This is a genomic window from Vibrio sp. 1557, assembly GCF_033340175.1.
GTDB lineage: Bacteria > Pseudomonadota > Gammaproteobacteria > Enterobacterales > Vibrionaceae > Vibrio > Vibrio alginolyticus.
In genome coordinates this window covers 1-56,748 of record NZ_JAWOVZ010000024.1, presented here as the reverse complement: position 1 = coordinate 56,748, position 56,748 = coordinate 1, and the positions used below count along the sequence as shown (strand labels likewise).

The following is a 56,748-nucleotide window of genomic DNA, read 5'->3' as shown; positions in this document are numbered from 1 at the left end:
TGCACGACGAGAAGCAAATTGACAGGCACCTAGCACTTATTCAAAGGCAGTTTAGCCAGCACTCAAAACGTCATGGCATTGATGTAACGTGCTCTATTGGTGTTGCGCTCTATCCATTTGATGGAGAAAGCGTTAAACAGCTCATGTCGTCAGCCAAATATGCGCTCGCTCAAGCAAAGATAACGAAAAACACTATCCGGTACCACGACAAAAAACTCGCTGAGCAAGATCTCCAAAGAAAACAGATGATTGCAGATCTACGTAACGCAATACGAAAAGAACAAATACAGATCGTATTTCAACCAAAGTATCATCTAAAAGATAAGAGAGTAACTGGAGTTGAAGTGCTCTCTCGCTGGAAACACCACCAACATGGAGATATATCTCCTGCTGTATTTATCACGCTGGCAGAAGAGAACAATCTCTGTAGTGCTTTAACAACACTAGTTATCAAGCAAGCATCAAAACAACTTAAAGAAACCCAGCTCCTAGGATATGCCATTCAAAGCGTATCGGTGAATATTTCTGCTACTGAGATAAATAGTGTCGAAGACATGCGCCAAATCGAAACTTACTTAAAACAAGACCGTGATTTTGCGCAATACCTATGCTTTGAAATCACAGAGACAGCTACGTTAAAGGATATTGAGCAATGTGCAAGTCTAGTAAAGAAACTGAAGAAGTATGGTGTAACATTCTCCATTGATGACTTTGGTGGGCTTTGTTTCCTAATTCACGTTCAGTTAAAAACGCCCCTAACATGACTAATTGTTAGGCGATCACCATCGTTTCAGGCATACCTAGCCCTGTGAGCTTGTTTAACGCTTTTATCATGGCGTAAGTCTCACCAACCTGAGCATTGTAATTTCTTAAGCTTAATGTCCCACCGAGCAGTTTCTTCACACGGAACATCGCCGTCTCTGAGAGCGAACGTTTATGGTAGCCGTACTTCTTTTTCCAATGCTTATTTGAACCATAGAGTTTCTGGCACCCGACAGCTAGATTACGAGGATGGCCCTGCTCCCAGAAGGCTGCGCCTTCTCTCGGTGGAATGAGCGGAATAGCTTGCTTGAGGTGAATCGCTTCGTAGCACAACCTTGTGTCATAAGCTCCATCGCCAGATATCTCAATGATTCTTCGGCGAGTCTGTCTCAGCAAATTGGGAAGCGCTTCACCGTCGCTCACATTCGATAAACTTAACTCAGCAGCAATGATTTCATGCGTGTCTGTATCGACCGCTAAATGTAGCTTTCGCCAGACTCGGCGCTTCCCGTCAGTACCATGCTTTTTAACTTTCCACTCGCCTTCACCGTAGACCTTTAGTCCTGTAGCATCAATGGCTAGATGCTGGATTGTTCCTTTAGTCTTTGTTTTGAATGCGACGTTAACCGTTTTGGCTCGCTTACTAATACATGAGTAATGAGGGCATGACAACGGCAGTTGTGCGAGCTTGAAAATAGAGTTGATGAATCCTTGCAAACCTCTCAACGGCATTGAAAATACTCGTTTAACCATAAGAGCTGTTGTAATCGCTAAGTCACTAAACAAACGAGGCCTTCCACGATTGCCTTGCTTGATTTGTTTCCATGACTGGATAGCGTCTTCATCAATCCAAAATGTCAGTGAACCGCGATTGATTAAAGCTTGGTTATAGTGTTTCCAGTTGGTTGTTTTGTAGCGAGGTTTGGCCATTGGTCTAATTATTTGAATGAGCTTAGCTGATCAGATCGTAGGCTGATGATTTAGTTCCCTGATTTAGGAAACAAAGCCACTTTGGTGTTGGCTATACCTCATTTGGCATATTTAATAAATTAGACGTTGATGAAATCAAGATAGATAGTAGTTTCATCAAAGACATTGCTATTGACTATCGATCAAGAGCAATTACTTCCGGCATCGTTGATATAGCCAAGGGGTTTGGGATTCAAGTCGTTGCTGAGGGCATAGAGACCCTTGAACAGCTGTGTATTCTTGAGGAGTTAGACTGTGAACAAGCTCAAGGGTTTTATCTAAGTCGCCCAGTCCCTGTTACGGCATTAAATAAAAGCTTAAGTATGATGTAGCATCGCAAAGTTCACATACTTAGAAGCTGTTTATCGTTTGACAGATTAGTGAGATAAACCATGGAATTAGTAGGCTTTAGGTAAACCCAGTTAAGGTAATTATTTTACCAGAGAAAGAAAAATCCGAGTGCTTTATCAACACTCGGATTTTTGGTTTAAGGCGTTACTTGATGACGCCATTCACAACGCTACGGCAAATTAATGCTCTGCACCTAGAATGATCACATAAACGTCTGAGGAAACACTGCCGTGTGTTGTCTACTCTCCAAGCCCTAGCGAATCGTAGTGTTGTTCTTGAAGTAGTTTTTTGACTGCAATACCTAGGTTATCGTAGCTCCAAGACGTCATCGCGATGGTCTCTTTGAGGTTAATAGGCGTATTATCAGCATCTTTAGCATTAGAAATGACAATGTTGCCATCCACATAGTCCCACGTGCCGATACCGACACTTTGATCGTCTTCTTTCACATTGACGCTACGCTCACCATTTTCCAGCTCGTAGAATACGTAGCTTTGACCCTGTTTTTTCAGGGTAAAGCTTTTCGAGGGTTGGTTTCTCACCAAGGTTGTCATTGCCGACTCGATGTTCATCGTTGTATTGCTGGCGGCTTTACAGTCAGAGAGCACTGTTTGATACTGTTCAAGGCTCGATAGAGACGTTGGGATATCGTTTTGCCCCCCAAGAGTCGTCACCCATAATACAAGACTGGATTCCTTGATGCTCAATACGTGCTGCTAGTGGTGCCATTTTATCGGTAAACTCAGGTGCCAGATCGGCAGAAATAGTGTAGAACTGACCGTTGATTAGGTCGGAGTCTTTCTTCTGAAATCTTGGTAACCACCCCACCACCTGTACGCAAACTAAACATATAGAAGCATCTCAGCAACCGCTAAGCCTTAAGCCATATTCGCCCCACAACTATAAATAGAGACGGCAATAGTTACTGCGCAGTTCTTCCGGCAACAGGCTCACCAACTCAAAACACAGGCAACAAAAAAGGGAGCAGCCACTCAACGCAACTACTCCCTTCAAAACACCAATTCGGACTACTTCAGCTCATAGAACAATTCGGTCAAACCAGCTTCACCAACTTGTTCCACTAACTGAGCAACAAAACCATCAAACTCATCAGCAAACCCAATTTTCGCCAAACCATACTCAGCGGCAACTTGATCCAATGACAGGTTGCTAACTTCACCCTTATTCTTAGCTCGACGAGCCTTGTCATTCAGCGAGGTAACGGCCTTACCCAAATCGCCACCAGCAACCAGAGCAGGATGAGCAAGCAACAAATGGCGCGCAGATGGGTAAAGCTTGTTACCGTAGAACATAGGTTTGGACTGACCTTTTAGCTTCTCACGCTCGGTGTGCGCAGCAGACATCGCTTCCTCTACAGATATGCCAGCCTTTATGCGGTTCATCAGCGTACTTTGCGCCACACCTAGCTCTCTAGCCGCTTGGCGCATACTTGAGTACTCGGTGCCGTCTATAACAACTTTCTTGCGGTAGTCACCTTTAGGGCGCGCTTCTAGTTCAAGGGCTTGCTCTAGTGTCCAGCCAAACTTGGTTATGCGTTCGTTGACCAGTTTAGGATTCAAACCATAGTGACGCGAAGCAGTTGTTCGGGAAGGGAACTCAACCCCCTCAATTTCATAGATATTTTTCATATAGTTATCACTTTTCAATTTGCTAAGCATAAAACCACACAGAGGCCGCCTGGAACAAGCCAGACGACCTCTGCATGGTCACTACTCTAAATAGACCTTAAAACGGCGCATCATCGTCTACAGGTGCTTTTTGAGCTATACCCTCGCCGAAGCAGACCTTAGATTTAATCTGCTCATACAACGCCAACATATCGCGTACGAGTTCTGCGTTCGGTCTCGGCTGTCCGTTAGGTTTCACCCAGTTCTGTTGCTTCCACTTCGGTGCCCATAACGTCAGAGTGTTCACCACAGTGACATCCAATCCCAAAATTTTTGCGGTTTCAGCATCTCCACTAAGTGCCTTATCAGCTTGTTTTAGCGCTGCATACCCCAAAGACATCCGTTTTAATGACACTTTCGCACCTTTCTCATGCTCAACAATGCTAATACCTCCTGATACCTTCTCAACTCGCGATGCTTGACCACCCGTTCCAAGAACGCACTTTAAAGTAACGTGTTTTTTATCGTGCTCTAGTTCATCCTGAAGTCGATTCCATGCTTGTTCAGTTGCTTTCTTAGATGCAGCAATAGAACGCTCTTCCATCGTCGGCTGAGACTTAATTCGCGCTTCCTCAGCAAGCTTCTCCGCACGTTCTCGCTGGACTTCAGCAAGCTGCTCAGCGACAAACTTATCTTCATCAGCCAGCATAGCCTGAATGATTGCCTCGGCTTCTTTTCTCGATACATTCCGCTGTTTAAACTCCGGTGCAATTGCTTCCCACTTTTGAAAGGCAATCAGGTCGCGCATGCCTTTCTCAATAGTGCCGCATTTGTAAAAGATTGCTGGAACACCTTTAACACGCTGGTAGTAAGGTCGCGCTTCGATATCGCTTGGGAATACTGAGGTCTTGTGACCGCGCAAGATTACGATAGGGTTCTTTTTTGATCGTCCCATGGTGGACTCCTTATAAATTTTATTGAGTTAGCCGCCGGAATGACGGCTGTGGATTTGAATAAATGTAATTGCGTGTGAGGTTGGGCTTCTTATATCCCCAACGGTGCAATGGCATGTTTGATAAAAAGCCCTTCCAGATAAGGGCTTTCAATAGGTCAATATTTACGATCTCAGTTCGGGCTGAGAGCTTCTCGTAGTGAGGAGCGGGAATTGGGGTTGAAGAGGATTTCAACTTCGAAGTCAGGAAACTTCGAGACTATTAATTGAGCTAAGTTGATAGTCAGCTCTGTCATCGGTACAGCGCCTTCAATCAATTTGGCGTTCTTAGCACTACGAACAGCGGTCGCTTTAGTTGGATAGCCAATATCGGTCATCCACTCAGCTAACGCTTTGGCGGTAATCTGTTTCTTACTCATACCGCTTTTTTCATGCGCGTAGAAACGCAAGAATAAACGCGCCATTAAGCAATCCGAAGTCTCATCAGCCTTTAAACGCAAAATCTTGTGACTCGTGCTTTCTGCCATTACCAAACGGTCTTGCCATGAGCACCAATCATCAAAATCTTTTAGAACATGGGACTTACGCCAGCGATCAAAGCGCAATCGAGTAAACAACATTTCATCCAACGACTTGTGCGGTTTGGTTTCAAGCGCAATATGCTTCCGTCCTTTTACGTCAACCATTACCGGATTTAGGAGCTGTCGCTTTTGATCATATTCCATATTCAGGAAGATGGACCGCTTCTCAAGCATCAAATCCTTATGTTCTAAAAAGCGCATCCGGTTCGGTGTCAGGTAGCTACCATCAACTTTGTCACCGGGCTTTCGGGTGAGATACTTGTTCACCATATAAGCACTTTGGTCAGTAACCATCGGATCGACCTTAACGCCACCTTTAGCCAGTATCGGCTCAAAACCTTCACTTCCGATAACCGTGTACTGAGCACGAGTTTTAGCACCGATCAGTTGCTTCGCTTGATGCTTGAGTTCCAATACTTCACCACCAGTTGGGTCTATACGATGGTAGAGCTCTCGGAACCGCTGACAAATAGAGCCACTTAGGTCTATCTCATCCAGTTCAGCGTTAGTCAGGAAGCCATCTGTCGTCACTGAAACAACAACCTTGTCATCGGGGATGCTATGAAGCATTTCCCCCAACAAGGCTCTAGCTAAGCCAGTCGTATAAGCGGCGAAAAATGGGTTGGTCAAAGTCGATGGAGGTAGTTGCGTAGAGTAACCTGCTTGGATATCGAACGACCTCTTTGGGCGCAACGATTGAGCTAGCTTTCCATAGCAACTATTCAACATTTCCTTGGTCAGTTTCTCGTCAAAGCTACCTTTAACGAATGATTTGCGCCGTTCTCGACCCCATTTCATAAACGGTTCAAAAATGCGAACGTCATTCTTCCAGGGCACTACAAACGCTTGCTTGATGGTGATTTCAGCACCTTGTTTATACGCAACTTCAAGCTCATGACCTGTACAATGCGTCTCACCCGATAGCGGAAATATCAATCCATACTCAGAGCGAACCGCTAAGCTTGGGAATCGAGTATGTTCAGGGAACTTAAACTCAACCCAAGCCAAAGCACATTTGTCTCCAAACAGCTCTTTCAGGTCTCTGGTCATGTACATCTGATCATATGCTAGCTCACGTAGACCCAACGTAATCGCCGAATAACATGATGGAACATCGTAATCACGCCATGTATCTATACCCGTCGGGCCAGCAATAAATGACTCGTTGCGACCACCGTGGTAACACTGAGTCGCAAAGTTTTCCAACGTCATGCGAGCCGTTACAGGCACATCACGAGTTATCGTTAGGGGCTTAGTTCGATCAGACGGCCACACTTCTTTAGTCACCTTCTCAAAACCAAACAAACCACGGTAACCGCGCTTATCCTCCAAACTATTAACAAAGGCTTTAACGGCAATGCCACCAATGGTGAACGGAACCGAATTTAGACCGAGTGTATTTTGACAGAAGGAAGAAACACGCTCGAAATGACGAGCACTGATAATTGAATCAGTAATTGCATACTCAGCGAATTTCTCCGGTTGTGCTTCCAGAAACTCATCCATCCGGGAGATGGAATACGGCTCTGGAATTTCAACTTTGGGTATAGACAGTAGGTCGCCTACTGATGAAAGAGATGAGCCATTGGGCGCTAATAAAAGCGTATCATAAAAGGTGATGAACAGAGTTTTCTTGTTACCAGACTTCGAGTAAGCGTGTAGTGGTTCTTTGTCGATACGTCGATACATGACTTTATCAAGTTCCAGTCCGTATACGTCATCAAGACTCGCCACCGTCTTACGTAAACCTTTGACATGTGTCTTCAGTTGGTTAAAAGCTTGGCTGAAGTTAAACAAATCTGCCGATAGCCAATGAGCACACAAAATGATGTCAGTAGGCCACTTATCAAGTACTTCATCTTCCATCGCTTTTTCAATAGCCTGAACCAAGCATTTGTCCAGTGCTAGCCGTCCCGATTTTTTTGTCGATTCAGGGAACAAGATAATCGTTGATAACTTACCCTCGAAAAGAACAGCAAATTGGTAACTCAAGATACGGTTGTAAGTTCCGCATTCAGACTCCACATACTCAGTATCCACGGCTATCACGGGGCGTTCAAAGAACGGTGTTGCCTTTCGCTTTTTACGCTTGGTTTGCTTCTTCTTTTTAGGTTTACGAAGCAATATTGGCTTAGCTTTACGCTTAACGCCATCAAAAGAAGCAGACTCACTAGGTTGAGCTTCCCCCCAAGCACTTACCGCTTCTTCCTCAGTCCAACCGGATGTTGCTAGGTTGTCCATACTTAAGTCAGAAGCCTGTTCTAACCAATCATATGTTTCATTCATAATACTACTCTCTAGAAACGCAAAAAGACGCTCTAAGCGTCTTTTTGCAAGGTTTACAATGATGATTACTTAAAGTCTGACCAAGCAATCTTAGGCAGGTCATTACCCTCACTGTACGTCAGTAAGGCTTCTGTAATCGCGTCACGCAAACCTTCGAGGTCACTGAACTCTTCAGGCGTAAACATAGCAAGCAAGTTGTCACTGTTTACCACCGTCATCAACAGTGCACCCGACTTTGGAGAGATGAAAGCACCGCCGACCGTATCCGCATGGATCCAGCCACCGCTTTCTAGCATGAAACATTTATTCTTCTCAGGTTTCATCTTCTTGGAAACTTGCTTAAACAACTCTTCAGCATGTTCTCCTGATTCGGCAGCGATAAGGTTACCCTTGGCTCCCAAAACAACCAGCAGTTCATCTGATGGCAGAACTGTTTTGCCTCCAAAAATGTTTGCTACACCTGACTTAGTACGAATGAATAGAGAATTATTGCTCATTTTTCTGTGTCCTTCTAAAAATTGAATTGTTAAAGAGCAATCTGGTTGGACGAACCAATCCAGTTGCCCTCCCGCCCCAAACTTGGGATACCAATATTCTGCTTTTTTAAGACATCGCATTTTGGGGGTACAAAAATGCGATTTTCAGGTCACGAATCGTTGCACAATGAAAACTCCTGAAATAAACAAAGCCCAGAGTGCATAGCACTCTGGGCTTTGTTTTTAGCACGTTACAAACTTAAGTTAGATTAACCAACGAGGAGCCAACTTCCGTTCTTGCTCTTCCAACAGTTTCTTCTGCTTCTCAGCCTGCTCATCTTCCCAAGCAATCACATCACTTAACCGGAAACGAATAGGACTATTTCGGTTGGTCCCCAATTTAAAGAAAGGTGGTAACGAAGATGGGTTTCGGGAACAAGCTGTAGTAATGGACTCTAAGCTACGCTTTTGGCGTTCAGCAAGGTCTTGTTTAGTCAAGATAACATCATTCATTTTTCATTTTTCCTTATAGACGTAGTTCAGAATTGCCAGACAACAAAGACAAGGCGGTGCTTTGGCTCGCTTCTGCCAGTTTAGATTGTTGATGAAAAGCATATCGCTCAGTCGTTGTAATACTCTGGTGAAACAAGCTGGACTGCACTAATCGAGCATCACCAGTGAGCATCAACTGTCTACTGGCGTATGTACGACGTAAGTCATGGATATTAAAAGACTCACTCCCTCCCGTAGACTGCAACACAACGTCGCGAATCTTCTCATGGCAACTACGAGGGTAAGCTATATGCGCACCCTCCTTCACAGCAGAAGGAAAAATCCACTCATTCCATGACAACTCTGCGCAGCTTTTTAATACTTCTCGAGCTGGCTCATTAAGCACCACACGGTACGACTTACCATTTTTAGTCATCGGCAGAGTCAACAATGTAAGGTCGTCACTCAGCATTTCTCGACGGATATCAATGACATTTCCGATACGAAGTCCTGTAATCAAACTGAACAACAATGCCTTAGACTGAAAGCTGCTAATGCGAATCGCTTCCCGAATATAGATACGCAACTCATCGTCACTTAAAACTCGGTCACGTATATTGTTTTCAGGCCACTTCTTGATCCCCTTACACGGGTTTACAACCAAAAGCTCCAGCTCTACAGCAAGTGAAAAAATGCGCGATAGAAGGGACAAATGACGGTTTACCGTTGAACCTTTAACTTGAGTAGATAGCTCAGTAAGAAATTGCGTAATCTGCAACTTACTGACATCACCTAGAGCTTGATGTGCAAAGATTGGAGCCACTCGGCGCCAACGTGTTTTTACACTCTCGATATCTCGATTTCGGCTTTCCATCATTGGAAGAACATAATCAATGAAGAAGTCACCGATTAAAAGGGATGCAGCTTTGTTGTAATAGCCAAGCTCAATCTTCGAGACACGCTCTCTGGCAATCTTGTCAAAAGTAGAAATGCTCATCTCAGGCCAGTGTCCAATCACTTCATTAAAACGCTGACCTTTAAATGTCTTAGAGATGCCTAGAGAGATCGTATTGGCATAGAATGTTACTTGCTGGTACTTCACACCTTCACGTCGCTTAACAATTGGACTCTGTCCAGGTTTAGGGCGAGGATGTGATTCAAAAATGGATGCGGTAAAAGGAATGGCACGACTAACCACAATTTACTCCTGTGCATAAAAAATCAAAAACATGCAAAGGATTTTACGGATTAGCCGCGTATTATCTGGCAGTACAAAATGGCGATTTTCAGGTCACTAAACTTCCTTCTCGATGATATTTCGCAAATAATTCTCCAACCTTTTATCGTTAAAGAGCTCTTCCGATTTCTCGCCGTCATCTTTCGACTCATAAGAAACCAAGAACTCGTCTATCAGCTCATAAACAAAATCATATAGCTCATTCACATCCCGCTTAGCCTGCTTTAACAGCGTTGTATTTCTGTTTTTATAGTCACCACACCCCGCAGCTAAATGTTTATAGCGCTCATCAACATACTGCTTTCTATCTTGAGGGATAAACGCGTCCAAACATAGCCGTCTCACGGTTTCCTTTGAGATTGGAAGATGATATTTACCCATTTCCGATACCACCTTAGACAGTAACTCCCGAACTTTACCTTGAAACTCCATAACTTCTTTCTGTATAGACGACTTCTTAGTCACAGTTCTTCGAATCTCGGACACCTTTGCCGCTTTGTTTTCAGCGTCAGCTTTAAGCTTTAGTAACGGAGAAAGCGTCTTTTCACCGGAGAACTTTCGGCGACTTAAGGACATCATTTCGACAATCATTTCTACATCAGATAAAAGAGCATAAATCTTGGACAGAATGCCTTTAAGCTCAGCCGAAAGACCATCAACTTCAGACAAAGAGTCTCTAACCTTAGTCGAAATCTCATCAACTTCAGATAATGTAATAATATTATCTTCGACAATTTTTTTAGTAGTTTTTAACTTATGGTGCGCTAGGGCTGGAAACAAAAGTTCAGGTAGATGAGGATCTTTTAGGAGCCTGTCATCAAAATCAGGGTATAACTCCGGAACAATCATCGACAAATACAGCGCTTGTACATCTGTATAACCCGCAGATTGTTTAGGTGACGGCAAACCGATACTAAAGCAAAAATCATCATCAACAAACTCGGCGGCATTACATCGAACGTCTTCTATAGCTGCTTTGACGTAATGCCAGACTCCACTACCAGTTAAAACGGTTTCTCGACCATTGATCAATGTGCTCTCTGTTTCAAATGCGCTAGCGTGATACTTCAATCCTTTCTCATCTAAAAGCGCTTTTAACTGTAACTCACAAGCTTTGATTCGCTTCTTAAGAACATTAATTTCTTTCTTTTTTCTAGACATCGTTTTAGGCAGGTTCACAACACAACGACTGATAATCCTATCATAAGTCTTGGATATGTTAGTCCGTGTTATTAATTCCCCAACGGACTAAATGAACACAGAGAAAAAAGCCCAACTAGATAAAGGGAAACCACTTCTCATCAGTTACGATAAAGAAAAAAGTAGAGGCGAAATCTCCTCTACTCGTTCATGTCACCATCTCTGGGTAATCCTAGTACCGAAAAACTCCGTGACCCGTTAGACTCATTAGTCTTAGACATTGACTTCAGTTCGATTTCTACCTTTCCTTTTCGCTTGATACAGTGCTGTATCAGCTTTTTGGATAGCCATATGAAGTGTCTCTCCACTTCCAGTCCAATGTGACACGCCAATTGAAACAGTTAAATTACCTATGCTTGCAAACTGGTGCTGTTCAACATGCTTTCTTAATTTTTCAGCCTTCTCAAATGCATTTTCTACACTCATTTCAACAAGAAAAGTCATGAACTCTTCCCCACCAGTTCGACATAAAACATCTGTCTTACGCGATTGAGATTTAATCAGATTAGAAAGCTCTTTTAGAACCTCATCTCCAACACTGTGTCCATAGGTATCATTCACTTTTTTAAAGAAGTCAATATCAATAGCCATAATAGAAAGAGGTTTCTTACTTTCTTTAAACCTCTCAAGTGCTTCTTCAAAACCTCTACGATTAGTGAGTCCCGTCATGACATCAGTCAAACTATTGCAATGAAGTTTTTCTATCGTGTTAGAAACATCCTTGGAGGTTTTAACGACTGCTGACTTCAATAAAGACGCTTCAAAAAACCAAGGTTTTATCTTTTTGAAGTCGACAGGCTCAAAGTCTTCCATGTTTGTTCTATTAATAGAACGTGCAAGTTGCCATAGGGGTTTAGATATAGTGGAAGACGTTATCCAAATAAGGATAAAAGTAAAAAGGCTCAAAGGGATCGTGCGTGCAAAAACAGAATGGATTTGAGACTCTAATAAGTCAAAGCTAAGAGACTTTGATTTCTCGACGACAACACCCCATCCTGTTGTTTGTACAGGTGCATACCCGGCAAGCACTTTTTCACCGAAATAGTCAACCACTTCAAGACCACCGTCTTTACCTTCAAGAGCCGAGTTAACTCCTTCATTGTCTTCAACAACCTTGCCTATCAAGGTACTGTCTGGGTGGTAGATTATCGTTTTGCTATTATCAACTACGTACAAATACGAACCATCGCTATGGCTATGATCATCAAGGAGAGATTTTAAGACATTGTTATCTTTAAGGTAGATCGTCCCCCCTAAGTACCCAAGATATTCTTTATGAGGAGAGAAAATAGGATAGGAAATGCATAACAAGTAGTTTCCTTTAAGTGAAAGGAATGGTTTGGTAATAAAAGGTTGCACTTTGTTAATGGAGTGTAAGATAGCTTCATCTTTAATTTGTATCCCCTCTGCTTTTGTTATGTTTTTTGAGGTTGAAACGATGAATCCTTCATTATCTACAAGCACTGTAGAGTTAAATAAGTTCGCCTGTTGTTGTAAGCGATTCAGTTCACGCTCTATATAGTCTTTGCTCGTGAAATGTCTTCCCAAAAGCTCAGCAGAGAACTCAACTTGTCGCATAGTAGACTCCGAAAAAACATCCGTAACTTCTGCCATCTTCTTGGCACAAGTATGGTTTGTCTCTAAAGTGTCACGGATAATATGATCGCGTTGAACCTGATAAATTGAGAAAAAAGCATTAATTAATGTTATGGAAACACTAAAAATACAGATGACAAGAATGAGCTTTCTGAGGTTCAGTGTTTCTTTATTGATTCCAAGCATGAATTTGGAGATCTCCTATGTGAGAATCCATTGTTATAGTTTATAAATTATTGCTACTTATAACCCTGACAATGGAAGCAAAATCAAGAAAAAGAAGTAGGTCTCCCTACTTCTTTTTAATTACAGTTCAAGCTCGTCTAGAACACCTCCCACAAGAGCACCTGCAACAAACCCTATGGCTCCACCGAGAACGACGCCCTGTGGACCATAGCGGGTACCGAGTGTGGCACCGTACTTCGCGAATTGAACACCTGTTGACGCGCTCGGCTTAAACCAGCGCTGTTGAGGGTTAGAGTGAAAATGTGTTTTCGTCATAATGTTTTCCTTTTCTATAGGTACAAATACAGAAAAGGGCGATACCTTTCGATATCGCCCTTGTTGATAAGCCAAATTTAATGATGGGACTTAGTCATCGTCATCATCAGCCATGAAGTCGCCACCAAGCCAACCATCGTCGCCCGGCTCCATGTCGAAGTCCTGACTGAAGCCAGAATCTTCTGTGCCATCATCATAGTCACCTTGGTCTTCTGTCCAACCGCCCATAACGAATACTCCTTCTTAACTGTAATCCATTGCGCCACACGTATCGCATGACCCACCCTTGGTGACCCAACCGGGACAACCTAAAGAGCGGCATGAGTAACCTGATGCCATAAGTGGCTTAATGAATGTCACTTTCATTATAGTTTCCTTTAATTGACGTTGTAGTAAATCTACGTTGTGTAGTATCCCACTGCGCTCGGACAGGATATGTCCAAGACCGCAGAATGAGTGTGAAAATAGTCATCGTCATTGCCCTGCCTTATCCAATGAAAGCTATGTCAAATCTCAGTGCGCGACGGTTTGAAACATTTAAAAATGTTTTGCCCTCAACCTGTCCGGCGGAAACCGTACGCTAGTAAGCATGAGCGATAAGAGTGAAAAGCTAGCATTAAGGCTAGGTGACATATTGACGAGATTGTTTATGGGAGAAGTGCTCTCCCCTGAGCAGTTGGTTGCGGACTATCAGGTAAGCGAGAAAACCCTGAGACGCGATTTCAATGAAAGGCTAGTCAACGCTCCGATTATCCGCACCAATGAGGGTTATCGGTTAGATCCAGTAACTAGAAATAATGGTAATGCGAATACCAACAAGGTACTGCGCGATACAGGTTTATCTGCGCTACTACCGAACCACTACAAGTTCAACGGTCACACTCCCGTTCTGTTTAAGAATCCACGCTCCGAATCCATCGGGAAGTTCGATGCGCTGTTTAGACAACTGACCGAAGTGATTACCACTCACTCTGTTATTGACCTTACTTGCAATGGCAAAACGTTTGAATCTGTCCATCCATATCGTTTGGTAAATGACCGTGGTATCTGGTTCCTCGCTGCGACCTACTGTGACCAGCTACATTCGTACCGATTACCGAATATTTCACGGATTCACCGCCGGGAAGATAAATACAAACCGAATCAAAAGGTCCACGAGGAGATACATAAACAGGGGATGGAGTGGCTAACTCCGGATGATGCTGAGGTGCTTGTACAGGTTGACAGGGAAGTAGCTCCACGCTTTCTTGAAGGTATGATTTTTCCCCACCAGCAGCTATTGAAAGAACTGAGTGACGGTAGTTTGTTGGTTAGTAGTCGAGTATCAAGATTGAGCGATATCTTGCCCTTGTTGAAGTCCTGGATGCCTCAAGTCGAGGTTCTCTCCCCAGTCAGTCTCAAGCTTGAGCTTATACGCGACCTCCACGCCACATTGGATCGTTACAAGTAGGTGCCACGTTGATAAATGACGTCCTAACACTCCCTCTAGAAGCACAGCTACATGACAACAAAGAACCATGACATAATGTCGTTTCGCTGCACCACTACAGCCCCTCCTAACCATCAACTTGCCACTATGTACCGATTTTGAGCTTACCTATGTGGGGTAAGCGAAAGAGACGATTTAGCGAAGCCTCAAACCGATACCACGCAAGGGAAAACTCAAAATGATGCTGTTTTTGGTCGGGTTCAGGCTAACTAATAAATAACTCCGGTAGGAGAAGTAATTTAATAGGGGTATTACCATGATGTCTGATGCACGAACTCTGCTCCAAATCACTCAGTCCAGTCCGTATTTTTACCTAGTTGATATCGCCAACTTGTTAAGCTTCACCGCCGTTGGCTATCTACTAGGTATGATGACTGGATAAACAGAGCCATGAATTGAACTTGTCACTATAGATTCCGGTGACAAGTTCCTTTTGTTACGCCTAGCCTGTTTTAACTAGCTTCTGAAAATAGGTGAAAAATTTGATTAAAAGTTCATTTGTGTCAATCCATTCACGAATATCGTTATAAATCTATCAGTTAGTCTAGTTTTTTATAAGTGAAGCATGTTTAATCCGCGTATCGAAACCAAAACAAAATAGGTACAAAAACATGTCTATTTCATTCAATAAAACAGAGCATCTACTTAACGACTGTCAAAGTGAGAAAATTGCCAAGTGTGCGGCAGCAGCTTGGGGACATGAAGCAACAATGGGAACTCAAATGTTTTTCGCAGAGTCGGATCACTACTCGATTCAGATGGCAGAAGAGCATTTGGAAAACCCAGAAAGCCAAGAAGTTATCTTCATTGACTTTCTAGCTTACAGCGACCATGAAAAGTCACGCACATCTGCGGTTGTTTACGAGAAAGAAGACCTCGTAATGCTTTGTCATTGGTTTACATTTGAGGATGATGAGGAAGAATATTTTGAGCCTGGGTACCCTATGACCACTTCCGGATTCTTCAGCTACCTGAACTCTCTACCAAATATAAAGAGACATGTTCACCCATCTGCACTAGATGACAAGTATCAGCTAGGGTTGTCTCTACTGGACGAACTAAGTCAGTAAGTTATACCTAGTTCTGTTTGTACTGGGAGTAAATTGGATAAGTTGTCATTTCGTATGGCAACGTTGAAAATGCCCAAGTTTTCGAGCCAAACTACGAACATAAGATTAAGGGGCGCCTCTCGTCGCATAATAAGGGCTAGCCTTTACCCCTAGTTGCAGAGATAGCATCAGACAAATCATTCTCTCGGTATTTTCTATAGGCTTCCCGTCCCTTACTGCTCCCATTGCTTCGACATAGCAATGGGAGCTTTTAATAACAAAACACCAGTGTAAACCAACCAAAGTCGTTAAAATTAAGACTCCTTTCCTTGGTGTTTCCACCGTCCATTGCAATCCAGCAACTTCATCCCCTCTGAATCCCGAAGGCAACGGATTGGGTAAACGTTGCTAAAACTTGCCCCAAGGAAAAAGGCTTCCCATCACACCATGATTAACATGGAGCAATGGGAAGCCTTAGTTTCACTAGGAAGTGAGTCAACTATTTTATGGTACATACATGGTGCTTTCTACTTAGTTTGTTGCCGATGGACTAATCCACAGTGACTTTTATCTCATCGAACACGCCCATTTCGACGTAGCTGAGAAAGTTGGATTCCCACATCGAGTAGAACTCCATTACCTCACTACTTGTTATCGGCAGTTCTGGAACATAGGAAAAACTCGCCGTCCCAGATGAGAAGTTAAAATCCACCTCTTTAACCAGTTCGGGATAAGGACCACCGCAATACGCAAAGTCAGTGATGTAATCAAAAATCCACTGGTCGTAGAGTCGAACAAGCCTGATTTCGACAGGGTGCCAACCGCCGTTTTCCGAACTGTAGGAAGAATCTCGGAAGTTGATCACAACCGATTGGATCATGGGTGTCCATTTGCCTGATTCGCTGATCACTCGGTTTAAAGCATCTTGAAGATCGACACTGACAGGCAGCAGTAATCGCTCAACGTCAAAAGTTAAGTTCATAATAAAATCTCGTTTAGTTTGCTAAGGAAGCACTCTTGTTAAGTGCTCGGTATGAAAGCCTGAGTTGGCTTAGTGGATAAGGATTGATGTGGATTTGGGGTTATTCAGCTTTGGCTTCAGAGTCAACCAATGACAGCAACTCATCACGACACTGCTCGTAGTCTGGCGCTAGAACGTGGAGAAACACTGACTTCTCCGACTGGATGATAAGACCAAGCCCCCTACAGCAAGCTGCCATAAAACCCGCGTTGTTCGCAGACTGTCCGGAGAAGACACACTTCAGCACAGAACTCTTGAACGGCTTATCACCCTGCACATCTAGTACAGCTGTGATATCTTTAAGTGGGATCCATTCCTTGCTGTGTAGACCTCCACCTTCATTATCCGACATGCGGATATGGAGCTCGTTTTCCTCGTTATGTAAGGCGATTTGATAGAACACGTGGTTCTCCGTTTTCGGACTTAACTTCTTCGCTTTACCCTCGCGCACGATATTAGTGAAATGGTCTACTGGTTGATCGTCAGTGACCGTGACTTGTTCATTGCCTTCTACGATTTCAGGTTGAACCGTTTCTTGTTGTTGGTTTGATTTACGTGCCATAGGACACCTCCTTTAAGATGGAATTGTTTAGGTTTAATTTGGTTTTAAGATTCAGCTTGATCAGCTAACTTGGCGATAGGGAACGTTGGACTGTTCATTGGAGCGCAGCAGTAAACACCACCACCTTCCATGGTCACTATGGCAACCGCTAGAAGCCAAGGACAGTCATCATCGTTTAACAACAGCACCCATTCAGGGTAATTAGTAACAAAGCGAAGGAAGTACTGATCTTCCTCAGATTCTTCACTCAAGGTTTCGTCGGTATCGGACTCCTCAATCAAGTACAAGGTCGTACCGACCTCATCCCAAAACGTTTTTGTGCTTTCTTCATCACCGAATGGCTCTATCAGGTGCTCTAGCAGTTTTGCTTTCACGCCATCAGGCATTGTCAATGATTGAATGTCTTCAAACTTGTTTACTGTTTTCATCGTGAATTTCCTTCTAATAATGAAAAAGCCCCTGTTTAGCTCATCGCTAAACAGGGGCTTTTCTAATGTATTTCTAAATTAACTGGTTAAACGTAACTTCTTCATTCCCAACGTATCTCTGGCTTCGCAGTCACCATATCCGATAAACGAGAGCCAATCTCCCTCCGACGCCCTACAGTCAATTTTGAGTAGCGCCTTGTTGATGAAAGGTCAGCGTGATTCAACTGCTTGGCTATGTCGTGTAACGAGACTCCTTGGCTAGCTAACAAACTCCCAACCGTATGGCGAGCACTGTGCAGGGTTAGGTTCGCTTTATCACCGGGTATGTCGGGCAGTCCCATCTTGGCTTTGATAGCCTTGAAAGCATGCCTAGGTTGCCCTACTGGTTTACCCTTTTTGCGTCCAGGAAAGAGATACGGATTATTCGCCACATGAGGCACCGACCTCAAAATATCAAGCATGTAATCACTTAGGAATAAAACGTGACTACTACCGTTTTTCGTATGTGGAATAGTGAGTGTTTTTTCCTCCCAATTCACATCGGATTTCAAGCGCAAACGCAGTTCCTTATCCCTCGCGCCAGTCAAAAACAGCAAAGCTAGATACGCGCCAATACTTTTATCTTCATGGTTCAGAGCGTGACCGATGAACTCCTTTAGCTGTGATTCGGACAAGTAACCAGTACGCACGTTATCCTCTTTCAACAAGCTCACCTTGTCAGCAATGAGCGGAGCGTCCATCAACTTGTATGCTTGACGATTGATCGTTTTGAGCAGGGCTAGAACACGGTTTATCGAAGCAGGAGCATAAGGCTTACCTTTAATCGTAACGGCATTTTGCATCTCCATTTGAACTTTGATGATATCGGCCGCGGTTAGGTCATGAATCGATATGTGATGAATAGACTTAGCTAAACGAAATCGCGCTACATCATCCTTCCAGCTACGTTTCTGTTTAGCCAATGGCAGGTAAACTTCATCAAAGAACCGTTCCAGAGTCATCGTCTTCTCGGTAGTCTGATTGTCACGCTCAAGCTTGGGATCAATGCCTTCCAGGATCTTCTGGCGGTATTCCTTAGCGATCTTTCTCAAGGTTACAAGATCTGTCTCAGGGTGACGGCCAAGACCAATCGCAGATTTTTTACCCGGAACCTGAGGGCTAATATACCTAAGCAAGAAGCGTTTCCCGCCAGATTTACCCACTAAGCAACGTACGCCAGTAGGTAAGCCACTATCTCTCATAGCAGATAAATTGACTTCGTAATCAGCGGATTTTGCAGTTCTAGGGTTGGGTTTAAGGTTGTTGAGGAAAGTGGTGGTGAGTCGCTGTGATTTACTCATTCAAACCTCCATTAACTAGATATTCAATTAGTTAATATGTGTTTGAATGGGTGTTTGTTACAGCTAAATAAAAGCCGAACGATACAACATGAAGTTATATGGTTCGGCTTTACCCACCCCTATCCCTAATAAACCTTGAACCGTTTCAGCTACTTGCCTCAGCGTTTTCACTTAGTCAGTGACAGGTTACAAGGTTATCCGAATACCTATACACGACCTCAACTTTAAAGCTAAGGTGGTGCTCATGATGAAAGGTACTTGTTGTTGAACTGACATCCAGTTCTGCTTTGAGGATTAAGCCCCTCTTTGGCTATTGGGTTTTCGGCTACATCTTAAAACGGCAACAGATCGCTATGCAAACCAAGTTTCATTAGCTTTTGATAAAAAGAAAATCTCATCGGTGAAGTATGCTTGAGATTAAAAAAATGGGAAGGCAAATTTAAATCCAATCGAGCGGTTATGGAAAGTGATGAATGAGCATGCGAGGAACAATATTTACTTCTCCTCGAAGGCTGAATTTACAACGGCTATTAATGAATTTTTCAATGTAACGTTGCCAGAAGTTGCAGGCTCACTGGTATCCCGAATTACGGATAATTTTCAGATTTTGAAACCTGCATCTTCAAGTTGAGCGAGTATATAATCGGACGAGAAGGCACAGTGCTCTTGGGTATCTAAGCCCAGTTAACTTTGAACAGCAAAATGTCGCTTAATGAAGTGTCCAGTCTAGCTGGAGCAGATCAGAGTTTTGCTTACCAGATCGAAAGACAGTTTACCTCCAATGTGTTTCTTCTAGCTCTTTTTGAGCTTTATCTAGCAACGCCATTAGTCTGTCTGCATCTTTGTATTTCCCTGCGATGATGGCACTGCGTAATTCGACCTGTAGAGCCTTCAATTTATCTAAGCCAGTTGGAGGTTTCGCAAGACGACGCAAACCATCAGCTTGATCCATAGATCTGATGTCATTGTTCATTTAATCTCCCATTTCGATGAAGAACTATATCTATTTGAGTTTGATGAGAAAAAACTTCTGCTGAACAATTTACACACTCATATTTGAAGTATTTTTTGCGGAATACTTTTTCTATGAATGAGCGGTGTATTCGATTAAACACCGTACTCTTATTACACGAAGGGCACACCCCATAAAGTTGCATATAAATTAGCCTACTGACGAACGGACAATATTTTATTCATACCCAAATTGATATGAAACTTGGTTATATGCATGATATTACTTAAAGTTTTTGTTTTTTGATGTGATCTTTGCCGCATAATTTAATGTTAAATAGGCGGTTGGATAAAGTTGGCAGCGGTAGGTTGAAGGTAGATTTATGTAGGATTTTTACACAGGCTAGGCTAAATATTTTCTGCAATTTCTTGTCTATTGGCGATATTGAGCGTATCCGCCCCGTGGGAGCATGGGGAGAATACTGGAAAACAGCTTAATAAAGATTTATACCGAGAGCGAGCCGATGTGCTCAGAGAGTGGGCTGGTGCAGAGATTCTTTACCTAACCATATTTAACGATAGTAGTATCTTGGCAAATGGCGTGTCTGTAGAGCTAATAATTCCACGCCACAAAGGGTCATCACTTCACGTACCCAAGAATAAGTATCCAGAAGAGCCTAAAGCAGAATACGAACCTTACGATAGATTAAAAATTAAAGGTATTCATAGTCTTAATAATCTACCAGACTTGAGTGTGTCATCTGATACTAAAAACTACTACATCAATTGGAGTGTAAACCGCCTGCAAGCGCAAACCAATTTAGAAGCAGATGGGTATGTACTAATTAAAACTGATAAGCCACTTGAGACTCAATGCACTATCTTTTGTGATGAGTTGCCTCAGCCAACCAAGACTACATTCAAGTCAAACCCACCGTTGGGTACTGCTATTGTTTCTGTAGATGAATTGTCGGATGAATCCTACTATACATCATTGCGCGATAAGCTCATTATGGATGGGTATGTTATAAGAGTTTTTGAAGAAATGTTGAACGAATATGAGCTTGAGGACTAGGTAGTTCTAGCACTGCGTTTGTTTACATATTGACATTTATCGCTACTTGCAGAATGTGAGGGACAAAGAGTTTTATTGAGCTGAAGGTTAAGTGTCAAAGAAATCAATAGAAACTTTTTGCTAGAGCTTCAATTTTCAACAATTGTATAGGTTAGTCTTTGGCCTAATTTCAATAACACACCTAGTATAAGGTGGTAGCTATGGCTCTGATCAAATGTCCTGAATGCTATACAGAAGTTAGTACTTCTGCATATAACTGCCCTAAATGTGGGGGGGCAGCTAATTGCTTAGCAATTTTCAACAACTGCCTTGTATATTTGTATTTTTTACCGTCACTTTTGTCATGCTAACCAACTGTTATTTAATAGAAAGCCGATGGCATTAAACCATCGGCTTTAGACTTAGTCATCCCCTAAGTAGTCATCATTATTTGGATTGTGAGCATCCGCCCAGTCATCCATATCAGAATCATTATTAGGGTTATTAATATCAGACCACAGGTCTAGCTCGTCTTGTGACATATCTGAAGGATCCATCATAATTATTTCTTTCCTTGATAACGTGAGTTGTTTGGGTTTAGTTGATTTGCTCGATTATCTTGAGCCTTTTGGTACGTGGTGTTATGTCCAGATGTACCTTTGTTGCTGTTAGCTTGATTTGCTTTATGGTTGTTCTGTTTGTTGCTCATCGTTCTATCTCCTTTGTTGAATGAACGATGACATTGTATGAGAGGTGGTTTAGTAGCGACGATGATGGGACGGTGATTGTTCAGTGATTCTTAGTGATATTCAGTGATTTTGGACGAATGAGTGGAAAATGTCATAGCTTAAAATGGAAACTACCACTGTATTACCTACAGATTTCGCCACCAGAGCCACTAACATAGTATTAATAATAACCAGTACAACAGCAGCCTATGGCAAGCTGTTGTACTGGTTATTATATATTAAATATAAAAATCCCATCCAAGATCTAGACCTCATCTATCAAGCCACATCAACACTAATCTCGCACGCAACTCATCAGAGAGTACCGAGATCATCACTCAGCAAGCTTAGGACAGCAATATTCACACACTGATGGTTAGTAGTAGCGATGGAGAATACCGCCATTTATTACTCTTTAATGAGGTCGGTAAGTCAGCCGACTAACACCTAACCCATTTTTTCTTGGACTGAGGACTACGCTTGATTTGGTTATTTTTGGAAAGCTCATTGATTGCCTTGGTAAAATCTGACTTTGACAGCCCTAGCTGCTTTTGAAAGCTAGGATCTAAAGCACGAGGAGACTTCAAAGCATGAAGAAGCTTGTCTTCAGGGGATTTTTGGGGTGTCTGTTGTGACTTAATAATTGGAACAACGGTGTTGTCTCTAGTTCTGATGCTTTGACAAGGTGCGCCTAATTGCTTGCACTGAAACTCAAATGCTGAAATCAAACTTTCATCGTTACTGTATAGCTCAAAATGAACAGAGCCCAACTGCTTTTTATCTAAAGCAAGTAGCACCCTAGACAGATATGCAATGATATAGAAATCGGCTTGGTTCTGACCTGTCGGATAGTCAGATAAGAACAGATACAACGACTTTTCACAAACAAGCTTGACTGAATCTGACTTAGAAAAAACAAAGACTTTATCAACGACCGAAGCATTAATTTTTTCTAGCTCCTTCAGTCCTACATTTTCAGCATCGACGAAAATCATCTTCATAGTTGGCCAAGCTCCATTTGTTCACCACTATAAAGAAGATTACACAGTTGCATATCGATATCAACTTGGAGTTAATTCATCTGTGTGATTGATTGTAGGTGTATTACCCCAACGCGCTTCCAACACACACCGCAAAACCGCCTAACTCAAACTGGCTTTTCGACTATCCATCGAAACGATCCGTTGTTCCATAAGGGCAAAACCAAAACCGCATAGCACCGTAAAGTCACCATGGTCGTACCATGGCTCTTCTCGCTCGAAGCCCTTGATAATACTGGCTTGCGAGATTACAGAAGTTTGCATTTGTTGGATTTACTAGGATTCCCTTGCGCACAGAATCGTCATGCGATGAACCATATATGGACCATGGGAGAAATTTTAAGGCGGGTAAAGGGAGTTTATTGGAGCGAGAAAAGCTTCGATAACAAGGAAGGGAGAAACGAGCTAAGCTTCTGATTTCTTGAATATTTTCAAAGCTTATAAACGACGAAAGGCCGCTATAAAAGCGACCTTTCTTTATATGGTGCCGGTAGGCGGACTCGAACCGCCACGCCCGAAGGCAACGGATTTTGAATCCGTCGTGTATACCAATTTCACCACACCGGCATCTTTGGGCTATTGCCCTTTGATGGTTGGCATTATACGTAAGCTTTTGACCTGCGCAAGCAGAAATACCTTAAATAACTATCGTTTGCTGATAATTTCGCCACAAAGTGTGACAAAGCTGTACTCATAAGAAACGTACGCTCCATTTTCTACTACTCTTCCAGATGAAAGTGAGTATACGAAACTCTTTTTAAATTCTATTCACTGTAATATCAGAAACATAACCATTCCCAATGCTCGACAACGCATTATGGAGCATCTCTGCGGCATCTTCTGCTTGCATGAAGTAACTCGTGTCCATCGTATTGCCGCTTGTTTTCCAGAATTCCGTATCCATTCCACCAGGATAAACCGCGATAATTTTCATAGGTTTTCCTTTTAGCTCCAAACGAACCGACTCAATTAATCCTTTGACGGCCCATTTCACTGCACAATACGTAGACTCTTGCGCTTTAGGTTGTTGCGCGGCTGTGGACATGATCATGACCACTTTTATTGGATGATCTTTGTAACGCTTTACTAACTCTCTTAACACATGAATCGCAGAATTCAGGTTGTTATCAATCAACTTTTGAATCTCTTCCGGCTCCTGCTCTTCCAGTAAGCCAAAATAACCACTTCCTGCACTATGAATGACCATTTCAGGCGGCTGTTTCATCCCATCAAAGAGCTGTTTCACACCTTGATGTAATGAGAGGTTGCAAGCTTGATAGCCGACGTTATGAGAGAGTTGTTTTGCTAGTGCGGATAGTTTTTCTGTATTTCTTCCTATTACATACGTCTCTTTGCCTTCCGCATCATAACGCTTTGCTAGTTCCGCCCCTAAGCCGCTACTTGCACCTGTAATTACAATCATGCGCTACCTCTTTTCAATCACATACTTTTAATTCATCTATCAATTAAGGTAACAGAATCGTGGTAATTCACACCTCAAGAGCACCATTCTTTGAAGCAAGCAGCTTTCTTACTTTCGTGATGCATGAAATATCAAGCAGAACGACGGGCATTTAACCTATGCTTAAGCAAGAATAACTTTCTGAATTTTCTATCGACTTTCTAGTGAGAACTGAATAGGAGCAAAGAATGACTGGGTCAAAATGGCAGTGGTTACTGAAACAGATGACACGAAAACTGTGGGTCCGGACGTCACTCTACGCATTACTAGCTGTTGCTACCGCCTTAATGTCGATTGTTTTAAACCAGTTCATTACTCTGCCCCCTGCCATCAACGTCAGCAAGGATTTGTTGAACAACATATTAAATATCCTCGCAACCTCCATGCTTGCAGTGACTACATTCTCTCTCAATATTATGGTCTCAGCGTACAGTGCCGCTAGTGCAGGGGTAACGCCGCGAGCGACAAAACTGTTGATGGAAGACAGCACAACACAAAATGCCTTAGCAACCTTTCTTGGCTCTTTTCTATTTAGTTTGGTAGGAATTATCGCGCTAGGTATTGGGGCCTATCATCAACAAGCACAAATTTATCTGTTCATCGTGACTATCGCCGTAATCGTGATGATCATACTCACTCTGCTACGTTGGATTCAGCACCTTTCCGTACTAGGAAGGGTCAGTGAAACCACTTCATACGTGGAGCAAGCCTTGTTAGATGCGATAAGAAAACGGGGCAAAGATCGTTGGCTAGGTGCTCACCCGTGGAGCCACCCAGAACATAAACCCAGAGGAAGTAAACCTATTTTGAGCCAAGAAATTGGCTACTTACAGCATGTTGATATGCATCATCTCGATAGTATTGCTGAAGCAAACCAATGCACCATCTACCTTGAGCGACAACCGGGAAGTTTTGTGTACGTAGGTCAACCATTGGCTTGGGTTTGTGGAGAATTGCCAGACGAAAGCGAAGTAACGGCAGCCTTCACGATTCGAACAGAGCGTTCATATGATCAGGACCCTCGCTTTGGTTTAGTCGTTATGGCGGAAATCGCCTCACGAGCACTATCTCCGGCTGTAAATGATAATGGCACCGCAATTGACGTTCTTGGGCGTTCTGTACGAGCACTTTCATTATGGGGAGACCTACTCAGTGAGCCGCCTACCAAAACTCGATATCCTAGACTATTTGTGCCCGCATTGAGCTGCCAGGATTTGTTTGATGATGTCTTTTTGCCGATAGCACACGATGGTGCAGCGCAACTCCAAATACAGATTCGCCTACAAAAGGCCTTGCTAGCTCTCTCTAGTATGCACCCTAAGTTATTTTTGTCACCAGCAATCAAGCTGTCAGAAAAAGCTTTAGAGCTTTCATTAAGCCAACATTATACCGAAGATGAGAAACACCAACTCTCTCAGCTATCTAATCTGGTCACAGACCAAAGAGCCAATGGTTAAGAGAATCGAATTCAGTTGAAACATATTGCTGCACGGCCTCGTGTATCATGACATGTGCTGATAACGTAGGGCAGAAAAGTCACTTAGTTTATACACAATTAAAGACTCTGTGCGTTAGGTCTCTTTTCTCTTGGTGAGGGAATCTATATTCTGACGCACAATTTTTAAGGTAAGTGATGGAATAATGACAACGTCTACAACTCTTCCACCTGCTGGTCTCTTTCGTCGACTTGCAGCGTTGATTTACGACACATTGATTATTATCGCAATTGAAATGATGGCCGCAGGTATTGTTATGGCCGTTGTGTTTGCACTAAATGCAGCAGGATTGTTGAGCTATGGCGAGTACGAAGATGCCGCAGATATGCTCGGAAAGCACCCTGTATTGAGCCCTCTATTTACACTTTATCTTGCGGGTGTGTGGATATATTTCTTTGTGTTCTTCTGGACGCGAGCAGGACAAACTCTTGGGATGCGCGCTTGGAAGCTTCGAGTTCGCAATGCCAAAGACGGAGCACCAATTACGGTAACTCAAGCTCTGATTCGTATTTCGACATCTGGCTTTGGCTTGGCAAATTTGACTGTACCGATTGATCCGAAGAAACGTGGTTTCCACGACATTTGGGCCAAAACAGAGGTTGTTGTATTACCTAAGGCAAATTAACTTGTCTAGGAACACAAAAAAGGAAGGCGTAATGCCTTCCTTTTACATTTGGTTCGGTAAAACTTGGTTTATTCGATGATGCTTCAGTTATAGCTTTCTTCGTAGCAGTGCAATCGCAATAGCTAAGAACACCAAACTCGGGGCCAAAGCACCAAACACTGGGGATATGCCATACACCAAGCTTAATGGACCAAAGAACTCACTGGATATGTAAAAAGTAAACCCGGCAACCACGCCCGACAATACCCTTGCCCCCATGGTCACGCTTCTGAGTGGACCGAAAACAAAAGATAGCGCCATTAACATCATCACAGCAATTGAAAGCGGCTGAGTCAACTTACGCCAAAACGCCAACTCATAGCGAGATGCATCTTGTTCCGATGCTTTCAGGTAAGTCACATAATCATACAAACCGCTCAGTGACAATTCTTCTGGCTTCACGGTCACCACAGCTAGCTTATCTGGTGCCAAAGAGGTGTGCCACTCCATCTGTTCGATGTCTTGCTTTGAAATTACGTTTTCATTTTCCATGTCCGTAATTTGTACGTAGCGCATCAGCCAGTTGTTATCTTGTTGGTAGTCGACTTCTTCGGCGAAAATAACTTTTTGTAGATTCTTATCATCATCAAAACGCCACATATTTAAAGCATAAAGCTTGTCGTCTTCGACTTTACCTATAAAGATAAAGTCGTTTGCGTCACGAGCCCACACACCTGAGCGCACAGACACAATGCTACCACCTGATATCGCAAACGCACGTAAGTCACGGGCCATCTTCTGGGCCTCAGGAGCGCCCCATTGACCTAACGCCATAACGACTATCATGAGCGGGACGGCCGTTTTGAGTACCGATAACCCGATATCTAGCTTAGAGAAACCAGCAGCTTGCATCACCACCAGCTCAGAGCTTGAAGCCAACATACCTAAGCCGATCAGGGCACCGAGTAATGCCGCCATTGGAAAGAACATTTCGATATCACGCGGCACACTGAGTAACACAAAGTACAACGCATGAGTGAGGTCGTACACACCTCGCCCTACTTTACGTAGCTGTTCTACATATTTGATGATGCCCGATAAGCCAACAAACGTCGCTAAAACCAAGGCAGTGGTAGAGATGATGGTTCTACCGATGTAAAGGTCTAAGATTTTGAACACAGCTTACGCGAGCCTCTTCTTGCGGAATTTGTCTTTTATTCGTCTAGCAGCAACGCTGTCCATCATATTCGCCATGATAGCAACAATCAGCAACATCGCATTGATTGGCCACATACCAATAGCAGCCGGGATGTCACCATCTTCTAATGCAGATTTGGTTGCACTGATCGCCAAGAAATACGCTAGGTAGATCAGAATCGCAGGCCCCATTTTGGCAAACCGTCCCTGACGCGGATTCACCGCAGACAAAGGAATAACAAGCATTGTTAAGAGTGGAATGCACACAAATAACGAAATTCGCCATTGTAGCTCCGCTTGCGCCTCTGGATCTGGGTGACCTATCAAGTCAACCGTTGGGTATGCTTCCCAGTCTCGCCCTTTCTTTTTGACCTCACGTTGGCCGATAACACCTTCGTATTCATCGAATTTCGTGATCATATATTCAACGCGAGTAGGCACACCTTCATAACGCGTACCTTCTTTCATAGTGATGATCTGACGACCGTCCGAAAGCTCTTTTACCTCACCAGAAGATGAGAACATCACACTCGGTAACACCGAATCTCGAGGGCGCATCTGCGCAACAAAAACGTTGCTCAAGGTATTGTCTTTAATGTCATCGATGAACACAACCGATGAACCGTCTGGTGTACCTTGGAACTGACCTTTTTTAAGTAGGTCAACGCTGTTTTCTGACGCTACCTGCTCATAAAGCTGCTCAACGCGGTCTTGAGACCACGGCGATAGCCACAACGCATTGAAAGCCGCCACCGCTGAAGTAATCAACGCTAGGTATAAGGCCGCTTGAACCAAGAATTTATTACCAATACCTGTCGCGTTCATTACGACAATTTCGCTCTCTGCATACAGACGACCAAATGTGATCAATATGCCGATATACAGACTTAAAGGCAGCATTAACAGACCCATTGCTGGCATGTTCAAACCAACAATCGAGAAAATCAATCCAGCAGGAATATCCCCATCAGAAGCATCAGCAAGAACACTTATGAATTTCTGGCTTACAAACACCAAAAAAAGTACGAAAAAAATCGCAAATTGGCTCTTGAGTGTTTCGCGGATCAAATATCTAACAATAATCACGCTGAAATTACCTATACAAAACTTGTTTTTTTGGTCGAATCACTATAGTTTCCCGTTGAACCATTTATTTTTTTAAAAATTATAAACTAGATGTTAGTCGCTTAATCAGCTCTGCATGTAAGCCTGGAGCTAAAATTCAACAAGTAAGCGATCATTATCTAACATTTAGAGCAATTTGTCTTCAGGATGTAGGAGTACGCATGGAGTTCAGTGTAAAAAGTGGCAGTCCAGAGAAACAACGTAGCGCATGTATCGTTGTTGGTGTGTTTGAACCACGTCGCCTTTCTCCAGTAGCCGAACAACTTGATAAAATCAGTGACGGTTACATCAGTTCACTACTTCGCCGTGGTGATCTAGAGGGTAAACCTGGTCAGATGCTGCTACTGCATCAAGTACCAGGTGTTTTGTCAGAGCGCGTTTTACTTGTCGGTTGCGGCAAAGAGCGTGAACTTGGCGAGCGCCAGTACAAGGAAATCATTCAAAAGACGATCAGCACACTTAACGAAACAGGCTCAATGGAAGCGGTATGTTTCCTAACTGAACTGCATGTTAAGGGTCGTGATACATACTGGAAAGTGCGCCAGGCTGTAGAAGCGACTAAAGATGGTCTATACACATTTAATCAATTCAAGAGCGTGAAACCTGAGACTCGCCGCCCACTGCGCAAGCTTGTTTTCAACGTACCAACGCGTCGTGAATTGAACTTGGGTGAAAAAGCAATCACTCATGGTCTTGCTATCGCATCAGGTGTCAAAGCCTCAAAAGACCTTGGCAACATGCCGCCAAACGTAGCTAATCCAGCTTACCTTGCTTCTCAAGCTCGTCGTCTAGCGGACGATTACGAAACTGTAACCACCAAAATTATTGGTGAGCAAGAGATGGAAAAGCTGGGTATGACCTCTTACCTAGCAGTAGGCCGTGGTTCTAAAAACGAATCTATGATGTCTATCATCGAGTACAAAGGTAACCCTGACTCAGATGCAAAACCGATTGTGCTCGTAGGTAAAGGGCTAACCTTCGATTCAGGCGGTATTTCTCTAAAACCGGGCGAAGGTATGGATGAGATGAAGTACGACATGTGTGGTGCGGCATCGGTATTCGGTACAATGAAAGCGCTGGCGAAGCTAAACCTACCAATCAACGTTATTGGTGTTCTAGCGGGCTGTGAAAACATGCCTGGCAGCAACGCTTACCGTCCAGGTGACATCCTAACGACCATGTCTGGTCAAACTGTAGAAGTTCTGAACACGGATGCTGAAGGCCGTCTTGTTCTTTGTGACGCACTGACTTACGTAGAGCGTTTCGAACCAGACTGCGTGGTTGACGTTGCAACGCTAACTGGTGCTTGTGTTATCGCACTAGGCCACCATATCAGCGGCGTAATCTCTAACCACAACCCTCTTTCTCACGAGCTAGTAAACGCTTCTGAGCAAGCGAGTGACCGTGCATGGCGTCTACCAATGGCAGACGAGTACCACGAACAGTTGAAAAGCCCGTTTGCGGATATGGCAAACATTGGTGGTCGCCCTGGTGGCACAATTACTGCGGGTTGCTTCTTATCTAAGTTCGCGAAGAAGTACAACTGGGCACACGTCGATATCGCAGGTACCGCGTGGAAATCAGGCGCAGCGAAAGGCTCAACGGGCCGTCCTGTCTCAATGCTTGTCCAATTCCTTTTGAACCGCAGCGGCCAAGAGACAGAAGAGTAATTTCTGAACAGAATCTAAAAGGGCCGTAAGGCCCTTTTTTATTTTCCTAATTTTCTAAAATGAAAGTGGGACTTAAGATGGTCTTAGGAAGAGACCCAAGGCAAGTGAGAGAATGATGCAAACTGCAACCTTCTACATCATTAACGAAGAGAGCCCGCAAGCAACGGTGGCTGGCTTTGAAGAATACATCGTGTTTTTGGCTCAGCACTTTGCTCGCCAAGGCGCTAAAGTGTATTTAAACTGCCAAGACAAACCACACGCCGAGCAGCTCGCTGAAGCCTTTTGGCAAGTTGATGCAGACAAGTTCATGGCACATAACCTCGTAGGCGAGGGACCGAAATACGCCACCAATATTGAGATCGGCCATAACGGTGTAAAACCTAATTGGAACCGTCAGCTGGTAATTAATTTGGCGGAAAATGAGACAACCTTTGCGAACAAGTTTGCTCAAGTGGTAGACTTCGTGCCCTGCGAAGAAAAAGCTAAACAACTCGCAAGAGAAAGATATAAAATTTACCGTCAAGCAGGTTACCAGCTGCAAACGATCGAAATTCAATATCCTTAACGGTCAATCCTTATAGTTAAGGCGATCTTGTTAAGATCCCTCACTTATAAAGATTGACTAAGATTCAACCATCAACGTATCCATTAAAAGAGCGCTATGGAAAAGACATACAACCCAACTTCAATCGAACAAGCTCTGTATCAGACTTGGGAAGAGAAAGGCTACTTTAAGCCACACGGTGACACTACTAAAGAATCATACAGCATCATGATCCCGCCACCGAACGTCACTGGTAGCCTACACATGGGCCACGCGTTCCAAGATACGATCATGGATACGCTTATCCGTTGTGAACGTATGAAGGGTAAAAACACCCTTTGGCAAGTAGGTACTGACCACGCTGGTATCGCAACTCAGATGGTTGTTGAGCGTAAGATCGCTGCAGAAGAAGGCAAAACAAAACACGATTACGGTCGTGAAGCTTTCATCGACAAAATCTGGGAATGGAAAGGCGAATCTGGCGGCACTATCACTAAGCAGCTTCGTCGTCTTGGCGCATCTGTAGACTGGGATCGTGAACGCTTCACGATGGACGATGGTCTATCTAACGCCGTTCAAGAAGTGTTCGTACGTCTATACGAAGACGATCTAATCTACCGCGGTAAGCGTCTAGTTAACTGGGATCCAAAGCTACACACAGCGATTTCAGATCTAGAAGTAGAGAACAAAGACACTAAAGGCCACATGTGGCACTTCCGCTACCCACTAGCAGATGGCGCTAAAACAGCGGATGGCAAAGACTACATCGTTGTTGCAACGACTCGTCCAGAGACCGTGCTAGGCGATACGGGTGTTGCAGTTAACCCAGAAGATCCACGTTACAAAGATCTTATCGGTAAAGAAATCATCCTTCCTATCGTTGATCGTCGCATCCCAATCGTGGGCGATGAGCACGCAGATATGGAAAAAGGTACTGGCTGTGTGAAAATCACACCTGCGCACGACTTCAACGACTACGAAGTAGGTAAGCGCCACCAGCTACCAATGATCAACATTCTGACTTTCGACGCGAACATCCGCGACTCAGCAGAAGTATTCAACACTAACGGCGAAGCAAGCGACGCTTACAGCACTGAGCTACCAGCTAAATACCACGGTATGGAGCGTTTTGCCGCTCGTAAAGCTATCGTTGCTGAATTCGACGAGCTAGGCCTACTTGAAGAAGTGAAAGATCACGATCTACAAGTTCCTTACGGCGACCGTGGTGGCGTGGTTATCGAACCAATGCTAACTGACCAATGGTACGTACGTACTGCGCCTCTAGCGAAAACCGCAGTTGAAGCAGTAGAAAACGGCGACATCCAATTCGTTCCTAAGCAATACGAAAACATGTACTTCTCTTGGATGCGTGACGTTCAAGACTGGTGTATCTCTCGTCAGCTATGGTGGGGTCACCGCATCCCAGCTTGGTACGACAACCAAGGTAATGTTTACGTAGGTCGCACTGAAGAAGAAGTTCGTAAGAACAACAACCTAGAGTCAGTCATTGAACTTCACCAAGACGAAGACGTACTGGATACGTGGTTCTCTTCTGCACTATGGACGTTCGGTACTCAAGGTTGGCCAGAGCAAACTGACGATCTGAAAGTATTCCACCCTTCAGACGTTCTAGTAACTGGTTTCGACATCATCTTCTTCTGGGTTGCGCGCATGATCATGATGACCATGCACTTCGTGAAAGACGAAAACGGCAAGCCACAAGTACCATTTAAAACGGTTTACGTTACTGGTCTAATCCGTGACGAAAACGGCGACAAGATGTCTAAGTCGAAAGGTAACGTACTTGACCCAATCGACATGATCGATGGTATCGACCTAGAGTCTCTCGTAGAGAAGCGTTGTGGCAACATGATGCAGCCTCAACTAGCGAAGAAGATCGAGAAGAACACTCGTAAGACGTTTGAAAACGGTATCGAAGCATACGGTACAGACGCACTGCGTTTCACTCTTGCAGCAATGGCATCAACAGGTCGTGATATCAACTGGGATATGAAACGTCTTGAGGGTTACCGTAACTTCTGTAACAAACTATGGAACGCAAGCCGTTACGTAATGATGAACACAGAAGAGCAAGATTGTGGCTTCAACGGTGGTGAGATTGAATATTCACTAGCAGACAAGTGGATTGAGTCTCAGTTTGAACTCGCAGCGAAAGCGTTTAACAACCATATCGACAACTTCCGTCTAGATATGGCTGCGAACACGCTTTACGAATTCATCTGGAACCAATTCTGTGACTGGTACCTAGAGCTAACTAAACCCGTTCTATGGAAAGGTACTGAAGCGCAACAGCGTGGTACTCGCCGTACACTCATCACGGTTCTTGAGAAGACGCTACGTCTAGCTCACCCAGTGATTCCTTACATCACTGAAACTATCTGGCAAAGCATCAAGCCATTAGTTGAAGGTGTAGAAGGCGAGACAATCATGCTGCAAGCACTGCCTCAATTCGACGAAGCAAACTTCAACCAAGAAGCGCTAGACGACATTGAATGGGTGAAAGCGTTCATTACCAGCATCCGTAACCTACGTGCTGAATACGACATCAACCCTGGTAAGCCGCTTGACGTTATGCTGAAAGCAGCAAATGCAGAAGATGCCTCTCGTCTAGAAGCAAGCAAGCAAGTACTGATGTCACTAGCGAAGCTAGAAGCAGTACGCGTGCTTGAAACTGGCGAACAAACTCCTGCATGTGCGACAGCACTGGTTGGTAAGTCTGAGTTGATGATCCCAATGGCAGGTCTGATCGACAAAGATGCTGAGCTTGCTCGTCTAGATGGCGAAATCAAGAAGACTCACGGCGAAATCAAGCGTATCGAAGGCAAACTAGGTAACGAAGGCTTCGTAGCGAAAGCACCTGAAGCAGTTGTTGCTAAAGAGCGTGAGAAGCTTGAAGGCTACAAAGAGACACTAGCTAAGCTAGAAGAGCAGAAGACAACGATCGCTGCGCTTTAAGCCTCAGTGAAAGAGAAGAATTAACACTTCTCACTTTTGGTTCAAAAGGTTGGTCATCATGGCCAACCTTTTTTGTATACATTTCACCAAAACCATCATCAATAGCTTCCCCCTATCACAACAATACTCATTACCCATTAGCATTAATGAGAATTATTATCGATAATGAACTCATCGAAACAAACACGATTGAGTAATTATCATGAAAAAGACACTAACTTTCGCAGCACTGCATTTTACTATCGCATTTAGTGTCGCTTACGTACTCACAGGCGACATTCTAATTGGTAGTTTAATTGCCATGATTGAGCCTTCAGTGAACACCGTAGCCTTCTACTTTCATGAAAAGGCATGGGCAAAAGTCCCAGCACTTAAAGCTCGTCAGTGGATGACCAAATTAAAAACCGCAAGCTTTGCGACCGTGCACTTCAGCGTCGCTTTTACCGTGGTTTACTTACTAACAGGTGATGCATTTGTCGGCGGCGTAATGGCGATGCTAGAGCCGAGTTTGAACACGGTGGCTTACTACTTCCACGAGAAAGTATGGATGCGTAAATCATCAGAAAAAGCTCCAGCACCGCAGTTTTGTTTACATCACCACGCTTAAACATGGAGGCTCACTACGCCTCCTAACGAGAAAAATGACATTTACCATTGACAAGGTTGCGCACCGCAATTAATTTAATTGCGGTGCGCAACTTTATTTTTAGAGGTAAGTGATAATGAACGCTCGTCAACTTCGACACTACTCCCGTCAAGCCGTCCGATTGCTTGGTATGCTTGATAAACAATGCGGCGATGTCGCTCTCACTCCAGTGCAAGCGCACGCATTGGGTGAAATCCAATTGCAGCCATTGACCATCAATCAGCTGGCACAGCAGCTTAATGTCGACAAGTCCAACGCGAGCCGAACCGTTACTGGTTTGATTAAATTAGGTTTGGTCGAGAGCATCGAAAACCCAAAAGACAAACGTAGTCAACTCGTAGCGATTACAGAGCAAGGCCAACAGGCGTTATCAGAACTGGACCAACAGCAAAACCACTTCTTTGAACAACTGCTTACCCAACTCGATGACAGCGAGCAAGAGCAACTCAAACTTGGTCTAGAGACTTACCTAAAAGGGCTAACAAAAGTGTGTCAGTCTGAGGAATACGTTCTTCGACCTCTTACTCAAGCAGACAACCCGCAAGTCGCAGATGTGATTCGTAAAGTCTCTGCAGAATACGGCTTAACCGCAGACAAAGGTTATGGTGTGGCCGATCCAACGCTTGATGATATGTATTCGGTTTACAATCAATTCGGGGCCGCCTATTGGGTCATTGAACATCGCGGAGAGATCGTTGGTGGCGGTGGCTTTGCCCCTTTAGCTGGCGAGCCAAATGTGTGTGAACTACAAAAGATGTACTTCTTACCTCAAACACGAGGGCACGGTTTAGCCAAACGCATCGTCGCATTGAGCTTACAATTGGCGAAACAATTTGGGTATCAGCAGTGCTATTTAGAGACAACTGAATGTCTGAGAGAAGCGGTAAGCTTGTATGAAAAGCTAGGCTTTGAGCATCTCGATGCCCCGCTTGGACAAACAGGGCATGATGCATGTGAAGTCGTAATGCTTAAAACACTATAATAAAGAGCATTACTAAGAGTTAAAGCACAACATGGGTAACACAAAGCTCCTGGCTCAAGGCAACAGTGAAGTTTTGGTGCTGCCCATCCAACTCAACAGACAACTGGTAGAGATCACTTGGATCAGGATCAGTAAGATCGGCATACTTTGGCGCTTCGATCTGGAATAAAGCGCTCGCATGCTCCGCTCGGACATCAATAGGAATATGGTAAGTCATACCATTAAACTTAACCGATGCAGAGACCAGGCCCGGCAAAAAAGTTTGATAGTACAAGTCTACTTTAAACTCACAACCACCACCGTGGTGCCAAATCTGTTCGGTAGCCACGCGGTCTAAACGCACATTGCGAATGAACTGCAGATACGGTTCTTGCCATACCCCTAAGCGCTCATCACTTTTTTTATATTCATGATCGGACAGAGAGCACAGCTCAGGTTTATCTTCATCAAACAGAAGATCCTCTTCTTCCTCTAAGAACAAGATTTCAAAGCGGTTACGCCCCATTTGCATGAACGGACGAATGTCTTTCTTGTAGACATTTTGAGAACCGTCACAGTCGAACAATGCTACTCCGTTCAAACGCACTTCTGCATGGTAATCCACACCACCCAACACCATTTCTACCGCTGGGAATGCCATCATGGATTCATCCACTTCAATGTCATGCATCAGGTGCCACTCTTGCTGACGAATTGCTTCTTCTGTCATTTCAACTGGCAATACCTGACTCAAAGGAGCAGGGAAAGTAATGTCATCCTGTGGGATAGAAAGGTCCGTCAGTGGAGAGACTTGCCATAAACCGGCGAGTGAGAGTTGCATATACACCTTGAGCTAGATCAATTTTCACGCATTATAGGGAGAAATCCCCTATAAACTCAATGTGAATTATTTATCGCCTCCACATTCGTCAGTTTTTCAAGGTATAAAAAAACCAGCGTTAAACGCTGGTTTTTCCAAAAGTAGTAAGCTTTGATTACTCGTCGTCTTCATCTTCTTCAGGGTAAAGCGCATCTTCGCCTTCGTAGTACGTACCCCAACCGTCATAGATGATGTCGTATTTTTCTGCCAAGTGAATCAATTTTTCAACTTGCGCATCAATCGCTTCTGCGTCTAGTGCGGACTCCATAGTCGCATCACAGCAAAGCAACTTGTTACCATCTTCATCTTCAGTTTCTTCTGCTTCAAGAACTTCAAAGCCCATCTTGAATGCTTCAACTACCGCTTTTTCTAGCGTGTCAAAATCTTCTGCAAACAGGTGGTGCTCAATTTCGTATAGCGAATCTGGATCGCTGCCATCTTCTAGCAATGCTGCAATGATATCGCGAGTCTCTTCCTTTTGAATCTCAATTAATTCTTCTACTGATAGATATTCATCTTCGTGAGACATGTTTTGGCTCCAGATTAGTTACTTGATGGAAACACAATACCCGATACTGAGTATGCTGATCCGGTGAAATATGGCATGGATTGCGATGAAAAGCCACAAACAAACATCATACCACTGCGATTCTTATCGGTTATTTGAATCTAAATATTAAACCGACCACACAAAGAAACAAAAAATTAACAAAGAATGGCGTTTTTTAATATTCAGAACATCCTAATTGACACTTAATGTGGTTATTTTCTCTTTCTATGCGTGTTTATGATGCTTTCTTGAATACACTCACGTGTAAAACGAAGATGCATAACGAATAAATTCACTTTAACAATGCATAATTTAGAATAAAAATGCACGTTTTATGCACTGTGCATGTATTCTTTCTCAACGGGAAAATTAGAATAAAAACGCACGCACTCTAATTTTAGCAAAATAGCATTTATATCTAATAATAAATTTAATAAGAATCAAAATAAAAATAAAAAACTCACAAAACCAGAAACACCAGAATATAAACAAAGCTTGATAACTTGCATCTTTCTAGGAAGCTTGTCATAACTAATGGCTGGAAAATTTGTAAGGATACAAAATGAGCAAGCTGTACGTTGGATCAGAAGTTGGTCAACTTCGACGAGTTCTATTAAATCGCCCTGAACGCGCCCTAACCCACTTAACTCCGTCAAACTGTCATGAGTTGCTATTTGATGACGTTCTTGCTGTAGAAGCGGCAGGTGAAGAGCACGATGCATTCGCACGTACGCTGCGCGAGCAAGACGTTGAAGTGCTTCTCCTCCACGATTTACTGGTCGAAACCCTCGCTGTTCCAGAAGCAAAACAATGGCTGCTGAACACTCAGATTTCTGACTTTCGTTACGGGCCAACCTTTGCGCGAGACCTACGCCAATACTTTTCAGAAATGGATGATGAACACCTTGCCTGCATCTTTTTAGGTGGCTTAGCTTACTCAGAGCTACCGATCTCCTCATCTTCTATGCTGCCAAAAATGAAGCGTCCTCTCGACTTTGTTATTGAGCCACTGCCTAATCACCTCTTTACTCGTGATACCTCATGCTGGGTTTATGGCGGCGTTTCTCTTAACCCGATGATGATGCCTGCACGCCAACGTGAAACAAACCACTTACGTGCGATTTATCGTTGGCACCCAATTTTTGCTGGCCAAGATTTTATCAAATACTTCGGTGACGATGATCTGCATTATGATAATGCGAATGTCGAAGGCGGTGATGTGTTGGTTATTGGTAAAGGTGCAGTTCTTATCGGTATGTCTGAGCGTACGACTGCACAAGGTGTAGAGAACCTTGCAGCAAGCCTATTTAAAGCAGGCCAAGCGACCGAAGTGATTGCAATTGATCTGCCTAAACACCGCTCATGTATGCATTTAGACACCGTGATGACCCATATGGATGTAGATACTTTCTCTGTCTACCCTGAGATCATGCGCAAAGATCTCGACACATGGCGCTTAACACCAAAAGGCAACGGTGAAATGCATGTTGAAGCCTCACATAACTATCTGCACGCGATTGAGTCCGCTCTTGGCTTAGATCAGCTGAAAATCATCACCACTGGTGGCGACAGCTATGAAGCGGAACGCGAACAATGGAATGACGCCAATAACGTTCTAACTGTAAAACCGGGCGTAGTAATTGGTTACGAACGCAACGTATACACCAACGAAAAATACGATAAAGCTGGCATCAAAGTACTGACAGTACCTGGTAACGAGCTTGGTCGTGGTCGCGGTGGCGCTCGCTGTATGAGCTGTCCAATAGAACGAGACGATATATAACTTACTCGTCCCTTTACATTAGGTGAATCAAAACTAAGGTTGATGTGAATACATCAACCTTTTTTAGCTTTAATTAAAAATAATTATTCACAATAAAAGCATTTATATGTTTTAATGAATTCTATTAATCTAATCACATGTACTAAGGGACGAGCTATGGCTTTCAATTTACGTAACCGCAACTTTTTGAAGCTATTGGACTTCTCAACCAAAGAAATCCAGTTTTTGCTCGAACTGTCTGCAGAGCTGAAAAAAGCTAAATATGCAGGAACAGAGCAGAAGACACTTCAAGGTAAAAACATCGCACTAATCTTTGAGAAATCTTCGACTCGTACCCGATGTGCGTTTGAAGTCGCTGCCTTTGACCAAGGTGCTCAAGTCTCTTACATCGGCCCTTCTGGCTCGCAGATCGGTCATAAGGAATCGATGAAAGACACCGCTCGCGTCCTTGGTCGTATGTATGACGGGATTGAATACCGAGGCTTTGGCCAATCCATTGTTGAAGAGCTTGGTACTTATGCTGGTGTTCCAGTGTGGAATGGTTTAACGGATGAGTTCCACCCAACCCAGATCCTTGCTGACTTCCTGACCATGCAAGAGCACGGCCGTGGTAAACAGCTACATGAAGTAACCTTCGCTTACCTAGGTGATGCGCGCAACAACATGGGTAACTCACTTATGGTGGGCGCAGCGAAAATGGGCATGGATATTCGCCTTGTCGCGCCAAAAGCGTTCTGGCCTGAAGAAGATCTCGTGGCAACTTGTCAAACTATCGCGCAACAAACCGGTGCAAAAATCACGTTAACAGAAAGCGTTGAGGAAGGTGTGAAAGGTTGTGACTTCCTATACACCGACGTTTGGGTGTCTATGGGTGAGTCTGCCGAGGCATGGGATGAACGTGTAGCGTTAATGACACCTTATCAAATCAATATGGACGTGATTAAGCAAACGGGTAATCCACATGTGAAATTCATGCACTGCCTTCCAGCTTTCCACAATGATGAAACCACCGTCGGCAAAGAAGTCGCTGAAAAATACGGTATGAAAGGCCTTGAAGTAACAGAAGAGGTATTTGAATCGGAATACTCCATCGTATTCGACGAAGCTGAAAACCGTATGCATACCATCAAAGCCGTGATGGTTGCGACGCTAGGAAGCTAAACCAGCGCGCAAAAACAGCCGATAAAAACCATGATGTAATCGCTTGCGCTCACGAAAGTTAAGCGTATAATGCTCGGCAATTTGTCTGAGGATTAAGAAATGACCACGCTGATTGCTGACGTAAAAACGCGATTTGCTCTCGCTAAGCGACTACGCTTACGTGGTGTTATTTTCGTTAATTCTATTGAATTTTAAAACCTCCCCATTGGGGAGGTTTTTTTATGTCCAAAATTCCTTTCGGTTATTTGGATGTAGTCATCAATGTTATAGGGAAGAAGATCATGGCGAGCTCGCTTTACCAGAAGCACATCATCTCTATTCCAGAGCTTTCACGCGAAGAACTGGAACTTATCGTAGAAACAGCAGGTAGCCTTAAAAAAGCACCTCGACCAGAACTGATTAAAAACAAAGTCGTTGCAAGTTGTTTCTTTGAACCATCAACACGTACACGTTTATCGTTTGAAACAGCGATTCAGCGCATTGGTGGTGACGTGATTGGCTTTGATAATGATGGTAATACCTCTCTGGCGAAGAAAGGCGAAACACTCGCAGATTCAGTACAAGTCATCTCTTCTTACGTCGATGCCTTTGTGATGCGTCATCCACAAGAAGGCGCCGCTCGCTTGGCATCTGAATTTTCAAATGGCGTGCCAGTGATCAACGCGGGCGACGGTGCAAACCAACACCCAACTCAAACGCTACTCGACCTATACACCATCGCGGAAACACAAGGGCGTCTAGACAACCTGAACGTCGCATTCGTAGGTGACCTAAAATATGGCCGCACAGTGCACTCACTGACTCAAGCCTTAGCAAAGTTTAACAACATCCGCTTCTTCTTTGTTGCACCAGATGCGCTGGCAATGCCAGATTACATCTGCGAAGAACTAGACGAAGCTGGCATTCAATATAGCCTACACACAGACATGGAAAGTGTGATTCCTGAACTGGATATTCTGTACATGACACGCGTACAGAAAGAACGCTTTGACGAATCGGAATACGCACATATTAAGTCGGCTTACATCCTAACGGCGGCACTACTAGAAGGCGCGCGTGAGAACTTGAAAGTACTGCACCCACTACCACGTGTGGATGAAATCACAACTGATGTTGATAAAACGCCTCATGCTTACTTCTTCCAGCAAGCTCAAAATGGCGTGTATGCTCGCCAAGCACTGCTGGCGCTTGTTCTAAACGAAACACTGTAATCGAGGGGAAAAATCATGGCTAAAGAAACTCAATTGCAGGTAGAAGCAATCAAAAATGGTACGGTCATCGACCACATCCCTGCGCAAATCGGTATCAAAGTATTAAGACTGTTCGATATGCACAATTCATCACAACGCGTAACGATTGGACTGAACTTGCCATCATCAGCACTCGGTCATAAAGATCTACTCAAAATCGAAAATGTGTTTATCAATGAAGAGCAAGCGAGCAAGCTAGCGTTGTATGCTCCTCACGCGACCGTGAATCAAATCGAGAATTATGAAGTGGTGAAAAAGCTAGCGTTAGAGCTTCCTGAGCGCATCAATGATGTATTTGAATGCCCGAATTCAAACTGTATTTCTCATAATGAACCAGTAGAAAGCAGCTTTAGCGTGTTCGAGAAGAAACAAGAAATCCGCCTAAAGTGTAAATACTGCGAGAAAGTGTTCTCACGCGAGATCGTAACCGAGCGATAAACACGCCGCACGACTAGGCTTTGATACGTTTAAAATACCCTGCAATGTCGGGGTATTTTGCTCTTTACCTACCGAGGGTTTAGAGGCAAACTGAGAATCTTTATTCCCTACAACTGATGGAAAAAATCAAATGACGAAAGTACTTCACACTGAGTCTGCACCAGCAGCAATCGGTCCTTACGTTCAAGGCGTAGATCTAGGTAACATGGTTCTTACTTCAGGCCAAATCCCAGTAAACCCAGCGACAGGTGAAGTGTCTGCTGATATCGCAGAACAAGCTCGTCAGTCTCTAGAAAACGTAAAGGCTGTAGTTGAATCTTCAGGTCTTAAAGTATCTGATATTGTAAAGCTAACGGTTTTTGTTAAAGACCTAAATGACTTTGGCACAGTGAACGAAGTTTACGGCAAGTTCTTTGATGAGCACGGCGTAGCAAACTACCCTGCACGCTCTTGTGTAGAAGTGGCTCGCCTACCAAAAGATGTTGGCATCGAGATTGAAGCAATCGCTGTTCGCAAATAATTGCACTTGCTGACAAACATAAAAAAACGGGTAGCTCAGGCTACCCGTTTTTTATTGTTTTCTCGTGATGATATCGCAGTAAAACTTAAGCAGCGTTGCGCTGTTTGACTTCTTCATCTAACGATTCAAGCTTCTCTTTCATCTGTTCACGACAGATATTCGCTAACTCGCGAATGCCCTCTTTACCATAGCCTTCAGTGCTGATTGGAGGTAGCATTTCAACAATCACATGACCATTGTTCCAACGGTTCAGCTTAATTTTATTCGTCGAGCTACATACGATAGGAATGATTGGCACACCTGCACCAATTGCCGCATGAAAAGCACCTGTTTTGAATGGCAGCAAACCACGCCCACGAGAACGCGTGCCTTCTGGGAACATCCACACCGAAACATCACTTTCTTTCATGCTGCTCACGACCTGATCGATAGTACCTTTTGCTTTAGAGCGATTCGCTCGGTCAATCAGAATGTTACCCGTAAGCCAGTAAAGCTGACCAAACAGTGGCATCCAAGCCAAGCTCTTTTTACCTACTGTCACAACTTTCGGAGTCACAGCCGCAGAAACAGTAAACATGTCCCAGTTGTTCTGGTGGTTAGCAATGTAAACATGTTGGCCGCGTGAATACGCATCTTCAGGGATACGCAACTCTAACTTAATCCCAAACACACGAGACATCTTGGCAAACAAACGGCCAAAAGTGAAAACGTGCTTAGGGTTTCTAGGGCTTAATAGGCAGTAACCACAACCACCAATAAACATAACAATCGCAAAGATAGCGACAGCAAATACACGTAACAGTGCAATCATTCTTGTTCTCCAGGAACCGGCTTTTGCCAGATACAGCTATTAATATCTCTCTTTCCATAAAGGGAAAATATGGTCATGAGAGTGATATAAAAAAGCCGAAACTCAGGTTTCGGCTCTCTTGATATCCAAGTTACCTGCGGTGCAGTTTAACTTGCCTAGCTCACTCGCTCAATATTTGCGCCAAGTGCAGCCAGTTTATTTTCGATTTTGTCGTAACCACGGTCGATATGGTAAATACGATCAACGACGGTTTCGCCTTTAGCAATGCAACCTGCAATAACCAAACTAGCCGAAGCTCGTAGATCGGTTGCCATCACTTGCGCACCGCTGAGTGACTCAACATCACCACAGATAACCGTATTGCCTTCGATCTCAGCTTTAGCGCCCATACGCATGAGTTCTGGTACGTGCATAAAGCGGTTTTCAAAGATAGTCTCTGTGATCACGCCGCCACCTTTCGCCATCATATTCAGAAGCGTAAATTGAGCTTGCATATCCGTCGGAAAACCAGGATGTGGCGCAGTACGTACACTTACCGCTTTTAGCTCGCGGTCGGTCATATCAACGGAGATCCAATCTTCACCCGTTTCGACAAGCGCGCCAGCTTCTTCCAGCTTGGCGAGAACCGCTTCAAGCAAATGAGCATTAGTGTTGCGACATACCACTTTACCGCCAGATACTGCTGCTGCGACAAGGAATGTTCCCGTCTCAATACGGTCAGCAACCACGTTGTGTTTACAACCGCCTAGGCGCTCAACACCTTCAATCGTAATGGTATCTGTGCCAGCGCCAGAGATTTTTGCGCCAAGCTTATTTAGGAAATCAGCGGTATCGACGATTTCAGGCTCACGCGCAGCGTTATCTAGTGTTGTTGTGCCTTCCGCCAGCGCTGCGGCACACATGATGGTGATCGTCGCGCCTACGCTGACTTTATCCATCACGATGTGCGCGCCTTTTAGACGACCATCCACTTCTGCTTTCACATAACCATCTTCTAATGTAATGGTTGCGCCAAGCTGCTCTAAACCAGAAATATGTAGATCCACAGGACGAGCGCCAATAGCACAACCGCCTGGTAAAGAAACCTGACCTTGACCAAAGCGCGCCACCAAAGGACCCAAAGCCCAAATAGAAGCACGCATGGTTTTCACCAAGTCATAAGGCGCACAGTATTCTGTAATACTGCTTGGATCAACATGAACAGAGCCATTGCGGCTTACTTTCGCGCCTAAACGCTTAAGCAATTCCATGGTTGTATCGATATCACGAAGGTGTGGTACGTTTGCCACTTCTACTGGCTCTTCCGCCAAGATAGACGCAAATAAAATCGGCAGTGCTGCGTTTTTTGCACCTGAAATGGTCACTTCACCAACTAGTGGTTTATCTGACCCAATAACTCGAAACTTTTCCATCAATAAACCTTAAAGCGACATCAATTTCTTATCACGAGCCCACTCTTCTGGTGTGAACGCTTTGATTGATAATGCGTGAATGTCGTTACGCTGGATGTATTCCATCAGAGGAGCATAAATTAGCTGCTGCTTCTTAACGCGGCTCATTCCATCGAAACAAGCATCAACAGCAACCACTTCATAGTGGCTACCTTCACCTTTCACATGCACTTCTTGAAGGTTTAGTGCTTCTTCTAATAACTGTTGTACTTTTGCGCTATCCACAATTTACCCCTGATAATTCTGTATGTGTTTGGCCACTAAAGATTCAACATTGCTCAGTTGAAACAAAGTGCGCAGTTGCGCCGGCACGAAACTGAGCATTATATGACAGTTTTGCTTTTTTGCATGCTCTAATAAGTGGATTAACATCACCATTCCTGCAGAGTCGACGCGCTCTATCTCTTTTAGCGAGCATTCCAGCTCCGATTGAGCAGGTTGCCATTGCTGTGCATACGCCCACAATGAAGGCACTGTATCTCTATCAAGTGCCCCTGTTAGCTTAAGAATGTTTTGATCCAATTGCCACTGAGCGGGAGTCTGGGCCATTATTTCTTAGCCTCGAAGCGGATCGGTTCTGCGGCCAATTTTTCTAGGTCTTTAGCAACAGATAGAATACCTTCTTGACGAATTTTACTGTTCCATTCGGATTGTTTACTAGAAAGCAAACTAATGCCCTCTGCAATCATATCGAATGCTTCCCACTCACCAGAGTGGTTGTCTTTACGCAGTTTAAACTCAAGTTTGATGTTTGGACGCGGAGTATCGATGATATCAACTTTAATGCTTGTAATACGCTTAGAGTCATCAATGCTAGGCTCAGGACCAAACTCAATTTTTTGGTCAGAGTATTGCGTCAACACTTGTGCATAAGACGCAATCAGGTACGCACGAAATGCATCGATAAACTCAAGTACATCTTCACGCTTAGCACCTTTTAAGTTTGGACCAAGAAGTTTTAACCCTGCATAGCGGTAGTTGACGTAAGGCATTAGCTCTTCTTCAACGATCACTTTAAGTAAATTTGGATCTTGTTTGATTTTCGGCTGTTCGGCTTTCAATCTTTCGAACGTGACTTCAGCTACCTGCTTCATCATCTTATAAGGTTCAGTTTTATCCACCTCTGCTGCTGTTGCTCCAAAGACGCTAAACACAGCACAAACTGAAAGTAGTAATCTCGCTAACATAGTTATTCCTTACTTGAGTCGTCTGAACCACCTACGCTGTATAGTACTTGACCAATTAAGTCTTCAAGCACAAGCGCCGATTTGGTGTCTTCGATGGTATCACCATCCACTAGCATGACTTCATCATCAAAAACGAAGCCAGGTACTAAACCAATGTATTGCTCACCAATCAGGCCAGATGTCAAAATTTGTACGCTCGACGTTTCTGGGAACTGATTGTATTTGCTATTGATAGATAGTGTTACAACTGGCAATAAGTTGTCTGGGTTAAGCGAAATACTACTTACTCGACCAATCACAACGCCCCCCACTTTTACGGGAGAACGAACTTTTAAACTGCCAATATTATCGAACTCGGCTTTGAGGGTATAAGTATCACCAGAGCCAATGCTTTTTACGTCAGCAACTTGAAAAATCATCACAAGAATCGCGCAAATTCCCGCTAATACAAAGCTGCCAACCCATAATTCAGTTTTACGTGTTTGTTGCATGATTAATTCCCAAACATCAATGCGGTCAGTACAAAGTCTAATCCTAGTACTGCTAAAGAAGAATGCACAACAGTGCGCGTAGTTGCTCGGCTGATCCCTTCCGATGTTGGAATAGCATCATAACCGTTAAATAGAGCGACCCAAGTAACCGTAATTGCAAACGCAAAACATTTGATCATACTGTTACCAATGTCTTGCCCTAGCTCAACAGAGGACTGCATCGCTGACCAAAAACTGCCGTGATCAACGCCTTTCCAGTCAACACCAACAAGCTGAGCGCCCCAAATTCCCACAGCCATGAAAATCATAGCCAGTAAAGGCATTGAGATAACCCCAGCCCAAAACCGTGGTGCAATCACTCGTTTCAATGGGTCTACCGCCATCATTTCAAGGCTAGACAGTTGTTCCGTTGCTTTCATTAGACCTATCTCTGCGGTTAACGCAGAACCGGCACGACCAGCAAACAAAAGTGCAGTAACAACGGGTCCTAATTCACGGAGTAACGAAAGCGCTACCATTTGCCCCAAACTGCCTTCTGCGCCGTAATCCACCAACACAACATAGCCTTGTAGACTCAAAACCATTCCAATGAACAGACCAGATACGACGATGATCGCCAGCGACTGAACACCAACAGAATAAAGTTGCTTAACAAGCAGAGGAAAGCTTCTGATCGGTTGTGGCTTAGAAAATAGCGCCCCAATCAACATGAAAGTCGCACGACCAAATGCTCCGCAAATAGAAAGCGTGCGTCGACCCAGCGAGGCGACAAAGTGAATGAAGTTATCGACCATCAAATAAGTCCTTTTCGATACTTTGAGAAAGGAAACGAAACGGTACAGGACCGTCGGCATCACCTTGTAAGAACTGCTGGACACGAGGATCAGAGTTTTGAGTCAGCTCTTCTGGCGTACCATAGGCGATGATTTTTCCATCGGCCATCAGGTATACCCAGTCAGCAATACTCATGACTTCAGGTACGTCGTGAGAAACCACAATAGAGGTCAAACCTAACGCTTGGTTTAGATTGCTAATTAGCTCAACCAAAACGCCCATAGTGATTGGGTCTTGCCCCACAAACGGCTCATCGTACATGATCAGGTCAGGGTCAAGTGCGATTGCACGAGCCAAAGCAGCGCGTCTTGCCATACCACCTGAAAGCTCACTCGGCATTAATTGCGCCGCGCCGCGTAGACCGACAGCTTCGAGCTTGAGTAACACCATGGTGCGAATCAAATCTTCCGATAAATCGGTATGCTCTCTCAATGGAAAGGCGACATTATCAAAAACATTCAAATCAGTGAATAAAGCCCCTGACTGGAACAACATGCTCATTTTCTTTCGAGCATGGTAGAGTTTTTTACGCGAGAGAGAGGGAATATTGTCTCCATCAAACCAGATCTCTCCTTGCTCGGGATACAACTGACCACCAATCAAACGCAGCAGTGTTGTTTTACCAATTCCCGATGGTCCCATAATGGCCGTCACTTTGCCCTCAGGAACATGCAGATCAATATCATCAAAGATCATGCGTTCTCCCCGTGAAAAAGTGAGGTTGTTCACGGTGACTAAATCGTTGTTCGACATATCATCTCTTCTACTGTAGGAGCGTTGCAACTCACGGAATCATCAAGCAGATACTCATCGGAGTTGAATTCTACGTTTAATAAAGTAACGTCGGTACATTTATTAGGCTGCAATCATAAGCACATTGGCGTTGAATTTAAAGCACTGTTCAATTAAATAAAGTCGACTATATCCCTGCAATTTCTCATGGTTTATGACCTAATTAGCACGAAGTGTTTAAATCCTAGACCAGAATTGCTCATTTAAATGAGTGAGATTTACATACATTTTCGTTACTAACCTTTAATTTATTCTTCGTTTATCTTCCATTTTAGGCCGCAAAAGGTCAAAATTAGCGGTTATTCATTTTACTTATTTAATACTTAGGAATTCTCATGCTCGAAGCCGTTGCGTTGCTTATAGTCGGTCTTGTTTTGCTTGTTTGGAGTGCAGATAAACTTGTTTTTGGCTCTGCAGCGATAGCCCGCAACGTCGGTATTTCCCCGCTTGTCATCGGCATGACAATCCTTGCGATGGGCTCATCTGCCCCTGAGATGATGGTATCTGCAACCGCTGCTTGGGATGGTAAAACAGATACAGCGGTGGGTAACGTATTAGGCTCAAACATAGCGAACATTGCGTTAATCCTAGGTATTACAGCGCTGATCAAGCCTTTGTCGATTAGCTCCGCCGTCATCCGCCGAGAGCTTCCACTCATGATAGCCGTAACCGTACTCGCTGGTATTCTGCTTTGGAATAGCCATCTCGGTTTTTATGAGGGTGTCTTATTGTTTGTACTCTTTGGGGCATTTTTATTTGCTATGTTGCAAATCAGCCGCAAAGAGCAAAAATCAGGTGATGTTTTTCTTGATGACCAAGAGTCAGAGATCCCTGAAGGCGTCAGTAACCCTAAAGCAATCATGTGGGTGGTTATTGGCTTGATACTGCTTCCTTTGGCAGCCAGCATGCTGGTTGATAACGCGGTAATTATTGCTAAACACTTTGGTATGAGCGACCTTGTTATCGGTCTAACTATTATCGCCATTGGCACTAGCCTGCCTGAACTGGCCGCATCACTTGCGGGAGTTTTAAAGGGTGAAGACGACATGGCTGTCGGTAACATTATCGGTTCGAATGTGTTTAACATTCTGGCGGTAATGGGGATTCCTGGCATCATTAATCCATCGGTGCTCAGTGAGTACGCGATGGGACGTGACTTCTGGGTCATGTTAGGCGTTTCATTGTTACTTGTCGCGATGTGTTTGGGTAAATCACGCAGTATTAACCGTATTGAAGGTGCCATCTTGTTTGTGTGCTTCTTAGGTTACCAAGTGTACTTATTCGCAAACATGACCGCTTAATTACCACGATCAATAAGTAGAGATCTGATATGTCCAATCAATTTGATTTTCGCGCTGCTGCTAAACAAGTTCTTGATATCGAAGTTGCTGCTCTGCAAGAGCTAGATACCTACTTTGATGATCAATTTGAAAAAGCGTGTGAACTTATCCTTTCCAACAACGGCAAAGTTGTCGTTATGGGTATTGGCAAGTCAGGCCATATTGGTAACAAGATTGCCGCCACTCTGGCAAGCACTGGGACTTCGGCGTTTTTCGTTCATCCAGGCGAAGCCGCACATGGTGACTTGGGTATGATTAGCCCTGGTGACATTGTGCTGGCAATTTCTAACTCTGGTGAATCAAACGAAATTCTGTCTCTATTTCCAGTATTAAAGCGCCTGAATATTAAGATCATCAGCATGACAGGTAAGCCAGAATCAAATATGGCCAAGCTGTCTGACTTACACCTGCAAATTACGGTACCTCAAGAAGCTTGTCCGTTAGGCCTGGCGCCAACTAGCAGTACGACTGCCACATTAGTGATGGGAGATGCATTAGCCGTAGCTCTGCTTCAAGCTCGTGGTTTTTCTGCCGAAGATTTTGCCCTATCTCACCCAGGTGGTGCACTGGGGAGAAAACTGCTACTTAAGTTGTCTGATATTATGCACTTTGGAGAAGCGTTACCTAAAGTTTCTCCTGACGCATTAATTCGCGATGCCCTGCTTGAAATTTCAGAAAAGGGGTTAGGCATGACAGCCATCGTCGATGAGCACGATGCTATGCTTGGTATATTCACCGATGGTGATTTACGTCGTACCTTAGACAAGCGTATCGATATTCATACGACGGCAATTGGCGAGGTCATGACGACAAACCCAACCACAGCACACCCTGATATGCTGGCGGTTGAAGGTTTGAACTTGATGCAGAATAAAAACATTAATGCTCTGATTTTATGTAAAGACGAAAAAATTGTGGGTGCACTGAACATGCACGATTTACTAAAAGCTGGCGTGATGTAATATCAGCACAAACATTTAAATCATTTATTAGACGAATAAAGGCAATGGTCAGGGAAGTACTGAGCTAAACGATAGGCCTTCATTATATGAGTTTTACTCGCCTTATTTATTTGCTCTTGATCTTCGTTGTAGCGTGGTGCGGTTATTACCTACTAACCCCTAAAGGCAACGATGCAATTCAAGTAGCACCAGATTCTGAACTGCCCATGTTCAGTGGTTCTGGATTAGAAAACATCACCTACGGTGAAGATGGTGTCCGCAGTTACATCATTCGCTCCACTAACTTAGACCATTATGCTAAGAGTGGAGATACTATTTTTAATAACCCGACTTTGATGGTTTACCGTGAAGGAAGCGTCATTGAATGGAAGGTGACTGCCACAAGAGCAGTGTTAGATGAAGACCAAGTTTTGACTTTATATGACAAAGTCTTAATGCAAAATCTTCTGCCTGGTGCGAGTTTTGATACCATGGCAACAGACAAATTGGTCATTAATCTAACCAATCGTGATTTTAAAGCTGACCAACAAGTAATGTTGGTTGGACCACAATTTGAAACTACTGGAGGCGCAATGCAAGGTAACCTAAAACAGCATACTGCGACTCTGACAGATGAAGTTCAAGGTCGATATGAAACCGTTACACCTTAGCCTACTGGCACTGGTATTGGCGGCGCCTCAAGCGCTGGCACTCAAGTCGGATACTCAACAGCCGGTTTACATAAACTCTGACACCCAACAGGTTGATATGAAGAGTAACCAGGTTGTTTTTGAAGGCGATGTATCTCTTAAGCAAGGGAGCATCAATATCGATGCTGATAGAATCGTGGTAACTCGCGATCCTAAAACCGAAGCAATTAAACAGATTCAAGCATTTGGTAAACCTGCGAAGTTTTCTCAGCTGATGGACGATGGTAAAACACTTAGTGGTCAAGCTACGGAGTTGGATTACCGTATTTCTACAGACGAACTGACCATGAAAGGTCAAGCGCAGCTGGCACAAGACAACAACACCATCAAAGGTTCTTCGATTCGTTACCAAATTGGTAAACAAAAGCTAGTCGCAGATAGCTCTAAGGAAGAGCGCGTTACGACCATTTTGCAACCCAATCAGATAGAGAACTAATATGGCAGTACTGAGTGCGAAAAACTTGGCGAAAAGCTACAAAAAACGCAAAGTCGTCACTGATGTTAGCTTAGAAGTTGAATCTGGTCAGATTGTTGGGCTACTCGGTCCAAACGGTGCGGGTAAAACCACCTCGTTTTACATGATTGTCGGCTTAGTACCTCGTGATGAGGGCACCATTACCATTGACGACAATGACATCAGTATTTTACCGATGCATAGCCGTTCACGCCTTGGCATTGGCTATCTTCCGCAAGAAGCGTCGATTTTCCGTAAGCTTTCAGTAGAAGATAACATCATGGCCGTACTTGAAACTCGTCAAGAAATGACGAGGGAAGAGCGCCAAGATAAACTGGAAGATTTGTTGGAAGAATTCCACATCCAGCACATCAGAACCAGTGCTGGTATGGCACTATCAGGGGGTGAACGACGCAGGGTGGAAATCGCTCGAGCTTTAGCGGCTAACCCTCAGTTCATTTTATTGGATGAACCTTTCGCTGGTGTTGACCCAATTTCGGTTAATGACATCAAGAAAATCATTGAGCATCTGCGCGATCGTGGTCTCGGAGTGTTAATCACTGACCATAATGTACGTGAAACACTGGACGTATGTGAAAAAGCCTATATCGTGAGCCAAGGGCACCTAATTGCATCGGGAACTCCGGCAGAAGTTCTCAATAATGAACAGGTGAAACAAGTTTATCTCGGCGAACAATTCCGTCTATGATTATATTAGGAACGGTAAGATTCTGAGCATTACAAGGTAAGTAACACTGAATGAAACCTTCATTACAACTCAAGCTAGGTCAGCAGTTAGCCATGACGCCACAGTTGCAGCAAGCGATTCGCTTATTGCAATTGTCGACACTCGATCTTCAACAAGAAATCCAAGAAGCGTTGGACTCAAACCCATTATTGGAAGTTGAAGAAGGCCAAGACGAGCCTCTAGCAAACGGTGAAGATAAGTCAGCGGTCGAGGCTGCTGATAGCAACAGTGCTAGCGAACCAACAGAAATTGACGTTCCAGATAGCTCCGATGTGATAGAGAAATCAGAAATTAGCTCTGAACTTGAAATCGACACGACTTGGGATGACGTCTACAGCGCGAATACTGGTAGCACTGGCTTAGCTCTTGATGATGATATGCCCGTCTACCAGGGCGAAACCACTGAATCATTACATGATTACCTCATGTGGCAGCTTGACCTAACACCATTCAGTGAAACCGACCGCACGATTGCATTAGCGATTATTGACGCTGTTGACGACTACGGCTATTTAACTTTGTCGCCTGAAGAGATTCATGAGAGCTTCGATAATGAAGAGATAGAGTTAGACGAAGTAGAAGCTGTTCGTAAACGCATTCAACAATTCGATCCTCTTGGCGTTGCATCGCGTAACTTACAAGAATGTTTGTTACTGCAACTGACGACCTTCCCAGAAGACACGCCGTGGCTTGCTGAAGCCAAAATGATACTTGCGGATCATATTGATCACCTAGGCAACCGAGACTACAAGCTCGTCATCAAAGAGACTAAGCTGAAAGAAGCCGATCTTCGTGAAGTCTTAAAGCTTATCCAACAGTTAGATCCTCGTCCAGGTAGTCGCATCACTCCTGATGATACCGAGTACGTAATTCCAGACGTATCCGTTTTTAAAGACAATGGCAAATGGACCGTTTCTATAAACCCGGATAGCGTGCCAAAATTAAAAGTAAATCAACAATATGCTCAATTAGGCAAAGGTAATAGCGCGGATAGCCAGTACATCCGCAGCAATTTGCAAGAGGCAAAATGGTTAATTAAGAGCTTAGAGAGTAGAAACGAGACGCTACTCAAAGTTGCAAGATGTATTGTTGAACATCAACAAGATTTCTTCGAGTATGGTGAGGAAGCCATGAAGCCAATGGTACTCAATGATGTCGCTTTGGCTGTGGACATGCATGAATCCACGATTTCTCGTGTAACAACGCAAAAGTTTATGCATACACCACGTGGTATTTTTGAATTGAAGTACTTCTTCTCTAGCCATGTTAGTACTGACAACGGCGGAGAATGTTCGTCAACAGCAATTCGTGCACTCATTAAAAAACTGGTCGCAGCAGAGAATACTGCCAAACCACTGAGTGATAGCAAGATTGCTGCTCTTCTGGCTGACCAAGGGATTCAGGTCGCAAGACGTACGATAGCCAAATATCGCGAATCCTTGGGAATTGCCCCTTCAAGTCAGCGTAAACGCCTATTATAAGGCACTAACTGAAAAGGAAAGTCTATGCAAATCAATATTCAAGGCCATCACGTTGATCTTACCGATTCAATGCAAGACTATGTAAATTCTAAGTTTCAGAAGCTCGAAAGGTTCTTCGACCATATCAATCAAGTGCATGTTGTACTAAAAGTTGAAAAAATTACTCAAATCGCGGAAGCTACGCTTCACATAAATCAAGGCGAAATCCACGCATCAGCCGATGACGAAAATATGTATGCCGCGATCGATTCGCTGGTAGATAAATTGGTTCGCCAACTTAATAAGCACAAAGAAAAACTAAACAGTCATTAATCATGCAACTGAGCGAAATACTGTCATTGGACTGCACCAAAAGTGCGGTCCACTGCACGAGTAAAAAACGCGCCCTTGAAATGATCAGCCGTATCGTGGCTGATCAAACGGGCCAAGATTCTACCGAGCTGTTCGAATGCATGCTCAATAGAGAAAAAATGGGCAGTACCGGTATCGGAAACGGTATTGCGATCCCTCACGCGAGAATGCAATCAAGCGACAAGGCCATTGCTGTCTTACTGCAATGTGATGAAGCAATCGAATTTGATGCGATTGACAATCGACCTGTCGATCTTCTTTTTGCGCTCCTTGTACCAGAAGAACAGTGCAAAGAGCACCTCAAGACTCTATCCTCTATGGCAGAACGTCTGAGCGATAAGCAAGTATTGAAACTACTGCGTAATGCTCAGAGTGATGAAGAACTTTACGACATCATGATTCACCAATAAGCAGGACTAACTCCATGCGACTAATCGTTGTTAGCGGGCACTCAGGTGCCGGTAAAAGTATTGCGCTTCGTGTACTGGAAGACTTAGGTTACTACTGTGTTGATAACCTGCCAGTTAACTTGCTGGACGCATTTGTTCATTCTGTTGCTGACAGCAAACAGAATGTTGCAGTCAGCATTGATATTCGTAATATTCCTAAAAAGCTAAAAGAACTGACGAGTACACTAGAACAGTTAAAAACTGAGCTTGATGTGACCGTGCTTTTCTTGGACGCTAATAAAGAAACGCTACTCAAACGCTACAGCGAAACACGCCGAATTCACCCGTTATCTTTAGGTGGCACCTCCCTCTCGCTCGATCAAGCCATCGAGCGTGAGAAGCAAATTTTGACGCCACTCAAAGCGCATGCAGATCTGGTCCTAAATAGTAGTGGGCAGTCTTTGCATGAATTGAGTGAAACCGTGCGTATGCGCGTTGAAGGCAGAGATCGCAAAGGGCTCGTTATGGTATTTGAGTCTTTTGGTTTTAAATACGGCCTGCCTTCCGATGCCGATTACGTATTTGACGTTCGCTTCTTACCTAACCCACATTGGGAACCAGCACTACGCCCGCTTACAGGTCTGGATGCTCCTATCGCCGCATTTTTAGAGCAACACCAATCGGTGTTAAGTTTGAAATATCAAATTGAAAGCTTTATAGAGAATTGGTTACCTCTGCTTGAGAAAAACAACCGCAGCTACCTGACCGTTGCAATCGGTTGTACTGGTGGTAAGCACCGCTCGGTGTACTTAACTCAGCAAATCGGTGAATACTTCTCCAACAAAGGACACCAAGTACAAATTCGCCATACCTCACTAGAGAAAAACGCTAAGGAGTAGCCGTGGAGTTAAGTCGTAAAGTATTGATTCAAAACCGCCTTGGCTTACATGCTCGTGCAGCAGTCAAACTGGTCGAACTGGCACAGAGCTTTGAAGCGGTCATCACCATCGACAATGAAGAAGACAAAACCGCCACAGCAGACAGCGTAATGGGCCTGTTAATGCTAGAGTCCGCTCAAGGACAATACGTCACGATCCACGCAACGGGTGGGCAAGCGGAAGAAGCACTGGATGCCGTTTGCCATTTGATCGAAGATAAATTTGATGAAGGCGAGTAGTTTACTCGCTTTTTTCTTACCTCCCATTATCTTTCTCTTCCCTGACCTAATAAATAAATTTGCTTAGTATCATAAGTTGTTATTAAAAGGCGCCTAGAATTAAGTTATTATTCAACGCATTGTAAATATCAGGAATTGGGAGGAATGAATGGCAGAGCAAATTGAATTCGACCAAGCTCACCAAGCCCTCCAAGAAGTCACAGAAGCGCTAGAAAATGGTCGCTTCGTCCATGTTCGTCGTCAATTACAGGACATGGAACCTGAGGATATCGCTCACCTTTTAGAAGCCTCCCCACGGAAGAGCCGTGAAGTTCTTTGGCAACTCACCGACCCTGAAGATTATGGTGAAATCCTTGACGAGCTGAACGAAGACGTCAAAGACAGCCTCGTATCCAAAATGGCACCAGAAGCGCTTGCAGAAGCGACAGAAGGCATGGATACCGATGACGTGGCTTACGTACTGCGTAGCTTGCCTGACAACCTGTCACGCGAAGTCCTGTCGCAAATGGACTCCTCTGACCGTCTACGGGTCGAAACCGCCCTATCCTACCCAGAAGACACTGCGGGTGGACTGATGAACACCGACGTCATCACAATTCGTGGTGACGTCGATGTGGACGTAGTTTTGCGTTATCTACGTATGAAAGGCGAGCTTCCAGAAGCTACGGATGCCCTGTATGTGATCGATGAAGAGAGTAAGCTCATCGGTGAACTGCCGATCACGACGCTTATTACCACTCAGCCAGACGTAAAAATCATTGATGTAATGGAAGACGCGGACGAGGCCATCACCGTCGATACTAGCGACTCAGATGTTGCGAGTCTGTTCGAACGCCGTAATTGGGTATCTGCACCTGTTGTTGATGAAAACTTGCATTTGGTCGGTCGTATCACCATCGATGACGTGGTTGACGTTATTCGTGAAGACGCGGAACACTCGATGATGAGTATGGCGGGTATGGACGATGACGAAGATACTTTCGCGCCTGTTGTAAAATCAGCTCGCAAACGCAGTATCTGGCTTGGCGCTAACGTATTAGCCGCCCTTGCTGCTGCTTCCGTTTCTAACATGTTTGAGGCCACATTAGACCAAATGGCCGCCATTGCGGTATTGATGACGATTGTTCCGTCCATGGGTGGTGTCGCTGGTAACCAAACCGTCGCACTAGTGATTCGTGGTCTTGCTCTTGGTCATATCGGTGACTCAAACAAACGCGAACTGTTAATGAAAGAAGCCTCGATCGGCTTACTCAACGGTATCATGTGGGCGCTGATTATTGGTGGTATTGTTGTTGCTTGGAAAGGTAACTGGATGCTCGGAGGAATCATTTCCGCCGCCATGCTGACCAACTTATTGGTCGCAGGTATTGCAGGAGTAACGATTCCAATCCTATTGAAAAAAATGAACATCGATCCTGCTTTAGCTGGTGGTATGGCATTAACAACGGTGACGGATGTGATTGGTTTATCTGTCTTCTTAGGGCTTGCCACAATACTGATTACCTAACAGAAAAAACGAAAAAGCCTGATGAACACATCAGGCTTTTTTGATTCTGAATGTGCCGTCCTAAATAAGGTTGACACTTTCCCCCCCAAAAAATTGGAGAGTGTTATGAAATCAACAACTAAAAGAAC

General features: G+C 44.0%; 64 protein-coding genes, 1 tRNA gene and 3 pseudogenes (1 of these 68 only partly in view). 32 read left to right on the top strand and 36 right to left on the bottom strand.

The window, feature by feature from the left end:
* Positions 1-764, top strand: partial view of an EAL domain-containing protein gene (locus tag R7070_RS20680; protein ID WP_318141286.1) — the 3' portion only. The gene continues 358 nt to the left of window position 1, outside the view; 764 of the gene's 1,122 nt are visible here — the last part of the coding sequence; its start codon lies off the left edge, out of view; it ends in the stop codon at positions 762-764.
* Positions 765-771: 7 nt separating this feature from the next.
* On the opposite strand, the gene R7070_RS20675 is transcribed toward R7070_RS20680, so the two are convergent.
* Entirely contained in the window at positions 772-1,692 is a 921-nt protein-coding gene (locus R7070_RS20675; RefSeq protein WP_140150387.1) for an IS5 family transposase, read from the bottom strand.
* Positions 1,693-1,772: 80 nt separating this feature from the next.
* On the opposite strand from R7070_RS20675, the pseudogene R7070_RS20670 reads away from it, so the two are divergent.
* Positions 1,773-2,063, top strand: a pseudogene (locus tag R7070_RS20670) (EAL domain-containing protein); the annotation flags it as partial.
* A gap of 258 nt (positions 2,064-2,321) precedes the next feature.
* Here R7070_RS20670 and R7070_RS20665 read toward each other — a convergent pair.
* The 12 genes from R7070_RS20665 to R7070_RS20610 form a co-directional block, all read right to left on the bottom strand.
* Complete coding sequence (locus tag R7070_RS20665; RefSeq protein ID WP_318141285.1) at positions 2,322-2,789, bottom strand: hypothetical protein; 468 nt, start codon at positions 2,787-2,789, stop codon at positions 2,322-2,324.
* A 321-nt stretch (positions 2,790-3,110) separates the two neighbouring features.
* Positions 3,111-3,731 carry a hypothetical protein gene (locus tag R7070_RS20660; RefSeq protein ID WP_262660524.1) on the bottom strand — a complete coding sequence of 207 codons (621 nt, stop codon included), beginning with the start codon at positions 3,729-3,731 and terminating at the stop codon, positions 3,111-3,113.
* 97 nt (positions 3,732-3,828) lie between these two features.
* On the bottom strand, positions 3,829-4,665 hold the full coding sequence (locus R7070_RS20655) for a hypothetical protein (protein WP_262660523.1): 837 nt from the start codon (positions 4,663-4,665) through the stop codon (positions 3,829-3,831).
* A 170-nt stretch (positions 4,666-4,835) separates the two neighbouring features.
* Positions 4,836-7,529 carry a hypothetical protein gene (locus tag R7070_RS20650; RefSeq protein WP_318141284.1) on the bottom strand — a complete coding sequence of 898 codons (2,694 nt, stop codon included), beginning with the start codon at positions 7,527-7,529 and terminating at the stop codon, positions 4,836-4,838.
* Positions 7,530-7,594: 65 nt separating this feature from the next.
* Positions 7,595-8,026, bottom strand: coding sequence for a hypothetical protein (locus R7070_RS20645; protein ID WP_140184401.1), 432 nt, complete (start codon positions 8,024-8,026; stop codon positions 7,595-7,597).
* Between the two features lie 243 nt (positions 8,027-8,269).
* The gene (locus tag R7070_RS20640) at positions 8,270-8,518 is read right to left on the bottom strand and encodes a hypothetical protein (RefSeq protein ID WP_020329574.1); all 249 of its coding nucleotides are present in this window, start codon (positions 8,516-8,518) and stop codon (positions 8,270-8,272) included.
* A 13-nt stretch (positions 8,519-8,531) separates the two neighbouring features.
* Positions 8,532-9,695 carry a tyrosine-type recombinase/integrase gene (locus R7070_RS20635; protein ID WP_262640669.1) on the bottom strand — a complete coding sequence of 388 codons (1,164 nt, stop codon included), beginning with the start codon at positions 9,693-9,695 and terminating at the stop codon, positions 8,532-8,534.
* 96 nt (positions 9,696-9,791) lie between these two features.
* Positions 9,792-10,913, bottom strand: a complete 1,122-nt coding sequence (locus R7070_RS20630; RefSeq protein WP_213971651.1) for a hypothetical protein — start codon at positions 10,911-10,913, stop codon at positions 9,792-9,794.
* A 234-nt stretch (positions 10,914-11,147) separates the two neighbouring features.
* A complete protein-coding gene (locus R7070_RS20625) occupies positions 11,148-12,716 on the bottom strand; it encodes a sensor domain-containing diguanylate cyclase (protein WP_301582001.1) in 1,569 nt (522 codons plus the stop codon).
* 120 nt (positions 12,717-12,836) lie between these two features.
* Complete coding sequence (locus R7070_RS20620; RefSeq protein WP_213971649.1) at positions 12,837-13,031, bottom strand: hypothetical protein; 195 nt, start codon at positions 13,029-13,031, stop codon at positions 12,837-12,839.
* Positions 13,032-13,121: 90 nt separating this feature from the next.
* The gene (locus R7070_RS20615; protein ID WP_023585706.1) at positions 13,122-13,259 is read right to left on the bottom strand and encodes a hypothetical protein; all 138 of its coding nucleotides are present in this window, start codon (positions 13,257-13,259) and stop codon (positions 13,122-13,124) included.
* A 15-nt stretch (positions 13,260-13,274) separates the two neighbouring features.
* Positions 13,275-13,397 carry a hypothetical protein gene (locus R7070_RS20610; RefSeq protein ID WP_256913817.1) on the bottom strand — a complete coding sequence of 41 codons (123 nt, stop codon included), beginning with the start codon at positions 13,395-13,397 and terminating at the stop codon, positions 13,275-13,277.
* Between the two features lie 283 nt (positions 13,398-13,680).
* Between R7070_RS20610 and R7070_RS20605 the strand changes: the two genes are divergently transcribed.
* The 3 genes from R7070_RS20605 to R7070_RS20595 all read left to right on the top strand — a co-directional run bounded on the left by R7070_RS20605 (position 13,681) and on the right by R7070_RS20595 (position 15,590).
* Positions 13,681-14,481 (top strand): helix-turn-helix transcriptional regulator, encoded by an 801-nt coding sequence (locus R7070_RS20605; protein WP_233272553.1) that lies wholly within the window; start codon positions 13,681-13,683, stop codon positions 14,479-14,481.
* Between the two features lie 295 nt (positions 14,482-14,776).
* On the top strand, positions 14,777-14,902 hold the full coding sequence (locus tag R7070_RS20600; RefSeq protein ID WP_255212448.1) for a hypothetical protein: 126 nt from the start codon (positions 14,777-14,779) through the stop codon (positions 14,900-14,902).
* A gap of 229 nt (positions 14,903-15,131) precedes the next feature.
* Complete coding sequence (locus tag R7070_RS20595) at positions 15,132-15,590, top strand: hypothetical protein (RefSeq protein WP_141180435.1); 459 nt, start codon at positions 15,132-15,134, stop codon at positions 15,588-15,590.
* A 529-nt stretch (positions 15,591-16,119) separates the two neighbouring features.
* Here the strand turns inward: R7070_RS20595 and R7070_RS20590 are convergent.
* The 4 genes from R7070_RS20590 to R7070_RS20575 form a co-directional block, all read right to left on the bottom strand.
* Complete coding sequence (locus R7070_RS20590) at positions 16,120-16,551, bottom strand: DUF2787 domain-containing protein (protein ID WP_025629828.1); 432 nt, start codon at positions 16,549-16,551, stop codon at positions 16,120-16,122.
* 100 nt (positions 16,552-16,651) lie between these two features.
* Positions 16,652-17,152: a hypothetical protein gene (locus R7070_RS20585; RefSeq protein ID WP_158156905.1), complete on the bottom strand. Its 501-nt coding sequence runs from the start codon at positions 17,150-17,152 to the stop codon at positions 16,652-16,654.
* A 44-nt stretch (positions 17,153-17,196) separates the two neighbouring features.
* Positions 17,197-17,580 (bottom strand): hypothetical protein, encoded by a 384-nt coding sequence (locus R7070_RS20580; protein WP_318141283.1) that lies wholly within the window; start codon positions 17,578-17,580, stop codon positions 17,197-17,199.
* A gap of 101 nt (positions 17,581-17,681) precedes the next feature.
* Entirely contained in the window at positions 17,682-18,920 is a 1,239-nt protein-coding gene (locus R7070_RS20575) for an integrase family protein (RefSeq protein ID WP_158156909.1), read from the bottom strand.
* A gap of 436 nt (positions 18,921-19,356) precedes the next feature.
* On the opposite strand from R7070_RS20575, the pseudogene R7070_RS20570 reads away from it, so the two are divergent.
* Both R7070_RS20570 and R7070_RS26825 read left to right on the top strand, forming a co-directional pair.
* Positions 19,357-19,551: pseudogene (locus tag R7070_RS20570) on the top strand (IS630 family transposase); the annotation flags it as partial.
* Positions 19,547-19,633: pseudogene (locus R7070_RS26825) on the top strand (IS3 family transposase); the annotation flags it as partial. The pseudogenes R7070_RS20570 and R7070_RS26825, both read left to right, overlap by 5 nt.
* Before the next feature lie 59 nt (positions 19,634-19,692).
* On the opposite strand, the gene R7070_RS20565 reads toward R7070_RS26825, so the two are convergent.
* Positions 19,693-19,893, bottom strand: coding sequence for a hypothetical protein (locus R7070_RS20565; protein WP_023585700.1), 201 nt, complete (start codon positions 19,891-19,893; stop codon positions 19,693-19,695).
* A 423-nt stretch (positions 19,894-20,316) separates the two neighbouring features.
* On the opposite strand from R7070_RS20565, the gene R7070_RS20560 reads away from it, so the two are divergent.
* Complete coding sequence (locus R7070_RS20560) at positions 20,317-20,946, top strand: hypothetical protein (RefSeq protein WP_023585699.1); 630 nt, start codon at positions 20,317-20,319, stop codon at positions 20,944-20,946.
* Positions 20,947-21,347: 401 nt separating this feature from the next.
* On the opposite strand, the gene R7070_RS20555 is transcribed toward R7070_RS20560, so the two are convergent.
* The 6 genes from R7070_RS20555 to R7070_RS20530 form a co-directional block, all read right to left on the bottom strand.
* Positions 21,348-21,485 carry a hypothetical protein gene (locus R7070_RS20555; RefSeq protein WP_023585698.1) on the bottom strand — a complete coding sequence of 46 codons (138 nt, stop codon included), beginning with the start codon at positions 21,483-21,485 and terminating at the stop codon, positions 21,348-21,350.
* Positions 21,486-21,487: 2 nt separating this feature from the next.
* Positions 21,488-21,634 (bottom strand): hypothetical protein, encoded by a 147-nt coding sequence (locus R7070_RS20550; protein ID WP_023585697.1) that lies wholly within the window; start codon positions 21,632-21,634, stop codon positions 21,488-21,490.
* Positions 21,635-22,093: 459 nt separating this feature from the next.
* On the bottom strand, positions 22,094-22,654 hold the full coding sequence (locus R7070_RS20545; RefSeq protein ID WP_023585695.1) for a hypothetical protein: 561 nt from the start codon (positions 22,652-22,654) through the stop codon (positions 22,094-22,096).
* Positions 22,655-22,795: 141 nt separating this feature from the next.
* Complete coding sequence (locus R7070_RS20540; protein ID WP_158156911.1) at positions 22,796-22,957, bottom strand: hypothetical protein; 162 nt, start codon at positions 22,955-22,957, stop codon at positions 22,796-22,798.
* 218 nt (positions 22,958-23,175) lie between these two features.
* Positions 23,176-23,260, bottom strand: a tRNA-Leu gene (locus R7070_RS20535).
* Positions 23,261-23,450: 190 nt separating this feature from the next.
* Positions 23,451-24,116 carry an SDR family NAD(P)-dependent oxidoreductase gene (locus R7070_RS20530; RefSeq protein ID WP_017821843.1) on the bottom strand — a complete coding sequence of 222 codons (666 nt, stop codon included), beginning with the start codon at positions 24,114-24,116 and terminating at the stop codon, positions 23,451-23,453.
* Between the two features lie 227 nt (positions 24,117-24,343).
* Between R7070_RS20530 and R7070_RS20525 the strand changes: the two genes are divergently transcribed.
* The gene (locus R7070_RS20525; RefSeq protein WP_318141282.1) at positions 24,344-25,612 is read left to right on the top strand and encodes a DUF2254 domain-containing protein; all 1,269 of its coding nucleotides are present in this window, start codon (positions 24,344-24,346) and stop codon (positions 25,610-25,612) included.
* Positions 25,613-25,796: 184 nt separating this feature from the next.
* The gene (locus R7070_RS20520; protein ID WP_017636179.1) at positions 25,797-26,276 is read left to right on the top strand and encodes an RDD family protein; all 480 of its coding nucleotides are present in this window, start codon (positions 25,797-25,799) and stop codon (positions 26,274-26,276) included.
* 87 nt (positions 26,277-26,363) lie between these two features.
* On the opposite strand, the gene lptG is transcribed toward R7070_RS20520, so the two are convergent.
* Together lptG and lptF are read right to left on the bottom strand one after the other, a co-directional pair.
* Positions 26,364-27,434 carry an LPS export ABC transporter permease LptG gene (gene lptG / locus R7070_RS20515; RefSeq protein ID WP_005381071.1) on the bottom strand — a complete coding sequence of 357 codons (1,071 nt, stop codon included), beginning with the start codon at positions 27,432-27,434 and terminating at the stop codon, positions 26,364-26,366.
* 3 nt (positions 27,435-27,437) lie between these two features.
* Positions 27,438-28,538 (bottom strand): LPS export ABC transporter permease LptF, encoded by a 1,101-nt coding sequence (gene lptF / locus R7070_RS20510; RefSeq protein ID WP_005381072.1) that lies wholly within the window; start codon positions 28,536-28,538, stop codon positions 27,438-27,440.
* A 200-nt stretch (positions 28,539-28,738) separates the two neighbouring features.
* Between lptF and pepA the strand changes: the two genes are divergently transcribed.
* The 5 genes from pepA (at position 28,739) to R7070_RS20485 (ending at position 35,395) form a co-directional block, all read left to right on the top strand.
* A complete protein-coding gene (gene pepA / locus R7070_RS20505) occupies positions 28,739-30,247 on the top strand; it encodes a leucyl aminopeptidase (protein WP_005381073.1) in 1,509 nt (502 codons plus the stop codon).
* A gap of 115 nt (positions 30,248-30,362) precedes the next feature.
* On the top strand, positions 30,363-30,812 hold the full coding sequence (locus R7070_RS20500; RefSeq protein ID WP_025998737.1) for a DNA polymerase III subunit chi: 450 nt from the start codon (positions 30,363-30,365) through the stop codon (positions 30,810-30,812).
* Between the two features lie 96 nt (positions 30,813-30,908).
* Positions 30,909-33,767, top strand: a complete 2,859-nt coding sequence (locus R7070_RS20495) for a valine--tRNA ligase (RefSeq protein WP_042523474.1) — start codon at positions 30,909-30,911, stop codon at positions 33,765-33,767.
* Between the two features lie 202 nt (positions 33,768-33,969).
* Positions 33,970-34,374 (top strand): DUF2061 domain-containing protein, encoded by a 405-nt coding sequence (locus R7070_RS20490; RefSeq protein WP_005381078.1) that lies wholly within the window; start codon positions 33,970-33,972, stop codon positions 34,372-34,374.
* Positions 34,375-34,489: 115 nt separating this feature from the next.
* A complete protein-coding gene (locus tag R7070_RS20485) occupies positions 34,490-35,395 on the top strand; it encodes a bifunctional helix-turn-helix transcriptional regulator/GNAT family N-acetyltransferase (protein ID WP_256900688.1) in 906 nt (301 codons plus the stop codon).
* A 19-nt stretch (positions 35,396-35,414) separates the two neighbouring features.
* On the opposite strand, the gene R7070_RS20480 is transcribed toward R7070_RS20485, so the two are convergent.
* Positions 35,415-36,215: a glycosyl hydrolase 2 galactose-binding domain-containing protein gene (locus R7070_RS20480; RefSeq protein ID WP_053303447.1), complete on the bottom strand. Its 801-nt coding sequence runs from the start codon at positions 36,213-36,215 to the stop codon at positions 35,415-35,417.
* A gap of 154 nt (positions 36,216-36,369) precedes the next feature.
* Positions 36,370-36,783 (bottom strand): ribonuclease E inhibitor RraB, encoded by a 414-nt coding sequence (gene rraB / locus R7070_RS20475; RefSeq protein WP_005381081.1) that lies wholly within the window; start codon positions 36,781-36,783, stop codon positions 36,370-36,372.
* A gap of 583 nt (positions 36,784-37,366) precedes the next feature.
* On the opposite strand from rraB, the gene arcA reads away from it, so the two are divergent.
* From arcA to R7070_RS20445, 6 genes are all read left to right on the top strand, one after another.
* Positions 37,367-38,587: an arginine deiminase gene (arcA, locus tag R7070_RS20470; protein ID WP_005381082.1), complete on the top strand. Its 1,221-nt coding sequence runs from the start codon at positions 37,367-37,369 to the stop codon at positions 38,585-38,587.
* 156 nt (positions 38,588-38,743) lie between these two features.
* A complete protein-coding gene (locus tag R7070_RS20465) occupies positions 38,744-39,748 on the top strand; it encodes an ornithine carbamoyltransferase (protein WP_053303448.1) in 1,005 nt (334 codons plus the stop codon).
* Positions 39,749-39,847: 99 nt separating this feature from the next.
* Positions 39,848-39,943, top strand: coding sequence for a hypothetical protein (locus tag R7070_RS20460; RefSeq protein WP_005381084.1), 96 nt, complete (start codon positions 39,848-39,850; stop codon positions 39,941-39,943).
* Positions 39,944-40,029: 86 nt separating this feature from the next.
* Entirely contained in the window at positions 40,030-40,959 is a 930-nt protein-coding gene (gene pyrB, locus R7070_RS20455; RefSeq protein WP_149191745.1) for an aspartate carbamoyltransferase, read from the top strand.
* A gap of 15 nt (positions 40,960-40,974) precedes the next feature.
* Positions 40,975-41,436: an aspartate carbamoyltransferase regulatory subunit gene (gene pyrI, locus R7070_RS20450; protein WP_005381086.1), complete on the top strand. Its 462-nt coding sequence runs from the start codon at positions 40,975-40,977 to the stop codon at positions 41,434-41,436.
* 130 nt (positions 41,437-41,566) lie between these two features.
* Positions 41,567-41,956 carry a RidA family protein gene (locus tag R7070_RS20445; protein WP_005381087.1) on the top strand — a complete coding sequence of 130 codons (390 nt, stop codon included), beginning with the start codon at positions 41,567-41,569 and terminating at the stop codon, positions 41,954-41,956.
* An 85-nt stretch (positions 41,957-42,041) separates the two neighbouring features.
* Here R7070_RS20445 and R7070_RS20440 read toward each other — a convergent pair whose 3' ends face one another.
* The 8 genes from R7070_RS20440 to mlaF all read right to left on the bottom strand — a co-directional run bounded on the left by R7070_RS20440 (position 42,042) and on the right by mlaF (position 47,483).
* Positions 42,042-42,767, bottom strand: a complete 726-nt coding sequence (locus R7070_RS20440; protein ID WP_005381088.1) for a 1-acylglycerol-3-phosphate O-acyltransferase — start codon at positions 42,765-42,767, stop codon at positions 42,042-42,044.
* Positions 42,768-42,922: 155 nt separating this feature from the next.
* Positions 42,923-44,179: a UDP-N-acetylglucosamine 1-carboxyvinyltransferase gene (gene murA, locus R7070_RS20435; protein ID WP_005388419.1), complete on the bottom strand. Its 1,257-nt coding sequence runs from the start codon at positions 44,177-44,179 to the stop codon at positions 42,923-42,925.
* 9 nt (positions 44,180-44,188) lie between these two features.
* On the bottom strand, positions 44,189-44,443 hold the full coding sequence (gene ibaG, locus R7070_RS20430; RefSeq protein WP_005381092.1) for a BolA family iron metabolism protein IbaG: 255 nt from the start codon (positions 44,441-44,443) through the stop codon (positions 44,189-44,191).
* Between the two features lie 3 nt (positions 44,444-44,446).
* Entirely contained in the window at positions 44,447-44,767 is a 321-nt protein-coding gene (locus tag R7070_RS20425) for a lipid asymmetry maintenance protein MlaB (protein ID WP_005381093.1), read from the bottom strand.
* Positions 44,767-45,405: a phospholipid-binding protein MlaC gene (gene mlaC, locus R7070_RS20420; RefSeq protein WP_017821301.1), complete on the bottom strand. Its 639-nt coding sequence runs from the start codon at positions 45,403-45,405 to the stop codon at positions 44,767-44,769. The genes R7070_RS20425 and mlaC overlap by 1 nt, the downstream gene beginning before the upstream one ends.
* Before the next feature lie 2 nt (positions 45,406-45,407).
* Positions 45,408-45,896, bottom strand: a complete 489-nt coding sequence (mlaD, locus tag R7070_RS20415; protein WP_005381099.1) for an outer membrane lipid asymmetry maintenance protein MlaD — start codon at positions 45,894-45,896, stop codon at positions 45,408-45,410.
* Between the two features lie 2 nt (positions 45,897-45,898).
* Entirely contained in the window at positions 45,899-46,690 is a 792-nt protein-coding gene (gene mlaE, locus R7070_RS20410) for a lipid asymmetry maintenance ABC transporter permease subunit MlaE (protein ID WP_005381100.1), read from the bottom strand.
* The gene (mlaF, locus tag R7070_RS20405) at positions 46,680-47,483 is read right to left on the bottom strand and encodes a phospholipid ABC transporter ATP-binding protein MlaF (RefSeq protein WP_256900687.1); all 804 of its coding nucleotides are present in this window, start codon (positions 47,481-47,483) and stop codon (positions 46,680-46,682) included. Before mlaF ends, mlaE begins: the two co-directional genes overlap by 11 nt.
* A 374-nt stretch (positions 47,484-47,857) precedes the next feature.
* On the opposite strand from mlaF, the gene R7070_RS20400 reads away from it, so the two are divergent.
* From R7070_RS20400 to mgtE, 11 genes are all read left to right on the top strand, one after another.
* Entirely contained in the window at positions 47,858-48,823 is a 966-nt protein-coding gene (locus tag R7070_RS20400; protein ID WP_005381102.1) for a calcium/sodium antiporter, read from the top strand.
* A gap of 29 nt (positions 48,824-48,852) precedes the next feature.
* Positions 48,853-49,824, top strand: a complete 972-nt coding sequence (gene kdsD / locus R7070_RS20395) for an arabinose-5-phosphate isomerase KdsD (RefSeq protein WP_005381104.1) — start codon at positions 48,853-48,855, stop codon at positions 49,822-49,824.
* An 86-nt stretch (positions 49,825-49,910) separates the two neighbouring features.
* Complete coding sequence (gene lptC, locus R7070_RS20390) at positions 49,911-50,474, top strand: LPS export ABC transporter periplasmic protein LptC (RefSeq protein WP_005381106.1); 564 nt, start codon at positions 49,911-49,913, stop codon at positions 50,472-50,474.
* Positions 50,455-50,949, top strand: a complete 495-nt coding sequence (gene lptA / locus R7070_RS20385; protein WP_005381109.1) for a lipopolysaccharide transport periplasmic protein LptA — start codon at positions 50,455-50,457, stop codon at positions 50,947-50,949. Before lptC ends, lptA begins: the two co-directional genes overlap by 20 nt.
* Position 50,950: 1 nt before the next feature.
* Positions 50,951-51,676, top strand: coding sequence for an LPS export ABC transporter ATP-binding protein (gene lptB, locus R7070_RS20380; RefSeq protein WP_005381111.1), 726 nt, complete (start codon positions 50,951-50,953; stop codon positions 51,674-51,676).
* A 50-nt stretch (positions 51,677-51,726) separates the two neighbouring features.
* Complete coding sequence (locus R7070_RS20375; RefSeq protein WP_005381112.1) at positions 51,727-53,196, top strand: RNA polymerase factor sigma-54; 1,470 nt, start codon at positions 51,727-51,729, stop codon at positions 53,194-53,196.
* 24 nt (positions 53,197-53,220) lie between these two features.
* Entirely contained in the window at positions 53,221-53,508 is a 288-nt protein-coding gene (gene hpf, locus R7070_RS20370) for a ribosome hibernation promoting factor (protein WP_005381114.1), read from the top strand.
* A gap of 2 nt (positions 53,509-53,510) precedes the next feature.
* Positions 53,511-53,957 carry a PTS IIA-like nitrogen regulatory protein PtsN gene (gene ptsN / locus R7070_RS20365; protein ID WP_005381116.1) on the top strand — a complete coding sequence of 149 codons (447 nt, stop codon included), beginning with the start codon at positions 53,511-53,513 and terminating at the stop codon, positions 53,955-53,957.
* A gap of 14 nt (positions 53,958-53,971) precedes the next feature.
* Positions 53,972-54,835 (top strand): RNase adapter RapZ, encoded by an 864-nt coding sequence (gene rapZ / locus R7070_RS20360; RefSeq protein ID WP_054577138.1) that lies wholly within the window; start codon positions 53,972-53,974, stop codon positions 54,833-54,835.
* A gap of 2 nt (positions 54,836-54,837) precedes the next feature.
* A complete protein-coding gene (locus R7070_RS20355; RefSeq protein ID WP_005381120.1) occupies positions 54,838-55,113 on the top strand; it encodes an HPr family phosphocarrier protein in 276 nt (91 codons plus the stop codon).
* Between the two features lie 148 nt (positions 55,114-55,261).
* A complete protein-coding gene (gene mgtE / locus R7070_RS20350) occupies positions 55,262-56,620 on the top strand; it encodes a magnesium transporter (protein WP_005381121.1) in 1,359 nt (452 codons plus the stop codon).
* Positions 56,621-56,748 lie beyond the last annotated feature (128 nt).

Bases quoted from the DNA above. Each gene is read 5' to 3' on its own strand.
- R7070_RS20675 (WP_140150387.1), bottom strand. From the start codon at position 1,692: ATGGCCAAACCTCGCTACAAAACAACCAACTGGAAACACTATAACCAA.
- R7070_RS20540 (WP_158156911.1), bottom strand. From the start codon at position 22,957: ATGCAAACTTCTGTAATCTCGCAAGCCAGTATTATCAAGGGCTTCGAG.
- R7070_RS20460 (WP_005381084.1), top strand. From the start codon at position 39,848: ATGACCACGCTGATTGCTGACGTAAAAACGCGATTTGCTCTCGCTAAG.
- R7070_RS20660 (WP_262660524.1), bottom strand. From the start codon at position 3,731: ATGAAAAATATCTATGAAATTGAGGGGGTTGAGTTCCCTTCCCGAACA.
- rraB (WP_005381081.1), bottom strand. From the start codon at position 36,783: ATGTCTCACGAAGATGAATATCTATCAGTAGAAGAATTAATTGAGATT.
- R7070_RS20485 (WP_256900688.1), top strand. From the start codon at position 34,490: ATGAACGCTCGTCAACTTCGACACTACTCCCGTCAAGCCGTCCGATTG.
- R7070_RS20440 (WP_005381088.1), bottom strand. From the start codon at position 42,767: ATGATTGCACTGTTACGTGTATTTGCTGTCGCTATCTTTGCGATTGTT.
- mlaF (WP_256900687.1), bottom strand. From the start codon at position 47,483: ATGTCGAACAACGATTTAGTCACCGTGAACAACCTCACTTTTTCACGG.
- R7070_RS20445 (WP_005381087.1), top strand. From the start codon at position 41,567: ATGACGAAAGTACTTCACACTGAGTCTGCACCAGCAGCAATCGGTCCT.
- R7070_RS20650 (WP_318141284.1), bottom strand. From the start codon at position 7,529: ATGAATGAAACATATGATTGGTTAGAACAGGCTTCTGACTTAAGTATG.
- R7070_RS20580 (WP_318141283.1), bottom strand. From the start codon at position 17,580: ATGAAAACAGTAAACAAGTTTGAAGACATTCAATCATTGACAATGCCT.
- R7070_RS20605 (WP_233272553.1), top strand. From the start codon at position 13,681: ATGGGAGAAGTGCTCTCCCCTGAGCAGTTGGTTGCGGACTATCAGGTA.
- R7070_RS20495 (WP_042523474.1), top strand. From the start codon at position 30,909: ATGGAAAAGACATACAACCCAACTTCAATCGAACAAGCTCTGTATCAG.
- arcA (WP_005381082.1), top strand. From the start codon at position 37,367: ATGAGCAAGCTGTACGTTGGATCAGAAGTTGGTCAACTTCGACGAGTT.
- pepA (WP_005381073.1), top strand. From the start codon at position 28,739: ATGGAGTTCAGTGTAAAAAGTGGCAGTCCAGAGAAACAACGTAGCGCA.
- R7070_RS20555 (WP_023585698.1), bottom strand. From the start codon at position 21,485: ATGATGGATCCTTCAGATATGTCACAAGACGAGCTAGACCTGTGGTCT.
- R7070_RS20490 (WP_005381078.1), top strand. From the start codon at position 33,970: ATGAAAAAGACACTAACTTTCGCAGCACTGCATTTTACTATCGCATTT.
- R7070_RS20610 (WP_256913817.1), bottom strand. From the start codon at position 13,397: ATGAAAGTGACATTCATTAAGCCACTTATGGCATCAGGTTACTCATGC.
- lptC (WP_005381106.1), top strand. From the start codon at position 49,911: ATGAGTTTTACTCGCCTTATTTATTTGCTCTTGATCTTCGTTGTAGCG.
- R7070_RS20565 (WP_023585700.1), bottom strand. From the start codon at position 19,893: ATGAACAATGACATCAGATCTATGGATCAAGCTGATGGTTTGCGTCGT.
- mlaD (WP_005381099.1), bottom strand. From the start codon at position 45,896: ATGCAACAAACACGTAAAACTGAATTATGGGTTGGCAGCTTTGTATTA.
- kdsD (WP_005381104.1), top strand. From the start codon at position 48,853: ATGTCCAATCAATTTGATTTTCGCGCTGCTGCTAAACAAGTTCTTGAT.
- pyrI (WP_005381086.1), top strand. From the start codon at position 40,975: ATGGCTAAAGAAACTCAATTGCAGGTAGAAGCAATCAAAAATGGTACG.
- murA (WP_005388419.1), bottom strand. From the start codon at position 44,179: ATGGAAAAGTTTCGAGTTATTGGGTCAGATAAACCACTAGTTGGTGAA.
- R7070_RS20465 (WP_053303448.1), top strand. From the start codon at position 38,744: ATGGCTTTCAATTTACGTAACCGCAACTTTTTGAAGCTATTGGACTTC.
- ptsN (WP_005381116.1), top strand. From the start codon at position 53,511: ATGCAACTGAGCGAAATACTGTCATTGGACTGCACCAAAAGTGCGGTC.
- R7070_RS20480 (WP_053303447.1), bottom strand. From the start codon at position 36,215: ATGCAACTCTCACTCGCCGGTTTATGGCAAGTCTCTCCACTGACGGAC.
- R7070_RS20375 (WP_005381112.1), top strand. From the start codon at position 51,727: ATGAAACCTTCATTACAACTCAAGCTAGGTCAGCAGTTAGCCATGACG.
- hpf (WP_005381114.1), top strand. From the start codon at position 53,221: ATGCAAATCAATATTCAAGGCCATCACGTTGATCTTACCGATTCAATG.
- lptB (WP_005381111.1), top strand. From the start codon at position 50,951: ATGGCAGTACTGAGTGCGAAAAACTTGGCGAAAAGCTACAAAAAACGC.
- R7070_RS20530 (WP_017821843.1), bottom strand. From the start codon at position 24,116: ATGATTGTAATTACAGGTGCAAGTAGCGGCTTAGGGGCGGAACTAGCA.
- lptA (WP_005381109.1), top strand. From the start codon at position 50,455: ATGAAACCGTTACACCTTAGCCTACTGGCACTGGTATTGGCGGCGCCT.
- R7070_RS20425 (WP_005381093.1), bottom strand. From the start codon at position 44,767: ATGGCCCAGACTCCCGCTCAGTGGCAATTGGATCAAAACATTCTTAAG.
- R7070_RS20600 (WP_255212448.1), top strand. From the start codon at position 14,777: ATGATGTCTGATGCACGAACTCTGCTCCAAATCACTCAGTCCAGTCCG.
- R7070_RS20575 (WP_158156909.1), bottom strand. From the start codon at position 18,920: ATGAGTAAATCACAGCGACTCACCACCACTTTCCTCAACAACCTTAAA.
- R7070_RS20400 (WP_005381102.1), top strand. From the start codon at position 47,858: ATGCTCGAAGCCGTTGCGTTGCTTATAGTCGGTCTTGTTTTGCTTGTT.
- R7070_RS20620 (WP_213971649.1), bottom strand. From the start codon at position 13,031: ATGACGAAAACACATTTTCACTCTAACCCTCAACAGCGCTGGTTTAAG.
- R7070_RS20640 (WP_020329574.1), bottom strand. From the start codon at position 8,518: ATGAATGATGTTATCTTGACTAAACAAGACCTTGCTGAACGCCAAAAG.
- R7070_RS20520 (WP_017636179.1), top strand. From the start codon at position 25,797: ATGACAACGTCTACAACTCTTCCACCTGCTGGTCTCTTTCGTCGACTT.
- R7070_RS20500 (WP_025998737.1), top strand. From the start codon at position 30,363: ATGCAAACTGCAACCTTCTACATCATTAACGAAGAGAGCCCGCAAGCA.
- R7070_RS20550 (WP_023585697.1), bottom strand. From the start codon at position 21,634: ATGAGCAACAAACAGAACAACCATAAAGCAAATCAAGCTAACAGCAAC.
- R7070_RS20645 (WP_140184401.1), bottom strand. From the start codon at position 8,026: ATGAGCAATAATTCTCTATTCATTCGTACTAAGTCAGGTGTAGCAAAC.
- R7070_RS20590 (WP_025629828.1), bottom strand. From the start codon at position 16,551: ATGAACTTAACTTTTGACGTTGAGCGATTACTGCTGCCTGTCAGTGTC.
- R7070_RS20615 (WP_023585706.1), bottom strand. From the start codon at position 13,259: ATGGGCGGTTGGACAGAAGACCAAGGTGACTATGATGATGGCACAGAA.
- R7070_RS20545 (WP_023585695.1), bottom strand. From the start codon at position 22,654: ATGAAGATGATTTTCGTCGATGCTGAAAATGTAGGACTGAAGGAGCTA.
- R7070_RS20595 (WP_141180435.1), top strand. From the start codon at position 15,132: ATGTCTATTTCATTCAATAAAACAGAGCATCTACTTAACGACTGTCAA.
- mgtE (WP_005381121.1), top strand. From the start codon at position 55,262: ATGGCAGAGCAAATTGAATTCGACCAAGCTCACCAAGCCCTCCAAGAA.
- mlaE (WP_005381100.1), bottom strand. From the start codon at position 46,690: ATGGTCGATAACTTCATTCACTTTGTCGCCTCGCTGGGTCGACGCACG.
- R7070_RS20655 (WP_262660523.1), bottom strand. From the start codon at position 4,665: ATGGGACGATCAAAAAAGAACCCTATCGTAATCTTGCGCGGTCACAAG.
- rapZ (WP_054577138.1), top strand. From the start codon at position 53,972: ATGCGACTAATCGTTGTTAGCGGGCACTCAGGTGCCGGTAAAAGTATT.
- R7070_RS20585 (WP_158156905.1), bottom strand. From the start codon at position 17,152: ATGGCACGTAAATCAAACCAACAACAAGAAACGGTTCAACCTGAAATC.
- mlaC (WP_017821301.1), bottom strand. From the start codon at position 45,405: ATGTTAGCGAGATTACTACTTTCAGTTTGTGCTGTGTTTAGCGTCTTT.
- pyrB (WP_149191745.1), top strand. From the start codon at position 40,030: ATGGCGAGCTCGCTTTACCAGAAGCACATCATCTCTATTCCAGAGCTT.
- R7070_RS20525 (WP_318141282.1), top strand. From the start codon at position 24,344: ATGACTGGGTCAAAATGGCAGTGGTTACTGAAACAGATGACACGAAAA.
- R7070_RS20625 (WP_301582001.1), bottom strand. From the start codon at position 12,716: ATGCTTGGAATCAATAAAGAAACACTGAACCTCAGAAAGCTCATTCTT.